This window comes from Vibrio nigripulchritudo ATCC 27043 (assembly GCF_000222685.1).
GTDB lineage: Bacteria > Pseudomonadota > Gammaproteobacteria > Enterobacterales > Vibrionaceae > Vibrio > Vibrio nigripulchritudo.
In genome coordinates this window covers 1-57,671 of the sequence record NZ_AFWJ01000046.1, presented here as the reverse complement: position 1 = coordinate 57,671, position 57,671 = coordinate 1, and the positions used below count along the sequence as shown (strand labels likewise).

Here is a 57,671-nt window from a genome sequence, read left to right as displayed (position 1 = left end):
TTATAACGACCGATCTGACGAGTAAAATGGTTGTAAATCACCACCGCTGGAATGGCGGCAATCAAGCCAATCGCGGTGGCGAGCAAAGCTTCAGCAATACCGGGGGCTACCACTGCCAGGCTGGTACTCTGGGAGTTAGCAATACCAATGAAGGAGTTCATGATGCCCCACACGGTGCCAAACAATCCAACAAAAGGTCCAACAGAGCCAACAGTTGCTAATATTCCCGTTCCCGCTGTCATCTGGCTGCCGAGCCCGATATTAACGCGCTCCAGCCTGAGCTGAACCCGTTCTTTGATTCCGTCTTCACTGCTTTTCCCGCGGGAGGATAAGGTGAGCTCGTATTGTGTAGCGGACAATAGCAGGGTACCCGGACCATCAAGATCGGAGCACAGAGTTTCTGCTTCCGTCAGGTTGTCAGATTTGGTGAGTGCTTTAAGTTGTTTTGTGGCTTTTCGCGACGCTCTCGTGAGCTGAATTTGTTTGGCTATCAGCACAGCCCAGGTCAGCACCGAGGCAATCACCAGGCTGATCATGACCGCTTTGACCACCCAGTCTGCTGCGTGATACATCCCCATCGGAGACAAATCATGCGCATTCAGAGGGTTGGTAGGAGGCACCAGTTGGGTGTCTGAGAGAAGAGTATTACTGGTGTTGCTGGGGGCTTCCTCTGTGGCAAAAGACAGTGGCGACAGCAGTGTCAGTAATAGGGTTAACAGGGTAAGGTACGAGTTATTGCTCATCGGGTATGCTCTTGGTCGTTGCGCTCTAAAGGCGCTTGTCATTGATGTCCTCTTAGAGATACCGAATGAAGGGTTAAAACCCGTAAAAGAAAAAACAAAAAAATGGATAAAAATAATTTTATCCATTAATTCAATTAATTAGGTTTTATTAAAAACGTTTCTCTAGCTTAATGCTGTATTCATTTTGGCTGTAGCTGTATATCGCATCCAATGTGCTGTCGACTTTTTGGTATTGCCAGGTAAATGTGGGTGTCAGCCCCCAAAACTCCAGCGGTTTTGCAGTGACCAGCAAGGTGTGGTTTTGCTCTTTATCTTCTCTTTTTCCGTTGAGAATTTTGTTGAATCCGTCGTGCTTTCGCTCTTTAACCGACGAAAATACGCTGATGTCCCAGCCGTCAAAGAAAGCGCGGTTTACACCTAAACGCCCACCTAGGGACTCATAGGCAAAGAGCTCTATTTCACTTTGCTTCTTGTTCCAGTCTATGCCACCAAACACCAGCCATCTTTTGGGTAACTGATACCAGTAAGTGCCAGAAGCGGTCCATAGCCAGTCGCTGTTGTGGTCTAGATCCGGATCTTTGTAATCCTGATATTCGGCTTTCAGTTCTACTTTTGCGGCGCTTTTATTATTGATGCTGTAGAAGCCATCCAGTTTTAATCCGGGAGAGACGTAAAGCGTGCGATCACCAGAGTTGTTGTATTCGGCTTGCGGACCGATAGAAAATTGGAACTTGGCGCTTTGATAGCTGTAACTGAGCCCGGTAATCAGGGTATGTTGGTTGAACTTTTTCTTACCGTCATTCAGCAGTCCATACGCTAATGCGTTAAATTTTATGCCGTGGTGACCGGACAGCGAGAAGCGTTTGTTTAAACTGGCGTCGTAATCCATCCCAAAGCCGGATTCTTTGTCGGGTGTCGTCTGACTTATCCAGCATTGCCCGTTAGGCAGCGTTGCCAGGCATACCGAGCTTTCCGAGGTGCGATTCAGGTTGTCACTGTAAGAAGGGCCAAAACTAAATGCCCCCTGCCAGCTATCACGGACTTCGAGCGCTTCACTGAACGTATCAATGGTCCGGATAACACCTGCTGCTCTTGGGTTATCCTGTGGAATGTTGTCTTTGATCTCTCGGAACAGATTCAGAGAATCTCGGTTTTTTTGGTTTTCAAACTGTACCCTAGCCAGTTCAAGCTTGGCTGGTAGGAATTCCGGAGCAAGAGAAAGAAGAGACTGATATTCTTCTTCCGATTCTGCGAATTTTCCCTCAACTCTGAAAAGCGCACCCTGAGCGTAGTGCACCAGCAAGGGATCGTATCCTTCCAGCGCTTTATAACGGGTCAGAAAACCCTGAGCTTGTTCCCATTGCCTTGTTTTTACCGCGATATGCAGGGCAGGACCGAGCTCATCTAATGTGTCGCTCACTTCATAGGTGACACCATCCACGGTTAAAGCAGCTTCTTTTTCCCGTTCTTCTTTCAACAGTTCCTGCTCTTTTTCCAGCGCAGAAAGGGCGTCCCGTTGCTGCAGACGCTGATTTTTGTCTTGATCGGCTAATGTATGTGCACTGAATAGAAACGCAAGCGCTATAGGTGAAAGAGTTAAAAAGGATTTAAGCAAGGGAATAACCAAATGGTAAAGAAAGAAAAACAGAAGCAGCGCAGGCTGCTTCTGTAGAGGGGAGGCTCAACAATTAGTTTTTGCTGCCGCCAAATGCCGTGTCTAGGTCTTTGTTAGTGAAGGTCGCAATACCTGCCAGAGCAGATGCGTTCGCACCAAAGAAATGACCTTGAGACGTACCGTTAGTAGACGCACCACCAGTTGTTGCTGTCGCTGTACCGTTAAATGCAGCAGTAGAAGCATTGATGTTTGCGTTTACACCAACAGTCAAAGAGGCATTGTTAATAGAACCAGTTAGTTTTTGAGTGCCAAAGTTAGCTGTAAAAGTACCGCTAAGTTTGTTCGAACCGTTGAATTTGTTTACGCCAGCTACACTGTAAGTTGCTGTACCAGTTGTTGGTACTGTAGTACCTGTGTTATCACCTACGTAGAATACCGCACGGTTAGCGTAACCTGAGTCGCGGCTGCCTTCGTACCACTCACCAAACCAAACGTCCTGGTTTGCAACGCTGGCAAAGTTGTATTGAGAAGTTGTAGAGTGGCGGCTTCCGCGAGTATGTACACCATCACGTGTTACACCAAATGGCCATGAAGAGCGCTTCGCCAGGTTTTTAAAATCAACACGTTCTTTACCTGTCGCGCCGATACCCGCGTAACCACTTTCATGGATGATTACAGTACCGAAGAACAGTGATGCATCGACCTGAGATTCGCCAACGTGACGGTGAGTGTTGTCGCTGATTGCGCCGTTAAAGCCAGCGTGTGCCATTGAGCTTAAGCCAAGTAGTGCAGCAGAAATAAGAGTCAGTTTTACTGGTTTCATGAATTATTCCTTTAAAGATTGAATTTATACTATTGAGAGAACCACTCAAGGTGTCGGTGCGCACGACAACACTTTGATGTGGTTCTTATATGTATTACCGGATGAGCTTTAAATATCCGTAAAATAAAAATTTAAATGATGAACTTATTTTTATTTTCACTTTTTAATTACTGGTGAAAGTATATTTAGCGTCAAAGTGATAGGCATTGTGATATTCCGTGGCGCGTCCCATTATCCAGTTAAAGCTGAATATGGGCTGGCTTGATTTTCCGCCAGTGGCAGGGGAAACCAAATTAAAAGATATGCTCTCACCTTTTTTTAGTGTGAATAATTGAGTTTGCTCCAAGCCATCAAAATAAGGGGTGATAATATTGGCTCTGTCACTGGCAATCACGTCTCTGATGTATACATCAGACTCCACGGCTTCAATGCGGTAGCGACCAAGAACATAACTGGCTTGGTTATTCTGAGTTTCATCTCTGATTTGCTCAGGGCGATGTGGCATATCGAGTGGAGCAGAACTAGTGTCGCGGTAGATCCTCAATCCCGGAGTATCTGACCCAAGAAATTCAATTACATATTCATTAGGGTCACTGGATAATTCGCCATCATCAACCACCAGTTCATAGAAATATAAACCGGGTACATCACCTAAAATAGTTGGTGTAGGTGAGTGTGGGTCATCAAAGGTGGCGTTAGAACCATTGGGTGGTGTCATTGTCCAGTGGAAGTTTAGCGGTTCGCCGTTCAAGTCGGAGCTCTTAGTACCATCTAAAGTGATCGCTCTTCCGACATGACTGATCATTACATCGTGATTGAGGTTGGCAACTGGTTTGACATTCTCATAGCGTATCTGAACTTTTGTAGTCGCAGATACGTGATGAATACCATCAAATACGGTTACCTTTACGGTATAAAGCCCTTCAGTATCTGTCTTTAAGGAATTCCAACTGAATGAATCATATGACAAAGTTGGTAAGCTTCCTGCCGGACTTCCGACTATTTCCCAAGTGTAAAATAACTCATCATTATCGATATTATCGTAATCAGGAAATATGTTAGCTCCAAAGTGTAAAGAGCCACTGATGTTTTCCTCTAAGTTGATAATCGGTGGGCTGTTTTCCCCTTTAGTTACAGCAGTGAGTTTAATGGTGTTAACCCGACTATTTTCAATGCCATCATTGACCGTCAGGTCTATGTAGAACTCTCCCGCTTCATGGGCAACGAACGACGGTTTAATTGAATTTGGTTGAAGGAGCTTGGCGTTACGATCCAGCTTCGTGTATTGATCAGGTTGTATTTTCCATTCAAAGGTCAGCGGTTGAAGGTCTTTGTCGAAGCTTTTTTCCCCATTCAGTTGAGCTGGCTCGCCTACATAAACCAATTGGTTGGTGCCCGCGATGGCAATAGGGGGGGTATTCGACTTGGTAGGTGCCAGTTCGAGTTTCAGGCTTTCATTACATCCGGCAAGAATGACCGCTGTAAAAACTAAGCTCAGGAATTGGGTCAGCTTCATCATAAAATGAGTGCAATCATATTAATTAATAATAAGAGGTGCACATAGTGTGCACCCTAATTTCATTTACTCTGTAAACGCATAAATTTTGGAGAAGGAGTGGGTATGCCTTCCAGAAAAATCGATGCCTATTTCTGTGAACTTATTTAATTGAACTGACGCATCCATATAAACATCAAGAACTACCGATTCTCCTAATGAAATTAATTGATTCTTTTTGACTCCTTCGAATTTAATTCCCGATACGGGTGGTGGAGTATTAACGGTTATAAAGTCAAAAACAAAGACATCGGCTACAGTCGGTGTAATAGTAATGGTATCTACTTTAATATAATCAGTTGAAGCTCCGTCCTTGGAAACAGCAATGACTTTGAAACTTCCATACATTGGGTCTTCTACATTCTTAAATCTAGGGTCGCCTTCTGGAACATAACCATAAGATTTAAACTCATAAGTTGCTCCTGTAGAGTTTACCGCGCTGATAAGGGCAGTCGCTGATGTTACAGCTTCCACTGCAGTGATACCCACGTGTTCAATTGAACGCTGCTTGTTGCCTTCACTCACCGTAACAGAAAAGACATAATCACCAATTACATCTGGAGTAAATTCAGCAAGTTGCGCCGAATCTAGTGTGATCGTGCCTGAGCTTGCAGTAGGTTTAGAAACAACCGCCCATTGGTATTGGAAATTTGTGCCGTCTTTGTCTGTGTTCGAGCTGGCGTCCAGTTTTACCTTCTTATTTAACTCAAGCGTCGCAAAGTTCAGTTTATTGATTGGTTTTACGTTTTCTTGGGTAAGGGCGTTGGTTCTTTCTAAATAAACAGACGTCTCAGGCGTGTAAGGCACTACACTTTCATCAATCTTCACAGTAACTGCACGCTTTACTGTCTCTTTTGAATCTGAAACCGCAAGGCTTAACTCATACTCACCCGCAGCGTTAGCAGAGAATGTGGCACTTTCTGTCGTTTCATTGGTTAGTGTTACCGTAGCATTGCTAGGTTTGTTTGCCACAGACCACTGGTAAGTCAGATCGTTATTGTCTGGATCCACAGCGTTTGCAGACAGAGTAATGTTCGTGTCGATTCCCGTCATTACTGACTCGGCTGGGAAGACATTTGGTGCTGCGTTCTCAGCTGCACCTGTCACTTTATAGTGTTTTTCTATCGTCGCTGCAGGATTCGTTGCGGTAAGCTGAATGGTGTATTCACCCGCCAAGTCTGGTTGGAACGACGTCACTAATGCATTGGCGTTTTTAATTGCACTGTTGCTGCCTGCTGGTTTTTTGCTAATGACCCAAGTGAATGGTTGAGTGTTTGCAGTGTCAGATACTGCCGAGCTCAGTGCTTTTTTCTGAGCTGCCTGAGCGAAAATATCCAAGCCATTTAGTCGAACTGTGTCGTTCATCTTGGCGTTGATTTGTGGTTTTTTAGCTGGTGCAACGACAGGTGGTTTTACTGTGTTGTCGTTGGAATCGTTGGAGCTAGAGCCGCCACCGCACGCGACTAATGTCGGCAGACTCAGAGCCAGAAGCGTCCATGTATATTTGTTGTTCATGATTCGTCCTAAATGGTGTTGTCAGCCAATATGAAGCCGACGAAATCTAACAGGTCATCCTTTACACCGAGCAAAGAGTGAAAATCCGTAACGTTATTGAAAATTTTTTGTGAAAAATTAGAATTTTCCTTTCAATTTGACGCTGAAGGTTCGCCCTGGTGCAGGGATACCCGAAATCGAGCCAAGTTCCAGGTAGTACAAATCCAGCAGGTTCGTACCGACCAGCTCAAGATCAACCGATTCGTTGATCTGGTAGTTGATAAAGGCATCAAACGTGAGCGAGTGCGTGCGTGCGATTAAATCTTCATGATGGCTGCCGGATACGTAGTTGCCACGAACACCGGTTTCTAAGGTCTGATTTAGAAAACGAGAACCGACCAAAAGATTTGCGGAATACTCCGGATTGGCGTAACTGCCCAGATAGCTGATGTTAGAAAAGCCTCCGCGGGCACAGAGATCGATGATTTCTTTGTTCTCTTCTACAACGCCAATAATGAACCTCTGGGACGCGGAGTTATCGTCACAAATTTCGTTGTGGTAGTTGTAAGCTGCCGAGAGTTCTCCAAAGTAGGTTTCATCATCATAGGAAGCTTGCAATTCCAGCCCTCTGGTGTTTTGAAAGTCGAGATTACCGAATGCACGCGTCCGAATGTCTCTGTCTATGATGTTGGTGATTGTCTGATCGAAGTGCACCAGCTTAATATTGGCATTGTCGAAATAGTGAACGTAACCCAGCTCCCACAATGTGGCACGTTCAGGCTGCAGAGGTGAAGAAGTTAAGTGACCTGCTGAAAAACCACTGGTACTTTCAAACAGACTTGGAAAACGCAATGTCTCTGCATAACGAGCATAAGCACGATTGTTGTCTGAGATAAGCCAGGTTGCTGTGAGCGAAGGCATCCAGCCACTGCCGCTATTTGCGTACTTAGATTTATAGCGTTGAATGTCTGGCAGCCGTGTGAACTTACAACTGTTCTTAACGTAATTTGGTCGGCTCATGGCAATCACACAAGCGTTTCTTTTCATGCTCAGCTTGTTGTTACTGTCATTTCTCCATTCCTGAGTGTGAGTACGTAAGTAGGTTTTCTCACTCTCTACTTTGGCGACAGCCACTTTGATTTTCTGCTGAAGCAGTGAATCGAAATTCGCCAGACTGCTTTGGGCAGCTGCCAGCCTAGACTGGTATTCTGCTTTCTGAGTTGGGTCCGTAGCCGAAGCGATCAGGCTGGTCATAGTGGCGACTTCTTTGTCTAGGGCGTCACGGGTAAAAGTAATTCGAACATCGTGCTCGGTGTTTGCGACTCTCTGAGCGATTTCTTCCGGTTCATACACTTCGCGAGTTTGGTAGGTAAGGAGGTAGCCTTCTGTTATGTACTCACCCAGTTTGCGTTTATCGCTTTTGCTTTCGATGCGGTATTTCAGATAATGATCTTCGGATTCATACTTTCCATATCTTAGCCCGGCATTAAAAATCAAGCTGTCGCTGGCTCGCCATTCAACCTTGGCGGCGCCGTTAAACTCCGTCCTCTCCCCAGCTCGAACCGTTGCATTGTACTTATCGACCAGATATTTCATGCCTTGCTTAGGCTCAACGGTATGGTGTTGATAGTGGCCAGATACCGTCATATCCCAGTTGTCCGACAGCAGCATGGTGTTTTTGAAATTCGCGCCGATACGTCGTTCTTTGTTGTATGCCGTGGCGGTGTTAAAGATGATTCCGTTCCCTTCCGGCTCAGTCACCACGGTATTTGGAAAACCGCCCGCGGTGTTGGTAACGGTATCTGACAATGTTGTCCAGAGATCCGTACTTAAGTTAAGAAAACGTGATTCGGGGTTTACCCGGTATTTAACACTGTAAGCCTGTAGCTTAGCGCTTCCCAGTGGCCACTGAGCCATACCATCACTGTTGCGATAATCAGAGCGGCTTGCCATGATTTCACCGTGTTTACTTTCAGTGAAGCGGGCATTAAATTGCACCTTTTCAAAATCTGAGAATTTGTAGGTGGTTTTTAGAAGATAGGAGTGCATTTCCGATGAAGTGTTAAATACTTCATGCCCCGGAAGGTGGTTAAGAGCCGCATGTCTGGGCTGTAGGAAATTGATGTTAAGGGTATCTGGGTTATAAGGTTGCTTATAGAAATCGGCTTTCTTAGTACCGGAATAGTAGTTACCACGCTTTCTATAGGCGATAGCACCTAACCATTCGAATTTATCATTGATCCCAGAAGCGGCGAATCGAAAAGCGGCGTCTTCTCCGCCAAATGGGTTATTACTTTTGCTGTCTCGGGTTTCAAAACGAAGTTCTGGATCGTTATACCAATCAATTCCGCCCTGTTCGTTATAGATAGGCACCTCTCTCCAGTGTTTGCCCGTGTGCATTTTTGCCTCGTAAGGTGCGACGGAATTGTTGCTACCCTCGACGATGACTTCCATGCCAAACGTCTCACCTTCTGCAATGATGTCCTGCGGCTGGAGTGTGGTGACCTGTACCGCCCCACCCACGGACGTATTCACATCTGAGTTGAGCTGAGCACCTTTGTGTACTTTTAATCCACTGATCAGGTTTGGATCGATGTAGTTTCGGTTGGAAGCACCACGGTACCCGTTCCAGATGGTGATTCCCTGTTCGGTACCATCTATGACAACAGGAACCCGCCCCGTACCCTGAACCCCCCGAATGTTGGCGTCGATACTGCTGCCACCATTACGAGCTTCACCGCTGAAGGTATTTGCCATCCCTGTGAATAAATCAGCACCGCTGGCGCCTTTGAAGCGTTCAATTTCTTCTTTGTTGATGTAGGCGGTGGATGTGTCAGCATCATAAATATCTAATTCGCCTGTTTCATCCCTAGCAATCTCATCATCGAAATGAGTACGTACCTGAATGGCGTCTAGCGTCATAGCGCTGTTGAGGGGAGTCAGAATATAGCTGCCGTCTTCCTGCGGCTCAGCAATCAATCCTGTATTTTCCAGTATCAGCATCAGAGCTTCTGCTGCATCAAACTGTCCTTCAATTCCGGGGCTGTAGATATCTTGAGACAGCGAGGCATTCAGTGTGAACTCAATGTCTGCTTCGATGGCAAGTTGGCTGAGAACTTGATCCAGTCGCCCCGCTGGAATGTCAAAATTCTGGGTCGAAGACCAGGCTAATACTGGAAATAACAGGGCTGAAAGCCCAAGTTTTATTCTAATTGATAAGGCTTGTCGTGAAAGCCTAGGCAGGAGTAACACCTTGCTGTCCTTTTCTTTGAATTGCTCACTAACCTCTACACCGAGTGAGAATTCAAAATCCGTAATGGTTATTGGCTCTAAATGACCGAACTGGATCTCAGTTATCGTCTTTGGCTTTAATGCTGACCCAAAGAGGGGTTCGGTAATGAACTTCGATAGGAAGAACCTGGCTGATATTGTGCAGGGTTTTATCTGTGTCTTTGGTGGAGAAAACCCCCGTCAGCTTCAAATGACTGAGGGATGGATCAACGTTGACAACGCCACGGCGATAGCGGGCGAGGTCATTGATAAATTCTGGCAGCGGAGTCGCCTGAGCTAGGATTTTCTGACTTAGCCACAGGGCATTGCTGGTGGCATTGGCGTGTTTGCTTTCGGTGTATTCTGCACTGAACGCTACATTTTCGCCTGCCAGAAGGTGCGTTGATTCAAAGCTCTGCTTTGGATACACCGCCACTTCACCCTCGTATACACTGACTTTGGTTTTGTTGTCTTGCTGCTGAACAGTAAAGCGTGTCCCGATTGGTACTACATTACCCTGACCTGTTGTGACCATAAATGGGGTTAGGTGATGAGCGCTGGTGATCATGATTTCACCCTGAACCAGATGCAGCATACGTTCTGACTGGTTGAAATCCACATAAACTCGCGTCGCCGTGTTCATGATCATTTCTGTGCCATCAGACAAGGTGAGAGAGCGGATTTCACCTGTTGCTGTTGCGTATTCAGCTCCTGAAGGAGTGTCTGAGCGACCAGCCATCATCAGACCCAAAGTACCAAATGAAATGCCTGCCCAGATCAGTGCCTGACGACGTGTGACTCCGCGACGATCTCGATGGAGGACTTTACCTGATAACTCAGGGTTAGGGACCGCAGCGAATTTCTTTTGCAGAGTTTCGAGTTGTTGCCAGGCAAATTCGTTGTCTGGATGGGCACTGCGCCAGGTATTGAATGCTTTTTTATCCTGTTCGGTGACGTCGTCTGCCCATAGCCTTGCCATCCATAATGACGCCTGTTCTATGGACTCGCGAGAAATACGTTCGATACTCACGTTACGCCTCAAGCATGGCTAACATACAGCCCTGAAGTGCCTTAGCTACATATTTTTCAACAGAGGAAACAGACACTCCCAGTTCTTCGGCAATCTGTTTGTAGCTCTTGCCTTCCAGTTGTCTCATTAACAATGCCTGACGCGCTTTGTGAGGAAGTTTGTGCAGTAGCGTGTCTATTTCAACTAATGCTTCTACTACTAAGGCATGAGATTCCGGAGAAGCCGTCACTTCCTCTGGTTCATTTTCCAGTAATTCCAGGTAGGCAGTTTCGATGCGTCGACGACGATAGAGGTCGATCACCAGCCCTTTGGCTATGGTGGTCAGATAGCGACGAGAGTCCTTTTGCTCAGGAAGCGTGCCTTTGGTAAGGAGGCGCAGATAGGTATCCTGAACTAAATCGGCAGTGACTTCCGGGCAGCCCAGACGACGCTGCACATATACCGAGAGCCAGCTGCGGTGCTCTTGATACATATTATCAATGCGTTGCATGTTAGCTGGGTCTAATGCCACCATCGCCTGTTACTCCTTTCGCCTAGATTTGCGCTTAATATAAATGATAATGGTTATCATTTATATTAATAGTAGGCAACGAAATATATCAGAATCTGGCTGTAGATCTATAGCTAATCGTAATGGAAAAAGGATTAATTGATGTAAATGAGAGATGCGGCAGTGTAATTGATTCCATAATCTGTTGAAAATCAGACTTAAGGACTTTTAGCAACATATCGCTTCATTATACGGTATTTTGGCAGGTATTTACCCTCATTTCAGATTGGTTGAAATGAGGGTAGTTGAATATGAAAAGGCTATTTTCCGATGCAGAAAGAGGAGAAAATACGGCCCAGTAAGTCATCTGAGCTGAACTCACCAGTAATTTCATTGAGATGCTGTTGGGTAATACGCAGCTCTTCGGCAAGGATTTCGCCAGCCATGTAACCTTCCAACTGTTGTTGACCAATATCGAGGTGTTCGGCTGCGCGTTCTAGTGCATCTAGGTGACGGCGGCGTGCCATAAAGCCCCCTTCCTGATTCCCCGAGAAACCCATGATCTCTTTTAAGTGATTACGCAGGGCATCAATACCTTCACCGGTTTTCGCTGAAAGGCGGATCAGTGTTGGCGTGTTCACATGACAGATACCCAGATCTTCTCCGGTTTGATCCGCTTTGTTGCGGATCACCGTCATACCGATGTTGTTTGGTAAGCGATCAACAAAGTCCGGCCAGATATCACGTGGATCCGTTGCTTCGGTTGTGGTGCCATCCACCATAAACAATACTCGGTCAGCTTGCTCTATCTCTTCCCACGCGCGCTCAATGCCAATTTTTTCTACTTCATCTGAAGCATCACGCAAACCTGCTGTATCTATGATGTGCAGTGGCATGCCATCGATATGAATGTGTTCACGAAGTACATCACGGGTGGTGCCCGCAATGTCTGTCACAATGGCGCTTTCTTTGCCTGACAGGGTGTTCAGCAGGCTGGATTTCCCCGCATTAGGGCGACCGGCAATCACTACCTTCATGCCTTCGCGCATGATCGCACCTTGGTTGGCTTCCTGACGCACTGCTGCCAGGTTATCAATGATGGTTTGTAAATCGGCAGCGACTTTGCCGTCTGCCAGAAAGTCGATTTCTTCTTCGGGAAAATCTATTGCCGCTTCGACATAGATTCTTAGGTGAATCAATGATTCCACCAGCGTGTTGATACGCTTAGAGAACTGACCTTGGAGAGACTGAAGGGCAGACTTCGCCGCTTCTTCGGAGCTGGCATCAATCAAATCTGCAATGGCTTCGGCCTGCGTTAAGTCCATTTTGTCGTTCAAAAACGCCCGTTCAGAGAATTCACCCGGGCGAGCAGGACGCACACCTGAAATAGTAAGGATTCGCTTAATCAGCATGTCCATCACCACCGGGCCACCATGCCCTTGCAGCTCCAGTACGTCTTCACCCGTAAATGAATGTGGGTTAGGGAAGTAGAGTGCGATTCCCTGATCCAGCTCCAGACCATCTTGGTCCGTAAATGGCAGGTACTCAGCGTAGCGCGGTTTTAGCGACTTACCCGTCACCTCTTCTGCGACTTTCGAAGCCAGAGGACCGGAAACTCGAATAATACCTACTCCGCCTCGTCCGGGGGCGGTAGCTTGAGCGACGATGGTGTCGGTTGTCATGACGAATCCTGAAAAGGGCTAAGCCCCATTTACTGAGTGAAAACTTTGTGCGCAATTGTAATAACAGAAATTAAAAAAGGCGACCAAAAGGTCGCCTTTCTTTCATTTCGATTGCTTACTTAGAGTGTAAGCCTTTCTTTTCCAAAGCGCGGTAAATCAGAGATTGTTGAATCACTGTCACTACGTTGGAAACTAGCCAGTATAGAACCAGACCAGATGGGAACCACAGGAAGAAGAAAGTGAACATGATAGGCATCAGGTTCATGATTTTCTGCTGCATTGGGTCCGTGATGGTCGATGGGCTCATCTTCTGGATCATGAACATACTTGCACCCATCAGTACTGGCAGGATGTAGTATGGGTCCTGTGCTGACAGGTCAGTGATCCAACCAAAGAATGGAGAGTGACGAAGCTCAACCGATTCCATTAGCGCCCAGTACAGTGCGATGAAGATAGGCATCTGAAGAAGGATAGGTAGACAGCCGCCCAGCGGGTTTACTTTCTCTTTCTTGTACAGTTCCATCATCTCCTGGCTCATGCGCTGGCGGTCGTCGCCAATACGCTCACGCATCGCTTGCAGTTTTGGCTGCAACATACGCATTTTAGCCATTGAGGTGTACTGTGCTTTCGTCAGTGGGTACATCGCACCACGAACGATGAACGTCAGAACCATGATCGCCAGACCCCAGTTCACAACCACGCCCTGAATAGCAGACAGCAGCCAGTGAAGTGGCTTCGCGATAAACCATAGCCAGCCGTAGTCCACCACCAAATCTAGGTGTGGTGCAACTGCTGCCATGTCATCTTGCAGTTTAGGACCAACCCAAAGTGTTGATTCAACTGAGCCTGTCGCTCCGTTTGCAATCGTGATATCAGGAATACGAACACCGATATCGCCTTTGTTACCGATCACGCGAGTATACAGTCGAGTACCAGGCTGTTGCTCTGGGATCCAAGCCGCTGCGAAGTAGTGCTGGATCATCGCTGCCCAACCTTGACCGGTTGTCAGCTCAATGGCTAGGCTGCGGTCTTGCATGTCTTCGAAGCTGTATTTCTTGTAGTTCACGTCTTGCGTTGAGTAAGCACCACCACGGTAAGTCGGCATGGTAATGCTGCCACCGTCATCCATTAAGTCTTGACGAAGATGCGCATACATCGCGAATGTCGCGTTAGTACCCGAGTTGTTCACTACGTCGTATTTCACTTTAACGTCGTAATGACCGCGCTTAAGTACAAATGTTTTCACGTACTGCAAGCCGTTTGCTTCAAACGTCATTGGAATGCTTAATTCATCTTCACCATCGGCCAGCTCAAAGCTGTCTGATGCCACTTGGTAAACAGGGCGGCTAGAACTGCTTAGGTCGACACCCTGAGGACCAACAAGACCACTTTGCGCGATGAAAGTGTGCCCCTGAGAGTTTTTCAACAGCTCAAATGGGTCTGCTGAATCAAATTCTTTCGCGTACTGATTTAGATCAGCTTCAATCACGTCACCACCGAACGTGTCGATAGACAGAGTCAGAACGTCTGTTTTAACTGTCACGATTTGCGCTGAAGGCGTAGCAGATTGAGGAACCGGATCTGCTAGTGGGTCTGCAAAGTCAGGGGCAGGAAGCGTACCGTTAGTTTGTACCTGCTCAGCACTTTGTTGAGGCGCTGGATTCTTTTCAACTTGCCACTGTTGGTACAGCAGGAAAGAAACCAGTGCCAAAGCGAGCAGAAGGATATTACGTTGAGAATCCATCGTTATTTATCTCTGTCTTGTTTTTGGTGTGGTGGAACGGGGTCATATCCCCCATCGCTCAAAGGATGGCATTTTAATAGACGTTTGCCTGATAACCAACACCCTTTTACAAAACCGTGAGCTTTCAACGCTTCAATCGCGTATTGAGAACAGGTTGGCGTAAAACGACACCGTGGTCCGATTAACGGACTAATTACCCATTGGTAGATTTTTATCAGACCAATGGCTAACCACGAGAGGGGCGAGAAAGGCGATGCCATAACTTGTCGAGTAGTTTAAACATTTCTTCATTGCTTAAATCTTGGGCGCTTTTCTTCGCAATCACGACAAAATCTTTGTTGGGAAGTTGATGCTGTGACAGGCGGAAACTTTCTCTAGTCAGACGTTTGAAACGGTTACGACCGACGGCAGTTTTAATCTGCTTTTTAGGGACAGCTAAGCCTAAGCGAGGATGTGAAAGAGAGTTCTTTCGGGCAATGATGGTGAAATGTGGTGAGCCAGCTCGGTGAGCTTGCTGGAAGACATGTTGATAATGCTCGGGAGTTAACAAGCGTAACTCCCGATGAAACGCGTACTTGCTCAAAATAACCGAGTATTATTTTGAAAGGCGCGCACGGCCTTTAGCACGACGTGCATTAATTACTTTACGACCGTTCTTAGTCGCCATGCGAGCACGGAAACCGTGAGTACGCTTACGCTTCAGAACTGAAGGTTGAAAAGTGCGTTTAGACATTTGTATTACCTTTACTGATCAGTAGTTTTTAGGTTTATGTTAAACCCGGCGTGGGACTTAACTTTCCTCAAGTTTCTTAATTAAGTGACCTGAGCAAAATCCGACGCCTCTCAACAAAGAGGCGGAATTGTAATCACTGGCTCTATAAGAGTCAATGATTGGTCTAACGAAAATTCCGGTCGACGAATTATACGGATTGTCAGTTAAATCTCAAGGATCCTTAATCGATCCCCACCTGGCTGAGAAACTTTTGTAGTCTTGGATCCTGTGGATTACCAAAGATATCCTGTGGAGAACCTTGTTCTACAATATTGCCGTCTGCCATGAAGATCACGCGGTCCGCGACTTCTTTGGCAAATTGCATTTCGTGTGTCACCACCAGCATCGTCTGCTTTTGCGCTGCCAGCGACTTCATTAAGTTCAGTACTTCGCCCACCCATTCAGGATCCAGCGCAGACGTTGGCTCATCGAACAATAGCAGTTCAGGCTGAAGTGCCATCGCACGTCCAATGCCCACACGCTGTTGTTGTCCACCAGAAAGCGCGGCAGGGTAACTGTCCCCTTTATCACCCAGCCCTATATCATCCAGAATCGACTGAGCTCGCTCAAGCGCCTGTTCTTTCTTCCAGCCGCGAACGGTAATCAAACCTTCTGCGATGTTCTGGCGTGCCGTCATGTGTGCAAATAGGGCGTAGTTCTGGAATACAAACCCTGTTTTGCGGCGCAGCGCCAATACTTCCGCTTTGGTGTGCTTCTCGCTATCGACGGTGATGTCGTCAATGCTGATGGTGCCTTTGTTGGCTTCTTCCAGAAAATTCACACAGCGCAGTAGTGTGGATTTACCTGTACCGCTCGACCCAATGATAACGATGATCTCACCTTGTTGGATGTCGATATCGATGCCTTTCAGAACCTCAGTGTCACCAAAGTACTTATGAATGTTATTCAGTTTGATCATCGTGCGTACGCCTTATTGAGCTTGAACTCCGCCCAAATCTGAACTCGGGTAAGAATCACCACCACACCCCAGTAAATCAGAGCAACGGCTAAGAATGCTTCGAAGAAACGGAAGCTGGATGACGCTTCCATTTGCGCTTTCGCCATGATTTCTGCCACACCCAGAGTAAATGCCAGGGACGTCGACTTAATCATGTCGATGAAATAGTTCATCAATGAAGGCAGTGCCACACGGGTTGCCTGTGGAAGAATAATACGGCGCATTGCCTGAGTGGTCGTCATGCCCACAGACAGGCTGGCTTCCATCTGGCTGCGATCAATACCAATAATGGCGGCACGGATACTCTCTGCCATGTACGCGGCAAAGTGTAAGGTTAAACCGATGACAGCCGCACTGAAGGCGTCGATGCCCACCAAAAACGGGAACACCTGAGGTAAACCATAATAAAGCAGGAACAGTTGCACCAGTAGCGGCGTGCCACGGAAAAAGCTGATGTAAAGCTGGCTAAGCTGATCCAGCACAGGCACGCGGAATACGCGAATATTGGCCAGAATTACTGCCAGAATCAGGGAGAATAGCAGCCCCCAAGTGGCCATAGACATGGTGGTACCCAGATACTTCAACAGTATCGGCATCAGTTCCATCATGTAATTAAAGTCAAAACCCATACGATTACCTGTACTTCAAAAATTCGGGTATTGCAGAGACGAGAAAAGGTGGAATCCATGTCCACCTTTATCCTTGGTTTGAAAAATCCTGATTATTTAGTGATGTCGTCGCCGAACCACTTCACAGAGATTTCTTTTAGTGTGCCATCTTCACGCATGGATTTCAGCGCAGCATTCACTTCTGCCTGAAGTTTACGACCAGCTTCGTTATCAACGAACGGCCATGCGTTTTGAATGGTTTCAAATGGCTGACCTGCCAGCTCTAGTGGAAGACCTGTTTTCTTGATCAACTCAAGTGCAGAAAGACGGTCCATGATGAAGGCGTCCGCACGACCCAGTGCCACATCGTGCTCGATGCCAGTGTCGTAAGTCTTGATGTTGATTTTGTTGTCTTTGTCGTAGTCGCGCAGCAATTGCTCAAAGTTCGAACCCAGGTTCACGGCAACCGTTTTGCCCGCCAGGTCTTCAACACCTTTGATGTCTTTGTTGCCTTTACGTACAGTGATTTGCGCACCGTCTACCACATATGGGTCTGCAAATAGGTATTTTGCTTTGCGTGCGTCTGTCATGGTGATTTGGTTAGAGATGGTGTCGATGCGACCAGTCTCAAGCAAACCAAACAAACCAGAAAAGTTAGCAGTTACGTATTCTACTTTGTAGTCGTTACGCTTGCCGATTTCATCCCATAGATCCACTTCAAAACCCTGAAGTACGTCTTTTTCAACAAACGTGAATGGGAAGTAACGTCCAGACATTCCGACTTTAACTTCAGTCGCGGCTTGAACGGTCTGTGCAAAAGAGGCGGTTAGGGCTAGTGCAGCAAGTGTGGACTTAATCCAGTATTTCATTCGATTTCTCCTCATTATTATGGAGGGGAATATTACTGTTAGTTCTGTTACTAGTGAAAATAACAAGTTGTTATTACACATAACCAAGTTTCTTAAAATAAACGACCTGTTAACATTTGATCTTGGGGATAAACCGCTATTGATCGCCATTTTGTGGGTGATCATGTGGGTAATATTGGGGAAAAGTGTGCGGATCACTCGAATTAGGGACAAAAAATTGTGAATAACTTAGATCTTATTCACTGGATCTGCGATCATTTACTAGCGATCTGAGCAACAGAGCGCTAGAATTACCAACCTTTTCCAAAGAATGATTATAAGAGTGAGGGCAACGTGTCATCTTCGCTTTGGTTGCAGTGTCTGCAACAGCTACAAGAAGAGCTACCATCGACTGAATTCAGCATGTGGGTAAGACCGCTTCAGGCGGAGCTCAATGACAATACCCTGACTTTATTCGCCCCAAACCGTTTTGTACTCGACTGGGTGCGCGATAAATACTTCGACAACATCAATCGCCTGCTTCTGCAATTTTGTGGTAACGATGTACCTAGCCTTCGATTTGAAGTCGGCAGTCGACGTGTTTCCGCACCAGCTCAGGCGACCCGCTCTCAAGCAGATGTAGCGGCAGAAACCTCGGCTCCAGCGCAGCTTCAGGCGCGCAAGCCCGTGCACAAAACCTGGGAAAATGACAGCGAAGTGGTGGACATCAACCATCGCTCAAACGTCAACATTAAACATAAATTCAATAACTTCGTTGAAGGTAAGTCGAACCAGTTAGGTTTGGCAGCTGCGCGTCAGGTTGCCGATAATCCGGGCGCCGCATACAACCCGCTTTTCCTATACGGTGGCACAGGTTTAGGTAAAACCCACCTGTTGCATGCGGTTGGTAATGCCATTGTGGATAATAAGCCCAATGCGAAAGTGGTGTACATGCACTCAGAGCGATTCGTTCAGGACATGGTAAAAGCCCTGCAAAATAACGCCATTGAAGAGTTCAAACGCTATTACCGCAGCGTGGATGCATTGCTGATTGATGACATCCAATTCTTTGCCAATAAAGAGCGCTCTCAGGAAGAGTTTTTCCATACCTTTAACGCATTGCTGGAAGGCAATCAGCAAATCATCCTGACTTCTGATCGCTATCCGAAAGAGATCAACGGTGTAGAAGATCGTCTTAAATCTCGTTTCGGCTGGGGTTTAACCGTTGCGATTGAGCCACCAGAGCTGGAAACCCGCGTGGCGATCTTGATGAAGAAAGCGGAAGATCACCAAATTCATCTTGCCGATGAAGTGGCGTTCTTTATTGCGAAGCGTTTGCGTTCTAATGTTCGTGAGTTGGAAGGGGCGCTGAACCGTGTCATTGCCAACGCGAACTTTACAGGTCGCCCGATCACCATTGATTTCGTTCGTGAAGCGCTGCGCGATTTGCTTGCGCTTCAGGAAAAACTGGTCACCATCGACAATATTCAAAAAACTGTCGCCGAGTACTATAAAATTAAAGTGGCAGATCTTCTATCTAAGCGCCGCTCTCGCTCGGTTGCGCGTCCTCGCCAATTGGCTATGGCTTTGTCTAAAGAGCTCACCAACCACAGCTTGCCTGAAATTGGCGATGCGTTTGGTGGTCGCGACCACACCACGGTGCTGCACGCTTGCCGCAAGATAGAGCAGCTTCGTGAAGAGAGCCATGATATAAAAGAAGACTACTCAAACCTAATTAGAACCTTATCGTCATAAGGCAAAGAGATACCAATGAAATTTACCATCGAACGCAGCCATCTGATCAAACCGTTACAACAAGTCTCTGGCGCTCTGGGTGGACGTCCCACGTTACCGATTCTAGGCAACCTACTGCTGAAAGTAGAAAACGGTCAGCTGGCAATGACAGCGACTGATCTTGAAGTGGAGCTGGTGGCTAATGTTGCGTTGGAAGGGGAATTTGAAGCAGGCAGCACTACAGTGCCTTCCCGTAAATTCTTGGATATCTGCCGTGGTCTGCCAGACAGTGCAATCATTACTGTAGTGATGGAAGCTGATCGCGTACAAGTACGTTCAGGTCGCAGCCGTTTCTCACTTTCTACTCTGCCAGCCAGTGATTTTCCAAACATTGAAGACTGGCAAAGCGAAGCCGATATTACGCTGTCGCAGCAAGAGCTACGCAGTCTGATCGAGAAAACCCAATTCTCTATGGCGAACCAAGACGTTCGCTATTACCTCAACGGCATGCTGTTTGAAATCGAAGGCACGACACTGCGTTCAGTTGCCACAGACGGACACCGTATGGCGGTATCTCAAACCCAGCTCGCTTCGGAGCTGCCAAACCAGCAGATTATCTTGCCACGCAAAGGTGTTCAGGAGCTGGTGAAGCTGCTCGATGCCCCTGAAGCGGAAGTGACGCTGCAAATTGGCAGCGCTAACCTGCGTGCCGCTGTGAATAACTTTACCTTCACGTCGAAGCTGGTGGACGGTCGATTCCCTGACTACAGACGTGTGATGCCACAAAGCAGTAACAAAACACTCGAAGCCCCGTGTGAAGAACTGAAAAGTGCCTTCTCACGTGCGGCGATTCTGTCGAATGAGAAATTCCGCGGCGTTCGTGTGAATTTTAATGGCAATGAAATGCGCATTACGGCCAATAACCCTGAGCAGGAAGAAGCAGAAGAGATGTTGGACGTCTCGTTCCAGGGGGACGACTTAGAAATCGGCTTCAACGTGAGTTACGTGTTGGATGTATTGAACACGTTGCGTTGTGAGCAAGTCCGTATTTCCATGTCTGACGCCAATGCCAGTGCGTTGATTGAGAATGCCGAAGACGACAGTGCCATGTACGTGGTTATGCCAATTCGTCTGTAATGGATTCGGCAAATGCCACTCACCAGACTGATTGTTCAGCAATTTCGTAATATTGAAGCCTGTGATGTCGAACTGTCACCAGGCTTTAATTTTCTTGTGGGACCGAACGGCAGCGGCAAAACCAGTGTGCTGGAAGCCATCTATCTGCTTGGTCATGGTCGTTCATTCAAGAGCTCACTCACGGGTCGAGTTATCCAAAACGAGTGCGATGAGCTCTTTGTTCATGGGCGTTTTTTGAACCCGGATCAATTTGAGCTTCCGATTGGGATTAATAAGCAGCGCGATGGCTCTACAGAGGTTAAAATAGGCGGTGAGTCCGGACAAAAACTGGCGCAGCTAGCTCAGGTTTTGCCGTTGCAATTGATACATCCTGAAGGGTTTGAATTGCTCACAGACGGACCCAAGTTTCGACGTGCGTTTATCGACTGGGGCGTGTTTCACACTGAACCCCATTTTTACGATGCATGGGGGCGATTTAAAAGGCTCAACAAACAGCGTAATGCGCTGTTGAAAACTGCTACTCATTACCGGGAGCTCAGCTACTGGGATCAGCAGATAGCAACGTTGGCTGAAAACATCAGCCAGTGGCGCAAAGAATACGTTGAAAACATGGCAAAAGTGGCGGAGGAAATCTGTCGCACATTTTTGCCAGAATTTGATATCCAATTGAAGTATTATCGTGGGTGGGACAAAGATACCCCCTATCAGGATATCCTCGAAAACAACTTCGAACGCGATCAGTCACTCGGGTACACCTTTAGTGGACCCAACAAGGCAGATTTAAGAATCAAAGTGAATGGGACGCCTGTGGAAGACGTTCTGTCACGCGGTCAACTGAAACTCATGGTGTGTGCGCTAAGAGTCGCGCAGGGGCAGCATTTGACTGAAATGACCGGAAAGCAGTGTATCTACCTGATAGATGATTTTGCTTCTGAATTAGATAGCCAACGTCGCCAGCGGTTAGCCGACTGCTTAAAAGCGACGGGGGCACAAGTATTTGTAAGTTCTATTACTGAGAGTCAAATCGTTGATATGCTCGACGAAAATGGCAAAATGTTTCATGTGGAACACGGTACGATAGAGCAAGGATAAAAAGAGAGTAACTCATGTCTGAAAATTACGATTCATCGAGTATTAAGGTACTGAAGGGTCTGGATGCGGTACGTAAGCGTCCGGGTATGTACATCGGCGATACAGACGATGGCACCGGTTTGCACCACATGGTCTTTGAGGTGGTGGACAACTCCATTGATGAAGCGTTGGCGGGTCACTGTAAAGACATCATTGTGACGATTCATGAGGATAACTCGGTATCCGTTAGCGACGATGGTCGTGGTATCCCAACGGAAATGCACCCAGAAGAAAACGTATCCGCAGCTGAAGTAATCATGACGGTTCTTCACGCTGGTGGTAAGTTCGACGACAACTCATACAAAGTATCAGGCGGTCTTCACGGGGTAGGTGTTTCGGTAGTAAACGCCCTGTCTAAGCAGGTGACGCTTACCATTCATCGCGGCGGTCAAATTCATACTCAAACTTACCACCACGGTGAGCCACAAGCGCCATTGTCAGTTATTGGTGATACCGATAAAACCGGTACTCAAATCCGTTTCTGGCCAAGTGAAGACACCTTCTCTAATGTGGAATTCCACTACGACATCCTGGCGAAACGTCTGCGTGAGCTTTCTTTCCTGAACTCGGGTGTTTCCATCAAACTGGTTGATGAGCGTGAAGAAGATAAGAACGACCACTTCATGTTTGAAGGTGGTATTCAAGCCTTTGTTGAGCATCTAAACACCAACAAAACGCCGATCATTCAAAAGATTTTCCACTTTGACTCTGAGCGCGAAGACGGCATCACCGTTGAAGTTGCGATGCAGTGGAACGACGGTTTCCAGGAAAACATCTACTGTTTTACTAACAACATCCCTCAGCGCGATGGCGGTACTCACCTTGCAGGTTTCCGTGCAGCGCTGACTCGTACGTTAAACAGCTTCATGGATAAAGAAGGGTTCTCGAAGAAAGCCAAAGCAGCGACGTCCGGTGATGATGCTCGTGAAGGTCTGACGGCGGTTATCTCGGTGAAAGTACCGGATCCTAAGTTCTCAAGCCAGACGAAAGACAAGCTGGTGTCTTCAGAAGTGAAGTCAGCGGTAGAATCTGCAATGGGCGAGAAGCTGCAAGAGTTCTTGGTAGAAAACCCGAACGAAGCGAAAACCGTTTGTAGCAAAATTATTGATGCAGCTCGTGCGCGTGAAGCGGCACGTAAAGCACGTGAAATGACCCGTCGTAAAGGCGCACTCGACCTTGCAGGGCTTCCAGGTAAACTGGCGGATTGCCAAGAAAAAGACCCAGCGCTTTCTGAACTCTACATTGTGGAGGGTGACTCTGCGGGCGGTAGTGCCAAGCAGGGTCGTAACCGTAAGAACCAAGCCATCTTGCCACTGAAAGGTAAGATTCTGAACGTTGAAAAAGCGCGTTTCGATAAGATGCTGTCTTCACAAGAAGTCGCAACGCTTATAACAGCATTGGGCTGTGGTATCGGTCGAGACGAGTACAATCCAGATAAATTGCGTTACCACAACATTATCATCATGACCGATGCCGACGTCGATGGTTCGCACATCCGGACACTTCTTTTAACCTTCTTCTACCGTCAAATGCCAGAGCTTATTGAGCGTGGTTACGTGTATATTGCTCAGCCACCGCTTTACAAAGTGAAGAAAGGCAAGCAAGAGCAGTACATTAAAGACGAAGATGCAATGAGCCAATACCAGGTGTCATTGGCATTGGATAACGCTGCACTACACGTTAATGCTGAAGCGCCAGCTCTGGCGGGTGAAGCACTAGAGAAACTGGTTCAGCAATACAACGCGGGCATGAAGCTGGTGGAGCGCATGAGCCGCCGTTACCCACATTCGTTGATGCATGAGTTTATTTATGTTCCTCGTATCACAGCAGAGCAGTGTCAAGACACCGCCGCGGTTGAAGCCTGGGGTAAACAGCTAGTTGACCAGCTGAATGCCAAAGAAGTAGGGGCAAGCCAGTACAGTCTGGAAATTGAGAAACATGAAGAGTTGGGTGTTAGCTTACCAAAAGTAGTGATCCGTACTCATGGTGTGACTCATGAGCATGTATTGAGTGTTGATCTGTTCAACTCAAAAGAATACGGCAAGCTAGCGGATCTGTCTGAAGCACTGGATGGTCTGATCGAAGACGGTGCCTACATCAAGCGTGGTGAACGTACTCAGCCAATTTCAAACTTTGTCGAAGCGCTAGAATGGCTATTCAAAGAGTCTCGTCGTGGTTTGAGCCTACAGCGATACAAAGGTCTAGGAGAGATGAACCCTGATCAGCTTTGGGAAACCACCATGGACCCAGAAACTCGTCGTATGATGCAAGTAACTATTGAAGATGCCGTTGGTGCAGACCAGCTGTTCACCACATTGATGGGTGATCAGGTTGAGCCGCGTCGTAACTTCATTGAAGAGAATGCGTTAAAAGTAGCCAACCTGGACGTTTAGATTTATTTCTCTTCGCTGGATGAACTGATTTCTATGTCGAAGGTGCTCATTTATGTTTATAAACTCCGCGCCTTCTCCTCGAACTAAGCTCATCCAGCTTTGATAAATACACGAAATCACTTTAAAGACTGCCTTGTTGGGCGGTCTTTTTCTTTTTAACTTTATGAAAAATAATGCTTTTAAAATTATTTTTATCTTTTCTCTTGAAAGATTAAGCGACTATCCACATATCTTGTTTTGAGAGGATGCCGTAAGGGTCTCTTAAAACGCTTGTCCAGTTTGTGTCTCACCAAGAAGGCAAAAGAGAACAAACGAATACGGAAAGCACACAATTTAACTTTTGTTAGCGACCATGTCCCAAAGCATCCATTGCCCGTGGAATGGTAAGACTGACTCCTTGGCATCTATGAAAATAGCCAAGGCTATTGCTTATCATGAGGATAGTATTATGCGTAATGTAGATTTCACTCCCCTATATCGTAACGCCATTGGTTTTGACCGTCTGTTAAACCTGATGGAAGCCAACTCAGCGAAAAACTCTTCTGGCGGATACCCTCCGTACAACATCGAGCAAAAAGACGAAAACAACTATCGCATTACTATGGCTGTCGCCGGTTTTGCTGAAGAGCATCTAGAGCTGACTCAAAAAGAGAACATGCTGATTGTTCGTGGTGAAAGGCAAGCTGAAGAAGGTAAAAACTACGTGTACCAAGGCATTGCCGAGCGCAACTTTGAGCGCAAATTCCAACTCGCCGACTATGTTAAAGTAGTGGGAGCAACGATGGAAAATGGACTACTGCACGTCGACCTAGAGCGTGAGATTCCAGAAGCGATGAAACCACGTAAAATTGCCATAAATGGCAAGAATCTCATCGAAAACTGATCAACGATGAAGGAATAGTAAAACGCCCGCAATTGCGGGCGTTTTTAGTTGTAGGAATGAAGGGTTGATTCAGAAAAGATAAAAACACACATTTTAGAAAGCTTATTCTTAATAAATCGTAAAAAAATGTACTCAAAATATCAATTGAACTGAGAAATGCATCGATACTTAACAGTATAAGCTTTGAGCAGAATTTTCGATGAGAATTCACTATTAGTGTATGATAAACTCCAGCTCTGACTTTGAACTAGCAGTCTCAATCTCAAAGTGTAAGGAACGCAAGTGCACAATCATAACAATCCAATAATGAATGAACAAAATACCCAGATGACTAACAATTACCAACAGAATGACGAGATTGACTTACGTGAGCTGTGTCAATCTATATGGGCTGGGAAATGGGTTGTGTTAATATCAACTGGTCTTATTACTTTGCTTGCGTTGGTTCATGCGTTGTTGGCTCAAGAGTGGTGGACTTCAAAAGCCAAAGTAACCACCCCTCAATTATACAACCTAGCTGAATATGAAAAACAGGTAAGTCAGTTTCAGCCTATCTTTGATATATATCAAGAAGATGGAACTGTATTGGTGAGTGAGAAGTTAGACACTTTAACAGATCCAGAAATATTATTCGCTCAATTTATACAGGCGTTTAACTCTTCTAACAATAAAAAGTTATTTTTGTCCTCAAATATAGAGTTTATTGATTACCTGAATCAATATGGTGCAGGTGCAGGTGCAGGTGCAGGTGCAGGTGCAGGTGCAGGTGCAGGTGCAGGTGCAGGTGCAGATAAGGAATATCTAGATCAGTTTTATTCTCTGTGGTTTAAGAATATTTGGGCTATCAAGGAAAGTAAGAAGGATGACGAGCAGATTTATGAATTGAGCTTTACTGCCAAAACTCAGAAAAGCAGTGCACTTAACTTACAAGATTATGTTCATTTTATTAAGCGCAGGACTCATGAATCTGCTTTGCAAAACTTGCAGTCTATTGTTGACGCTAAGCAAGACGAGCTCAATTTACAAAAAAGAATCTTGGTTGCTCAAGCGAAATCAAACCTAGAAGTGGAAATCGAAAGTGCAGAATATGCGTTAAGGATGGCTGTTGCAGCGAATGTTATTTCTCCTATTCAGACAAACAATGACAAAGAGCGTTTCCATATTGGCTTAGGTGCTAACGCATTGAAAGAGAAAGTTGAAGTTCTACGTTCTATAAAAAACTTAAGCGTAATTGAACCGAGACTTCAGAAGGTTCAAGCTAAGCTTGATCTATTAGATAAGTTGAAAATAAACAGAAATATTCAGTTTGATAATTTTCGGCTTCTGGATGACATAACAAAACCTAACTCTAGAGATAAGCCCAAACGAATTTTAATCGTATTTCTTGGTATTGTATTAGGTCTTTCGACGGGTATTGGTATTGTATTGGTACGAGAAGCATTTAAACGATCTTAGGTGAGGAGCTTTACTCATCATATTTTAAGCCAACAGAGTGAACTGTTGGCTTCTTAAGTTGTACTAATTCAGACTTGATCTGACAGTTACCCACTTTGCGACTTGGTGCCTGTCAGATTATATCTGGGCTAGATTCTTTTCAGCCCAGATTAATTTCCCATCCTCTAATGTTTCTAGTGGCGTTCTGCCACAGCACATTTTCCCTTGATGAGTATGTTGATTGTTGTAGTGGTCCATCCATTCGTCCAGATCTTTTTGTAATTCTTCCATTGAACCATACAGTTTCTTTCTAAATGTCACTTGGTAGAACTCATTCAGTATGGTCTTATGGAAGCGTTCGCAGATCCCGTTTGTTTGTGGTGACATCGCTTTAGTTTTGGTGTGGTCTATGTCATTGATAGCTATGTAGAGTTGGTAGTCATGCTGGTCAACTCGACCACAGTATTCTGTTCCTCTATCCGTTCGTTAAGATTCGAAGCATTGGCAGATCATGAGCCTCGAAGAATGGGAGAACCTTGTCGTTCAACATATCAGCGGCAGTAATTGGCGTTTTTGTTGTGTAGAGTTTAGCGAAGGCAACTTTGCTGTAGGTATCAACGAAGGTTTGCTGATAGATACGACCAACACCTTTCAGGTTGTCAACATAGACGGTATCTTGAGAGCCGAGATAGCCTGGATGTACCGTTTCAATCTCGCCACACGCCTCATCATCGTGCTTCTTCCGTTCTAGGGCGGCAACTTGTTCATCCGTTAAGATGATAGCGTTCTCTGCGACCTGTTTCTCCAGCACAATAAGACGCTTTTTGAAGTTCTCTAGATCATTACGAAGCCAGATTGAGCGAACGCCGCTTGGGGAGATAAACACGCCTAGTTTACGCAGTTCATTACTCGTTCTTACTTGTCCATGAGCAGGAAAATCGATAGCGTACTTGAGCACCGCTTGTTCAGTTTCGCTATCGACGCGGTTCTTCAAGTTCGGAGCTCTGCGACTTTGATTAATCAGATCATCAATACCACCCGTTTCTACCAACTCTTGATAACGATAGAACATGTCTCTTGATACGCCCATGACTTTACAGGCTTTTGATACGTTGCCGAGCTCTTCTGCAAGATTGAGAAGACCTGCTTTGTGTTTGATGATCGGATTGCTAGTATGAAGAATGAGAGTTACCTCTTATTGTCTTTGATTAGTGATTAAGCACCTTTAATCAAAGTGGGTAACTCTCTTCATTTCAAATTGAAGTGTCAGATCTAGTTGGAACTAATACACTTAAGTTTACGTACCGGAATAAGCCTTTTTTACCTCTTCTGCTATTACTTTAATTCCTTTTTGTATGGCTTCATCGTCTTGTACGTAATTCATACGTAAGCATTGGTGAGCGTGTTCCCATTCGTCTTCCTGACCGATAAAGAAGTATTCGCCTGGAACGATCAGAACACCACGGTCTTTTAAGCGTTGGTACAGCTCCATGGTCGTTATTGGCAGTTCATCAAACCACAGCCACAAGAAAATTGCCCCTTCAGGCTTGTGGATACGAAAGCGTGGATCGTCAATCGCTTCTTGAAGAAGTTGAACCGCACGTTGTGATTTCTGCTGATAGAAAGGTTTTATGGTGTTTTGGCTCAGCTTGAGTAAATCACCAGATTCAATCATGTGCTTGCCGAGAGCTGGTCCCAAACTGCCCGGGGCTAAACTGATGATGCCGTTCATGTTGGCAAGCGCTTGGGTGACTTCTTCATTGGCTATTACGATGCCGCAGCGAAGCCCCGGTAAACCGAGTTTAGACATGCTCATACAAAGAATGGTGTTGTCATTCCAAAATGGCGTGACATCTTCAAAGATGATATTTGGGAACGGAGTGCCGTACGCGTTGTCGATGATCAGCGGGATATTATTGTCACGCGCCAGTTTATCCAGTTTACGGACTTCTTCATCCGTCAATACGTTACCTGTTGGGTTGGTTGGGCGGGAAGCACAGATCGCAGCAATGGACGCATCGACTTTTAGTTGTTCAAAGTCGACATGGTATTTGAACATTCGGTTGTCCAGCATTTCGATTTCTGGGTGATAAGACACAAATATGTCGTCATCGATACCGGCATCACCATAGCCAATGTATTCAGGTGCAAGTGGCAAAAGAATCTTTTTATGCGATCCATCTGCCTGCTGACCAGCCAGTAAGTTAAACAGATAGAAAAAGCCACTCTGGCTGCCGTTGGTCAGGCTGATATTTTTCTCAGATACATCCCATCCGTAAGTCTCTTTTAATAAAGATGCTAATGCCGTAATAAATGCGTTTTTACCTTGAGGACCATCGTAATTTGCCATAGAGGCAACCAGTTCGCCACTTTCCAGCATTTTTGCACTGGCTTGATGAAAATATTCGAGCATCGCAGGTATGGCGGCTGGGTTACCGCCCCCGAGCATGATGGCGCCTGGTGTACGAAGACCATCGTTTAAGTCGTCCATTAGCTGCGTAATACCTGAGTATCGATTGAATTTTTCACCAAATGTAGAGAACTGCATTACTTCTTTTCCTAGTTATATCTTGTTGTATCTGTCATATGTTTTTTTGTATCGAAGCTGCTCAGCTTTGAAGGACCATCCAGCGTTGATACAGATGTTGATAAAATGTTGTGCCAGACTGCTCAACATACCTGATCGAATCATCAAGTGAAAGGGCATAAGAAGCTTTGTTTTTATCTATATCATCACGAGTTCTCGTTCAAATGGTGTTTCCGATATTTCAAATAGATAGAGAGTAACGGGTAAAACTCTTTGTGCTTTACTGCGATTTCATTCAATGAATCTGCAAGAGCGTTCCAACTCGCTGAAATATACTCTCCGTCATTAATCAGTAATTGGAAATATCATGAACCGTCACATTCTTTTAGCGGCATTGACCGCTCTTTCTTTGACTGCGTGCAACATTACTAACTATGACGCCGTAAAGCCCACTGCGAGTAAACAGGATATCGCGGAGGCCAAAAGTAAACTGAGTGGCATAGAAGGTATGAAAGTTACAGACGAAGGCTATATCACTTACTTTGAAATGGTTCCGCATGGCTACATGTGGGATACCCAAGCCATAAAACAAGCCAGCTATGAAGGTGCATGTGAAAATTTATACGACTTCTTGGAGATGGGCTTTGTGGTAAAAATAGGCTTCAAGGGTGAAGGTGGGCGCGAAGAGCATTTTGACAAAACACGTTGCGACGCTGAAGAGACTAACTAAAACTGTAGCTATTGATAAAAATGTTATAAATGTGTGCTTTACCTCCTTTAATGAATAGAAATTAAAGATAAAATGACGATTCATATAAAAAATTACTATAGATTGTTATGAAGTTTAAGTTAATAGCAGCAGCGTCTATGTTGTCAGTTTTGGCTGGCTGTAACCTCACCAATTATGAGCCAACCCCTCCAAATGTGGCTCCTGAAAATATTGAGATAGCAAGGCAAGCATTCTCTGAAGTACCTGAGCTAAAAGTATCAGATGATGGGTATATCAGTTATGTTGCCTCTCTTCCTAGCTCTGGCTATAAGTGGCAGACCACTACGATTAAGAAAATCAGTTACGAATGGTCATGTGATAATTTGTATTCTTTCCTAGAAATGGGATTTGTCACCAAGATATTTTTTAAAGGGAAAGGTGGTCGTGAAGAGTATTTCGACAAAGCACGTTGTGATGCTGAAGAGACAAACTGATTTCTAGCCAGATAAACAAAAGGAAGCCATTTGGCTTCCTTTTTCATTTTTATTCAGTTGATTACTTCTGCAACAAAGAAATATCCGCAATCTGAAGGAACAAGTTACGCAGATTGTTTAGAAGCGTCAGGCGGTTTTTCTTCAACGCTTCGTCATCCGCCATTACCATCACGTTGTCAAAGAAGGCGTCGACTGGTTCACGTAAGTCCGCAAGCTTGCTCAGCGCTTCTTGATAGTTACCTGTTGCGAATGCAGGCTCTAGTGCTTCAGTCATGACTTCAACGTTTTCAGCCAGCGCTTTTTCGGCGTCTTCCTGAAGTAAAGACAGGTCGATGTCTGCTGCTAGCTCACCCTCAAACTTCGCTAGGATGTTACCCACACGCTTGTTGGCGGCAGCCAGTGCTTCCGCGGCTTCCAGATCACGGAAGTGAGAAACGGCTTTCACGCGTTGATCGAAATCTGCAGGTTTGGTTGGACGACGTGCCAGTACGGCCTGGATGATATCCACGCTGAAGCCTTCGTCTTTGTACCATGCGTTGAAGCGACCCAGCATAAACTCGATAACGTCTGCTTCCACATTCGCGTTGGTGAGTTTGTCTCCAAACAGAGATTTCGCTTTCGCGATAAGGTCTGTTAGGTCTAGGTTGTAGCCGTTTTCTACGAGGATACGAAGCACACCTAGAGACGCACGGCGAAGTGCGAATGGGTCAGAGCCTTTTGGTGCTTGACCAATACCGAAAATACCGACGATGGTGTCCAGTTTGTCTGCCATCGCAACCGAAGAAGAGACGCCTGTACTTGGTAGGTCATCACCCGCGAAACGAGGCATGTACTGTTCGTTCAGTGCCAGTGCGACTTGCTCGTCTTCACCGTCGTGGCGTGCGTAGTGCATGCCCATCACACCTTGAGTATCCGTAAATTCGAACACCATAGAGGTCATGAGGTCACATTTAGCCAACAGACCTGCACGTTTTGATTTTTCGACGTCTGCATCGATTTGCTCGGCAATGTAGCCAGCAAGTTCGGTGATGCGGTCGGTTTTGTCTTTGATCGTTCCCAGCTGTTTTTGGAAGATCGCTTGCTCAAGTTCTGGCAGGCGATCAATCAGCGGACGTTTGCGGTCAGTATTAAAGAAGAATTCTGCATCCGCCAGACGAGGACGAACCACTTTCTCGTTGCCTTCGATAACGTAGCGAGGTTCTTTTGATTCGATATTGGAGACAAAGATGAAGTTTGGAAGAAGCTTCTTATTGTCGTCATAGACAGGGAAGTACTTCTGATCGCCTTTCATGGTGTAAACCAAAGCTTCAGACGGTACTTTCAGGAACTCTTCTTCAAATTTCGCAGTCAGAACCACCGGCCACTCAACCAGAGAGGTGACTTCTTCAACCAAGTCGTCTTCCAGATCGGCAACACCGCCAACCGCAGCAGCGGCTTTTTGAGAGTCGGCAAGGATAATGGCTTTACGCGCTTCGTAATCCGCCATGACTTTACCGCGCTCTTCCAGAATTGCTGGGTACTGATCTGCTGAGTCGATAGTGAATTCCTGCTCGCCCATAAAACGGTGTCCGCGAATGGTGCGTGCTGAAGCAACGCCAAGGATTTCGCCTTCGATCAGCTCGTCACCAAGCAGAATGGTCAGTGTTTTTACTGGACGAATGAATTGAGTGTCTTTGTTACCCCAACGCATTGGCTTGGGAATAGGCAGGTTTGCCAACGCTTTAGCTGCGAGGTCTACCACCAACTCCTGAACAGGCTTACCCTTGACTTCTTGTTTGAACAGTAGCCATTCACCTTTGTCGGTTTTTAGGCGATCAGCTTGCTCTACAGTGATGCCATTGCCGCGTGCCCAGCCTTGAGCGGCTTTGGTTGCGTTACCTTCTTCATCAAAGGCAACAGAAACTGCAGGACCGCGCTTTTCTACCACTTTGTCTGCCTGACCTTCTGCAAGACTTGCCACTTTCAATGCAAGACGGCGAGGGGAGGCGAACCACTTCACGCCTTCGTGTGCCAGCTCCGCACTTTTTAGCTCTGCTTCAAAGTTGGATGCAAAGGCTTCAGCCAGAGTACGCAGTGCCGTTGGTGGTAACTCTTCTGTACCCAGTTCAATTAGAAAATTCTTAGCCATGATTACTTCTCCTCGCCCTTTTGTTCTTGATTGCGACACATTGGGAAGCCCAAAGCTTCACGCGACGCGTAGTAGGCTTCCGCTACCCCTTTGGTGAGGTTACGGATTCGAAGGATGTAACGTTGACGCTCGGTAACCGAAATGGCTTTACGTGCATCAAGCAGGTTAAAGGCGTGAGCTGCTTTTAAAATGCGCTCATACGCTGGTAGCGGCAGAGGCTTTTCAAGCTCAAGCAGTTCTTTGGATTCTTTTTCGCATTGATCGAAGAAACTGAACAGGAAGTCGACATCGGCGTGCTCAAAGTTGTACGTCGATTGCTCCACCTCATTTTGATGGAAAATGTCACCGTAAGTGACAGGCGTTCCATCAGGACCGATATTCCAAACCAGATCGTAAACGGAGTCCACTTCTTGGATATACATAGCCAAACGCTCGATACCGTAAGTGATTTCGCCCGTTACTGGCTTACACTCCAGCCCACCGACTTGTTGGAAGTAGGTAAACTGAGTCACTTCCATACCGTTAAGCCACACTTCCCAACCAAGACCCCAGGCACCCAGAGTCGGGTTTTCCCAGTTGTCTTCTACAAAACGGATATCATGAACTTGTGGGTCTACGCCTAGCACTTCCAATGAACCCAAGTACAACTCCTGAATGTTGTCTGGAGATGGTTTTAGTGCCACTTGGAATTGGTAGTAGTGCTGCAGACGGTTCGGGTTTTCACCGTAGCGACCGTCAGTTGGACGACGTGAAGGCTGCACGTAAGCGGTCGAGATTGGCTCGGGACCGAGTGCACGAAGACATGTCATTGGGTGAGAGGTACCTGCTCCCACTTCCATATCTAGCGGTTGAACAATGGTACAACCATTTTGAGCCCAATAATCCTGCAGCGCGAGGATCATTCCCTGGAAGGTTTTGATATCGTAATTTTGCATAATCAGGTTCGCGCAATTCTTCTGTATGTTTCAATGAAAATAACCATTGAGTATACCCAGATAATGCCTTGCCGAGTAGAGGAAATGTCGCCTAAATCATGCTCAAAAGTCGCTTTTCATACCAAACTCGGCACAACCCTCGAAAAAAAGACGTTTTTCGAATTTTGATGTCTGTACCTTGCCAATATCCAGCCTTGAAATTACACTTTAAAAGTCTTTGGGGAGTAGCTTGCTTGTTCTTGTTGGAAGCGGAACAAGTTTGTACGTCAACATAATTGATGGATACCCATCATGGCGTATGAGACTCAGTAGCCTATAAAAAATGAAATCAGGCTGAGTTTAGCGAGACCATAGACAAGAATCACAAACCAGGGGTGGGGCGTGGGTCTTGTCTCTGGTTTTTTCTCGATGCCCTGCCCCATTGAGCATGTCGTGAGTGTATTAGCTATCTCTATTACCAGTGTCACACTGGCGGAAATTGGGGACAAAACCCAACTCCTTTCTCTTATCCTCGCCTCTCGGTATCGAAAGCCGGTGCCCATTGTTATGGCTATCTTTTTGGCCACGTTGCTCAACCATGCGCTTGCAGCTTGGTTAGGCGTTGTTGTAGCTGACCATTTATCCCAGGAAGTTCTACGTTGGGTCGTGGTATTGAGCTTCTTAGCCATGGCACTTTGGGTGTTGATTCCCGACAACATGGAAGAAGAGGAATCGGTGTCTTTTCGTGGTCCGTTTATCGCCAGTTTTATAGCCTTTTTTATTGCGGAAATCGGAGACAAGACCCAGGTAGCGACGTCCATTTTAGGTGCGCAGTTTTCAGAACACTTAATGATCGTGATTTTGGGGACAACCGTGGGGATGATGTTGGCTAACGTGCCTGTAGTGATTTTCGGTAAGCTGAGTGGAGATAAATTGCCTTTTGTCACCATCCGCCGTACCGCCAGCGCGCTGTTTGTATTACTTGCTATAGGGGCTTTGATTTTTGGAACGGAATAATCGAACGTAATTGTGAAAACAGGCACATACTTGGTTTTCACGAGATGGTATTTTCCCGTTTAGAGTGTGGAGCAGGAGGGTAAAACCATGTTAACGCGCTATATGGGCATGACCCCAGAAAGTCAGAGTTATTTGTTTACGTTTGGCTTGGCATTAACGCTGCTAGGAATGGTATTAACGGATATGTGGCTACCCATGGTTGTTGGTGCCATCATTATGACTGGACTCGCCGTTGAATCCTGGATTCGTGTCCAGCACTTAATCCCGATTCGAAAAGAGTTAAGAGACTTGCATCATCAAATAGAACAAGTTCAAAAGCAGCAACGCAAGCAATCAGAAGAATAGAAAAGGGCGACCATTGGGTCGCCCTTTTGCATTTGTATTGATTGAAATCTCAATCCAATCCCTTTTTGATCAGGTATTGATAAGGGAGAGATTCTGTCTGACTTCCTATCAGTTGGTGATCCATAAATCGACAGAAGCTTGGAATGTCGCGTGTGGTAGACGGATCATCGGCTTTAACCAGCAAAACATCCCCATCATTCATTGTTCTAATGGTTTTTCTTACCATCATCACTGGTTCTGGGCAACGCAGCCCTTCAGCTTCCAGTGTTTTCGTCGCGAGTGTCGGATCAAAAGTCATAGTTGTGCGTTCAATTAGATTTTGGAGGGCAAATCATACTGATGTCGAAAAAATATTCAATAACCTCTTGGCAAAGGCAAAAAATCCATGTAAGTTGGCTTTTAACAATTAAATAACATTTGAGCTAGGGGTGTGAATGCTAACGCAGTTAGACAGGCTAACAATTTACAGCGTACTGTGTTTTATTACATTTTGCGCACTGATACTTAGAAGCTCATCTGAAGTATCCCTTTTACCTCTAATTGGTTTATTTGCAACGATTTTTGGTATTTGGGTGGAAATGCATCGCTGGCAGAAACACGGCGAAAAACAGAATTAACACGACACTACTACACATTCCGACACTATCCCATTTTTCTTGGGCTTCCCCGCTGAAAGGCGGGATTTTTTTTACTTTTTATTTACAAGTTTGTTAATTTTTCACGTTAACTCACTTGATCTTGATTTGAATCTTATTTTGCTGCCTCTGGTATTATGAAGCTTTTACATCAGTCGAGTAAACGCTTTGGAACTGGAAGATATTTATCGCCGAGATTTAAATTTGCTGGTAGCACTTCGCGTGATCATTGAAGAAGGCAGTGTGAGTCGTGCTGCCGATCGACTCAACTTGAGCCAATCCGCGATGAGTCGTGTACTGGGGCGATTGAGAGACATGGTGGGTGATCCATTATTTATCCGGCAAGGTCAGCATCTGATGCCGACCGAAAAAGCCCTTACGCTGAATCAATCTCTTAACGAGCCACTTGAAGCGTTACGCTCACTCCTGACACCGGAAGAATTTGACCCGAAAACCTGCGATCAAACCTTTACCATCGCTACAACTGACTACGCCATGCAAACCATACTGCCGTTTGCACTGCCAAGGATTTATCAAGAAGCCCCGCAAGTTAAGTTTGAATTCATTCCGTTACTTCATGATCAGTTGCCACAACAGCTGACTCATCACGGCGCGGATTTGGCGATATGCCGCCCGATTGGTCCGGTGGAACCTTTAAACAGCGATGTGCTTGGTCGAGTGGGGGTGTCTTGCTTGGTTTCTAAGCATCATCCTATTGCAGACCAGAAAATGACGCTCACCGATTATCTTCAATATCCTCATGCGATGATTGCGATCAGCGATGGTGTGAAAGCGTTACTCGATCAGGCATTGGTGGACCAACCTTCTCGGAACATGGTTTTACGCGCCTATCATTTGGAAGCCGCTCTGGCGATTGTCGATACGTTACCACTGATCATCACAGTACCAGCCGATTTAGCCTATTTGGTAGCAGAGCGTTACGACCTAGTAGTGAAGCCACTGCCGTTTGAGTTTACGCCATTTGAATATTCAATGATCTGGCACCCCAGATGCGAACATTCTCCCGCGCAAGAATGGCTTCGTGCAGTGGTTAAGCAAGAATGCAGCAAGCTGATTGCTAAGCGGGTGGAAGATTTAGGGTTGGACAATAAGAGTAGCTAGAATAAAAACGCCAGCATAAATGCTGACGTTTCTTAAAGGTCGAGTTTTTATGGCTTGATCACCACTCGCCCCGTTACCTGACCGTTGGTGATGTCTTTTGCGTATTTTGCTGCATCGTTCAAGGTGACTTCTGTACAAGCCTGTTCGTAGTAGCTTTCTGGCAGCAGTTCGGTCAGTTTCTCCCACGCAGCGACACGCTTTTCATAAGGGCAGTACACCGAATCCACACCTTGAAGCCTGACGTTTCTCAAAATAAACGGCATTACAGTGGTTGGCAGATCAAAACCGCCCGCCAAGCCGCAAGCGGCAACGGTGCTGTTGTAATCCATCTGTGCCAATACTTTTGCCAGCATTTTGCTGCCCACCGTGTCGATTGCGCCAGACCAGATTTGTTTTTCAAGCGGACGAGCAGGTTCTTCGAATTCGCTGCGTTCAATGACTCGGGCTGCGCCTAGCTTTTCGAGTAAAGGTCCATTTTCTTCGACGCGACCACTGACCGCGACCACTTTGTAGCCGAGCACGCTCAGTAAATTGATAGCCACAGATCCGACACCGCCGCTGGCACCAGTCACCAAAATCTCACCGTCTTCAGGTTTTACACCACCGTCGATAATGGCCTGAACACACAGCATCGCAGTTAATCCAGCAGTACCGACCATCATGGCTTGCTTGCTGCTTAAGCCTTTAGGAAGCGGAACCAGCCAGTCGGCTTTCAGACTGGCTTTTTGTGCCATACCACCCCAGTGGTTTTCGCCCACTCCCCAGCCGGTAAGGACCACCTGATCGCCGCTTTGGTAGCGTTCGTCGGAAGAAGATAAGACCGTTCCTGCTAAATCGATCCCTGGCACCATAGGAAACTGACGGATGATTTTCCCTTTGCCTGTAATGGCGAGTCCGTCTTTGTAGTTTAAGGAAGAGTAATCGACCTCGATCACCACATCGCCTTCTGGCAACTGCGAATCGTCCAACGACTCAATGGTCGCAAAAGTCTTTTTGTCTTCTTGGTTCAGTACGAGAGCTTGGAACATAGTCTTCTCCACAATAGTGAGGGTTGCTGGCAAAGCCAATAACCCCTATTTTAAGCTCGGTTTATCTATGAAAAAAATGACACTTTAGCATTATAGGTATGCAAAAAGTGCATGCTTATCACAGATGAAAAGATTGGTTGTCTTTGGCGAGGAAAAAGGAAGAGGAGAATTGGTTTGAATTTTCCATTGCCCAGCAGTCCAGCTCGTGGCTGATATGAATTAGCCCCATTTGGGAAATGGTGAGCTGCTGTTTGATGGACTGTGCCAGCAGAATGTCGTTGTGATTTCGGGGCGGAGAGTCCGGCATCGGCGGATGGTTGCAATCTATTAGTACCAAATCCAGAGGTTTGTCTTTCAAAAATGCGTGTGTGTACTTAGGCAATCCAACCGTGTCAGTGAGGTAGGCGAATGTTTTGCCTTGCCACTCGAAGAGATAACCAAAACAGGGTTTGGAATGTGAAAGCGGCACGGGTGTAATGGTGATGCCTTCCCACTCAAAAGGCTCAAACGCTTTCAGTGCCTGAAACTCTAATAGCCCAGGGTGTTTATATAAGTCATCGCACCCGTATTTGTCCGGTGGAGACAGCACGGGAATGGGTTGCCCTTTCCCCCAGCGCAAATCAAACAGCGACTGCACGTGGTCCATATGAAAATGGGTCAGCAAGATGGTATCGATGCTGCCCGCAGGAAAACGCTCAAGCAGGTGAGGGTGGTTGGCATCCAGCAGCAGGGTTTTGCCGTTATGTTCGATGTAAGCGGAGGTTTTGCCCCGTCGGAAAGCGCGGTTTTCTTTCGCCCGCCCACAGGCAACGCAATCGCAGCCATAAACCGGAACATGCCCAGTATTACCCGTGCCCATTAGGGTTAGCTGCATAGACGTGTTTCCTTTTGCCATTGCTTTATATGTTTAAACTTGAGAATAAACTGTTCCACACTGCTTTGAAGTGTATCACTGTTGTCGATGACCAAGGCATTGGCAGGCATTTTTTGCTGATATTGAATGGCGCGATCGATTCTGGCATCAATTTCCGCCTCGCTTTCTCTTCCTCGCGCTTGCAGTCGCTGTTTCAACTGGTGAGTGTTAACATCAATCCACACAGGTTGGATACAGGTGGCAAATCGCTTTAGGGCTTCGGGGTAGTAGGCACGCGACCCATTCAGAAAGACGTCCTGACCTTGGCTTAACCAGTGTTCGATTTCTTTTCCTACCCCATAAAACAAGCCGTTGGCTTGCCAATGCATGGCGAACAACTCTGACTGGATGCGTTGCTGGAACTCCTCCGGTGTTAGTGCGACGTGGTTTTCATTTCCACTGTCTGCTCGCCTTGTGATGTATCGATGCGCTACTTGTGCTGAGAGCCTGGCATCCTCCCGAATCGCCTGAATCACGCTGTCTTTTCCGCTTCCCGATGCACCCATCACATAAAAGAGTGTCGCCATTGTTTTCTCCCACATTCATTGAATTAGCTTAGTACGCGGTCTGTCCTTTGCACCATGCACGTTTGACGTAGGCTTGCCCTGCAACCTGCTCAACCAGAATCAGATCGGCGCGTTTGCCTTCTCGGATTTCACCGCGATCGCGCATGCCTAAAGCGTCCGCAGGGTTGGCTGTAGCGAGTTTCACCGCAGCAGGTAGATCCAGTGTGTTGCGTTCGTCTTCTGCCAGTTTGAATACGGAATCCAGCAGGCTTAACGGGAAATAGTCGGAAGAAAGCACATCCAGAACCCCCATGCTCGCCAGTTCGTGAGCGGCGACGTTACCCGAGTGCGACCCACCGCGAACCACGTTAGGTGCCCCCATCAGAACGTGTAACCCAAGCTGGTGGGAGCGCGTTGCTGCTTCCACGGTGGTTGGAAACTCGGCCAGTACTAAGCCGAGATCGTGGGATTCTTCCACGTGTGCGTTGGTCGCATCGTCGTGGCTCGCCATCGGGATACCGCGTTCACGGCACAGTTCAGCAATGGCTTTGCGGTTGGTATCCGACCATTGCTCTGACAGGCGTCGCTGCTCGGCTTCGTAGGTTTGCATCTCAGCATCGTTTAAGCCGTATTTGCCTTGGTAATACTCGTAGTATTTTTGAAGATTGACGAATTGGCGCTGACCGGGCGAGTGATCCATCAAAGAGACCATTTTCACCTGCGGTAACCCCAGATACCGCTCCGCCAGCCCATAAGTGGAAGAGTGGGGCAGCTCACAACGGATATGGAGGAAATGCTCCGCGCGATTCACACCTCGACGCTCTGATTCCACCAAAGTGTCGATCATCTTGTCGAGATAATCCTGCCTTGTACCGCCATCGCGCACGTCACCAACGGCAACAGCATCCAGCACAGTGGTGATACCAGAGCCAATCAGCTGTGCATCGTGTGCCGCCATGGCTGAAAACTCCGGCCAGCTCACTTTCGGGCGAGGGGTAAAGTACTTTTCCAGATTATCGGTGTGAAGTTCAATCAATCCCGGCAGCAACCAATGACCTTGCCCGTTAAGGCAATTAGGATCGCTGTCCAAGCCTTCTGAGACGGACGTTATGGTGTGGTTATCAATTTCAACAGTGCCATACACAACCGAGTCAGGCAGCACGATATTTACGTTAGTGATTTTCATGGTATGTCTCTTCTATTGCATTGCCTTTCTATTGCAATGTGGCGCAAGGCTGCGGGTTCAAATACGTGGTCGCGGTCTTCACATCAAAGAACTTGTCGGCGACGCGCTGGCGAACGTATTCATCGTGGAAAATGCCGACGATCGTAGCACCGCGGGCTTTGGCTTCCAGAATCAGGTTGATCACCACATCACGGTTTTTCTCATCCAGCGATGCTGTGGGTTCGTCGAGCAGAAGAATCGGAGCATCGACGATAAATCCTCGCGCAATATTGACCCGTTGCTGCTCACCACCTGAGAAGGTCGCGGGGGCTAAGTGCCACAAGGTTTCTGGCACATTGAGGCGAGTGAGCATTGCTGCCGCTTTTTGCTGAGCCTGCTCTTCATCCACGCCGCGCTCCAGCAAAGGTTGCATCACCACCTCTAAGGCGGAAATACGGGGAATAACACGCAGGAACTGGCTCACCCAGCCCAGACTGTGCTGACGCACCTGGAGTATCTGCCTTGGGGAGGCATTTGCGATGTCTACCCACTGTTCATTGCTGTAAACCCGAATCGACCCGCTGTTGACGATGTAGTTGGCGTACAACGCTCGAAGCAGAGTGGACTTACCCGAACCGGATTCGCCATGCAGGACCAAACATTCGCCTTGATCGACTTCAAAGCTGACCGAATTCATAACGGGTAGGGTGATACCTTGCTGGTTGTGGAGCACAAAGCTTTTACTGATATTTTCTACTCTTAACATGGCGCTATCCTTGAAGCACAGAAGACACCAACAACTGGGTGTAAGGGTGTTGGGGATCGTCCAATACCTGATCGGTAATCCCGGTTTCGACAATGCGGCTTTCCTTCATCACGATCAGGCGATCAGCCAGTAGCCTTGCGACTGCCAGATCGTGGGTGACAATAATCACGGATAACCCCAGATTGGTGACCAGATTGCGAATCAGGTCGAGCAGTCTTGCCTGAACAGACACATCGAGCCCGCCAGTCGGTTCATCCATAAACACCAGTTTGGGGTGGGTGACCAAGTTGCGTGCGATTTGCAGCCGTTGCTGCATGCCGCCGGAAAACGTAATTGGAGAGTCATCGATGCGATCAAGCGGTATCTCCACATCGTGCAGCCATTTTTCTGCCTGAGCACGGATCTGACCATAGTGGCGATCGCCAATCGCCATTAGCCTTTCTCCAATATTGCCCCCCGCAGACACACGGGGTCTTAACCCATCCATTGGGTGCTGATGAACCACGCCCCATTCAGTGCGCAGCAATCGGCGGCGTTCTCGGTCGGGTTGGTTGTACAGGTCAATCGCAGAATCACCATTGTGGTAGTCCACATGACCAGCATCGGGCATTTCTCTTCCCGACAAAACGCGTAGCAAGGTACTTTTCCCTGAGCCGGATTCGCCGACAATGCCCAACACTTCTCCCGGATACAGTTCCAGATTGATGTTCTGACAGCCTTTGCCCGGTGAGTAGAGTTTGGATAATTCCGTGACTTTCAAAAGAGGCGATTCATTTACTTGGCTCTCGACAACAGACGAAGGAGAGACACATTCCGCGTGATTTAACATGACAATTTCTCCTGCTGTTCGGCGCAATAATCGGTATCGGAACAAACGTACATTCGGCTGCCCTGATCATCGGTTACTACTTCGTCAAGGAAGGTGTGTGTTGCCCCACAAAGGGCACAGGGTTCTTCCCAGCGTTGCACTTCAAACGGGTGGTCTTCGAAGTCGAGGCTTTTTACATCGGTAAACGGAGGAATGGCATAAATGCGCTTTTCCCGACCAGCTCCGAACAATTGCAGAGCCGACATGCGATCCATTTTCGGGTTGTCGAATTTCGGAATCGGAGACGGATCCATGATGTATCGCTGGTTCACCTTGACCGGGTAGGCGTAAGAGGTAGAGATGTGCCCGTAACGGGCAATGTCTTCATATAGCTTTACATGCATGATCCCGTATTCACTTAGCGCGTGCATTTTGCGAGTTTCCGTTTCTCTCGGCTCTAAGAAGCGCAATGGCTCTGGAATCGGCACTTGATACACCAGAATTTGCCCTTCTTTGAGTGGCTTTTCTGGAATGCGGTGACGCGTTTGGATAATGCTTGCGGCATCGGTTTTCTCAGTGGTGTCGGCGTGAGCGACTTTTTCAAAGAATTTGCGAATCGATACTGCATTGGTGGTGTCGTCTGCTCCTTGGTCAATCACCTTGAGCGTGTCGTCGGTGCCGATAATGGACGCAGTAATCTGTATACCGCCAGTGCCCCAACCATAAGGCATGGGCATTTCGCGACCACCAAATGGCACCTGATACCCCGGAATGGCAACGGCTTTTAAAATGGCGCGACGGATCATACGTTTTGTCTGCTCATCGAGGTAGCCGTAGTTGTATCCCTGTATTGCCTGAGTATTGCTCGTCAGAGCAAGTTCAGGAGCGTCATGTGTTGATGCATGGCTTTGTTGCGTCGAATTACTCATGGTCTGATTCTTCCTGCTGGGTTTGGCGTAATTCATATTCCTGCTGGGTTTGGCGTAATTCATATTCCTTCTGGAGTTTGCGTATCAGCTCCAACTCCGACTGGAAATCCACGTAGTGCGGCAGCTTGAGGTGGGAAACAAAGCCAGCGGCTTCGACATTGTCGCCATGAGACAACACAAACTCCTGATCTTGCGCGGGTCCCTGAACGGGTTCATCCAGCTCTTCCGCTTGCAAGGCACGATCGACCAGTGCCATCGACATGGCTTTGCGCTCTGCGGCACCAAACGCCACGCCATAGCCGCGGGTAAATTGCGGCTTAACGGTCTTTGAGCCAGCGAATCCGTTGATCATCTGGCATTCCGTAAGTTCGATATCGCCAATGTCGATATCAAATCCCAGTTCTTCAGGGCAGAGAGATACCGTGACTTGCCCGGTGCGGATCTCGGCAGCGAAGGGGTGGTTGCGCCCGTAGCCTCGCTGAGTTGAGTAGCCCATCGACAGCAAGAAGCCTTCATCGCTGCGCATCAGCTGCTGCAATCGCGCGCTTCGGGTTGCCGGATACGTCGGAGGGTGCAGGGTAATGTCTTCTGCCGTTTCCCCTTCGTCGAGTTCTTGTCTGGCTAAACCCTGATGCTCCAAAATCGACATCACTTGCGGGCAGGCTTCCAGCTCGTTTGCGATGTCTTGGGTCCCTATTTCAGAGATGTCGCTTTCAGCCAATAGCGAGAAGTCCAACAGGCGATGGGTATAATCCAGCGTCGGACCTAAGACCTGCCCGCCGGGTAAGTCTTTAAACGTGGCGGAAATGCGGCGCTCGATTTCCATATTGCTGGTGTCAATTGGATTACTGGTGGCGAAGCGAGATAAAGTGGTGCGATAGGCGCGCAACAGAAAAATGGCTTCAATCATGTCGCCACTGGCTTGCTTGAGTGCAAGACCAGCCAGCTGGCTATCGTAGATGCCCCCTTCGGTCATCACACGATCGACCGCGCCACTCAATTGTTCTTCGATTTGGCTGACGTTCAATTCAGCTCCTGTTCCTCGACGCTTTTTGTCTTGGAGTTTGTGTGCCGACTCAATGGCTTTTTCGCCGCCTTTTACTGCTACGTACATGGCGAACTCTCCGTGTTTAATTGGGTGATTTGGGTTGTGCGAGGCAGTGCCATCAGTTCGCAACCGCAGGTAAGTAATACATCGATACCCAATGGTTGAGATGAGTGAATGGCTTGAATCTGTGCCAACAAATCCGGATGAATGCCTTCAACCTGAATGTTCTTGTGCCCATCAATGCCCGGACCTTGCAGAGACAAAGGTGTCCCTTTTTGTAAGCTGGTTACCTGAACCAACAGAGTGGTGCTGGTTTCTGGGAATTCGGCACTGCCCCAGCAAAAGTCGTTTACGTTCATGGTTTGCTGGTGATCCAATAGCGCGAAGCTGGCGCTTTCAGCAGGTGATGTCAGCGGTGCATTGGCGTGAAACTGCAGGTTCTGTGTAAGCTCTGTGTCTTCGAGAAAGTTTTCAGATAACCAAATCGGTGTGGTGCTGTCAGACAACGCCAGTAAAATCTGCGTAGTTGCACTGTTCGCATCGCCAAAGGATAAATCGCTTGGCATGGTTTGAGTGCTGCCTGGCATCGACACGGCATTTAATACCAGACGGAAAACGCATTGGGCATCGTGAATCGGGTCGTTAAAACCGGGTTTTACGAATTTCATTCGTCTTCTCCTCTCACCATGGTGAAGAATTCCACTTTGCTGGTGGCAATTTGCTGGCGTCTTGCGCGAACGTGTTCTTCCATCGTGGCCATTAAGGGTTCAATAATCTGTCGTTGCAAAGCTGCGCCGTAAGTTGGGGTTTGCATCAAGGCATCGATCAACGCGGCAAGGTGCGCATGTTCTTTATTGCGACCTTTGACGTAGCTGTAACCCATCTCACCTTCCGCCAGTTTGATTACACTGCGCGTGACGGTCATGTCGCCCATGTTGAATGGGTTTCCTGTGCTGCCCATCCGGGACTGAACCTGAACTAAGCCGGTTTCCGGAGCGCGAATCACCTGATGGTCGGGTGATAGATTCAGCGGCTCCCACAGTTTTTTAAGGTGCAAGAAGTCGGTCCGAGCGAGAACTGACATCCAGCTCTGTCGCTCCGACTGTGTCGTCGTGCTCATGGTTAATGCTCCAATACGATTTCAATCATGTCCGAGCGGGTGTAGGAGCAAGAATATTCCATGACCTGTTCAGTCTGGCTTGCCACATTTACCGTTCGGAAAATAATCAGCGGAATGTTCTCCGAGAGTTTGAGTTGCTTTCGTTCCTGCCGATTGGGCATGCGTGAACGAAGCTTGGTGGATTGACGGATAAGTTCCGTATCCAATTGCTGGTGGAGGTAGTTGTGCAGCGAACCACTCTCAAAATATTGCAACGGTCCCCACCAGTCGGTGTTAGGGAGGTAATGCTCAATCAAACTGCATGGCAGTCCATCAATCACTCTGAGAGTGGTGAGCTTGATGAGCTGAGCGTCCAGTTCAATGTTCAGAACTTTGGCTAAGTGCTCACTGGCGGTGATCAATTGACGGCTCAACACTTCGCACCTTGGCATATAGCCTTGTTTGGTCAGGTTGTGAGTGAAGTACGCGCCCTGATTGAGCGGGTAGGCGTAAGGCTGACGAATGACCTGATTGCCTCTGCCTTGCTGTCGTTCAATCAACCCGCAAAAGACCAGCTCATCAATGGCGCGCCTGACGGTATGGCGGTTGACCTGAAACCGGTCTGCCAGACGCGACTCGGAAGGAAGAAAGTCACCCACTTTAAACTGGCTGTGTACTTCCTGTTCGAGCTGTTTGGCTATGTCCATATAGAGTTGCATGGGGTTTTCCTCCGACCAACGCTGCCTAGTTGTCTAGACAAGTTCAGACAAATTTTTTAGATGTACGCCTTGCGAATGTGTTGAGAGGCGAAGTCAATCAGGCTCACTGTTACAATGATGACCAGCATGATGGCGGCGGTTTGCTGGAACTGGAATCCACGAATGGCTTCCCAAAGCAGCACCCCGATACCCCCTGCGCCCACCATGCCGACAACGGTTGCTGAGCGGACGTTGGATTCAAACCGATACAAGGTAAATGAGATCCAGAGAGGCAATACTTGTGGAATTACGCCATAAATGACTTCTTCCAGCTTGTTGGCTCCGGTTGCACGCACCCCTTCAACAGGTCCCAAATCAATGGCTTCTACTGCCTCAGAAAACAGTTTGGCAAGCACACCAGTGGTGTGGACAAACAATGCTAAGACGCCAGCAAAAGGTCCCAGACCCACCGCAACCACAAACAGCATGGCAAACACCATTTCATTGATGGCACGCGCCGCGTCCATCAAGCGACGAGTTGGTTGATAAACCCAAGCCGGCACAATGTTGTCGGCACACATCAGCCCAAGTGGGATAGAGAAAATAACCGAGAGGACGGTGCCCCAAATCGCTATCTGAATGGTGATTAAAGTCTCTTCCACATACAGATCCCAATGTGAAAAATCGGGGGGAAAGAAATCACTGGCGAGTTCTGCCATGTTGCTGGAGTCGGCGATGAGTTGAACCGGGTTCATCTCCGCACCTTGCCACGCCCAAGCCAGTATCAGAGCGATGACCATCAGGCTCACTAGCTGTTTCAGCTTCTGACTGAGACTCTGAGAGGTATTTAAGGCATCCATCGAAATATTGGTGTCCATGTTTGTTCTCATTTTTCTTTGTAAGAAGTGGGGCAGGTTCGCCCCACTTGGGTTTGAGTGTTATTCCATGGCATCCAAAGCCGCCATTTGACGGTTCAGCGCAGCCAGTTCTGACTTCACGCTGTTGGCTTCTTCCATCTGAGATTTGTCCAACTTCTTATCGGTCGCGAGCTTGTTAAGCTGTTTAAACAGAGCCAGTTGGCGGATTGGGAGAAGTTGAAGATCTGAAGAGGCTTTGAACGGTGCCCAGTCCAGCTCTTTCAACACCGCCACTTCTTTTGCGTTGCCGGTTGTGCCATATGTCATGAAGAAATCGTAAACCGCGGTTTTGGTTGCTTCTGGCAGGTTCTTACGCCATACGATTGGGTCGGCTGGAATCAGCGGAGATTTCCAGATGACTTTGATGTTCTTGAACTTGTCTGGGTTGTTGCGTTCGAAACGACGTAAGTTTTCAGTGTTGTTGGTCGCGACATCCACTTGCTTGTTGGCAACCGCAAACAGGTTTACTTCGTGGCTAGAATTCAAAGTACGCTTGAATTCAGTTGGCTGAACGTTGTTTTTTGCAAACACATAGTAAGACGGAACCAGGAAGCCAGATGTTGAGTTTGGATCGCCATTACCAAACGCCAGGTTTGAGCGGTTTTTCAACATGTCTTCAACTGAGTTAATTGGGCTGTCTTTGTGTGTAACCAATAGGCTCCAGTACCCTGGGTTTCCTTCTACATCGACAGTCTGAGCAAAAATCTCTCCGCCCGCGCGGTCAACAGCTTCCATGGCAGACTTATTGCCATACCATGCGATATCGACCTTGTTGAAACGCATGCCTTGAATGATGCCTGCGTAATCGGGAGCGAAGTAAGCTTTCACTTCAACGCCCAGTTTTTTGCTCATATCATCCAAAAATGGTGTCCATGATGCTTTTAGGTTTTGCTGAGATTCGGTCGAGATGATGCCGAAGTTCAGAGTTTTCAGAGGGGCTTCCTCTGCCCATGCTGGCGCAAGCGCCGTTGCTGCTAAAGCGATACCCACTGAGATCTTACGAAGTACACGTAACATGTTCAGATTCCTTTTGACTGAATGTTGACTGTAGGTTGATTAAGTTCAATTGCTGGCGAAGGAGCCGGTGAACCTGCGAAGTTGCCTTCCACAATCACGCCCGCTTCTTCTGTTTTTCCGCGATACAGCGCTTCAAGCTGGCTCGATGTCAGCCCGTTGCTACTGCCTTGGTAAAAAATGTGCCCATCCCGCAGAGCGATAACATGCTCACAATAGTTAAGTGCATGCTCGACCTGATGAAGTGTCACAATGACAGGGATGTTTTCTTGTTGATTGATCTGCTGAAGTAATTCCATCACCACACGAGACGATTCAGGATCGAGTGAGGCAATAGGTTCATCGGCGAAGATGATTTTGGCGTCCTGCATCAGTGCTCTGGCAATGGCGACGCGTTGTTGCTGACCACCAGAAAGGGTAGAAACTCGCTGATGCGCAAAGCTTGCCATGCCCACGCGATCAAGCGCTTCCAGTGCCTTGCGTTTCTGTTCTATGGTGAATTGTCCGCTGACGGTTCTCCACCAAGGTGTTTCGCTAAGCGCCCCTATCAAAACGTTGGTCATGACAGACAGGCGATTGACCAGATTGAATTGCTGAAAGATAAAGCCAGCTTGCGAGCGAGTGGTGCGGATCTGCTTATTCACTTTGCCCGACTGTTGGACGGGCTGACCCATAATGCGGATGTCACCCGACGCGTCGGTTTTGTCGCCAGCCATTAACCCGTTGAGGTGGCGCAACAGAGTCGACTTTCCCGACCCCGAAGGACCCAATAGCGCCGTCATACCACGGTGCGTGAGATCCAGATTGATACTGTTCAGTGCACGGTTTTTGCCAAATGTTTTATTTAAATCCGTGACGGTAACGATGCTGTCCATAGAGCGAACCTTCTGTTTTGTTCGGCTCTATCCTGCTAGCGTGAAATGACGGTTTTATTGCAGCGAAATGTCAGAAAAATGCAGCGAAATATTGGTAATTCGCTTAAAAGTCTGTTGTTAAAAGGCTTGATAAGAGATGTCTAGACAAGTGTGGGCAGTTGTCTAGATAGGTGTTTCATCAAAAGTTCATGGAATAGCGTGAAAAGCTTGAAGTGAAGCTGGTTTTGAAGATGCTACCTCCAACCGAAGTTGGAGGTAGCGATTTGACTAAGGGGTCGGAGTATAAGGGTCGTAACCACATTGCCCTTCGCTGGTGGCTTGGGTGTAGGTTATTGCATTGAGGTTCTCAAACTCAGAGGCATAGCGGTTGAGGGAGTCTTTGGCGCTTTGTGTTAGTTGACTATCATAGACCGAAAGGCACGTGAGAAGGCTGTTTTGGCTGATATCGAGGTCCGTAAACAGGTTGGCACCTGCGTGCAGCGTTTTGAGGTTTGAGAGAGTACTTACATCAATGCTACTGAGCTGGTTACCCGCTAAATGTAAATCAGATAGCTGGGAGTAGCCGTTAAGAGAAAGGCTGGTTAGGCGGTTGTAGCTAAGTCGTAGCCAAGCAAGAGTGCCCTTTTCTGTCGGAAGTTCAATAGAAGTTAGTGGCGTTGATTTCGCTTCTAGATAGATCAATTGGGAAGCAGATGAGGCATCAATAGTATCGACTTGGGTCTCGTTGAGTCTCAGTTCGCGCAGAAGAGGCAGATTACCCAGTTCAATCGTGGTAATTGGGTTAGTCGATAAAACTAGCTTGGTCAACTTAGGGTACAGTTGGGTGGCAAATGTACTCAGACCTTTGTTTGCGATAAACAAGTCAGTTAGCTCTGAGAGGTGGTCAATATTGATAACAGCGCTACCTGTTTCACTGATATTCAAGTGGCTCAAAAGCGAATTGTTGGTTAAATCGAGGCTTGTTAGTGGGTTACCTTGCAAGGACAAATGAGTCAACGCCACATTAGACGACAAATCAATACTGGTGAGTTCATTCAAGGGTAAAACTAACACCTTGAGAGCTGGAAGTTGTGCTGTGTTGATGGTGCTCAGTTTGTTAGATTTAATCACTACTTGTTGGAGACGGCTTGATGAAGGAAGTGTGATCGTATGGAGCTTACCATCAAATAAAGAATGACCTTTGAGATTTGCGATAACTAGCTGCTCTAAGCTTGCGTTATTACGTAGGTCTAGTGTTTCGAGTGATGATCGCATAATCGTCAATCGACGCAGTGCGGGGTTACTCGCGATATCAATTCCCGAAAGCGAAGAGGCGTCTCTGACTAAAAACGTGTCCAAGGCAGAGTTATTTGACACGTTTAAACTTGTTAGCTCGGGATTTGCAAGCAACGAAATGTAATTGAGCTGTGTGTTTCGGGATAAATCTATGGTGCTTGAGCGGACATTATCTAAGGTGATGGTTTTTAGCTTAGGGTTGTTAGATACAACGATGCTGCCTTCACCTAAGTGTTTCAGAGTAACGTCTTCAAGATTGGCATGTTGAGATAGGGTTATATTATCATTTTGAGCCTCACTTGATGCCTGACCGTTAATGGTTAGGGATGTCAGATTGTCAAATAGTGAGACATCTAAGCTGGCAGTAGCAGATTTCAGTGAACCTATATAGAGTCGGGTGAGCGAAGACAGCTCTGCTACAGTGGCTTCATACCCACTATAACTGCAACCAAATTCAGTGACTTCATCAATGTACTTCCAACCTTTGTTTTGTGCGATGACATCCATGCAATTCTTATTGAGGTTATTTTCAAACGTCAGGTTGGAAATCAAATTACTCGCATTCTGAACAGTCACATCGACCGTTCTCGACCCTGTGGCTCCTTCATTATCCGTCGCTGTAACTTTGAATGTCAGGGTTTCTTCTCTGTTTAAGGTTGGAGAAGTGAAGTTTAAGGTTTGCGAATCTGGGTTAGCAATTGTGACATTCGTTCCTGCGGTTTGCTCCCAACGGTATGATTCGATGCTGCCATCTCTATCGTAGGCAGAAGCAGCTATCGTCACGGGTTGGTTAATGTCTTTGGTCGCATCACCAATAAAGTGAAATACAGGCGCTTGGTTAGGCTTTACATGCACCCGAGCTTGCTGGCTGGTCGTTGCACCTTGGTTATCTGTGACGGTGAGCTGAAACTCTAGCCACTCAGCTTGAGTTATTGACGGCGCAATAAAGGAAAGTTGCGCAGTATCTGGGTTGGTCAATGTGACACTGGTACCAAATCGCTGTACCCACTGATACTTCACTATATGACCGTCTAAGTCGTAAGCATTGCCTGAAATGCTGGCACTGATATTGGGTCTAAGAGTTTGAGCCGCAATAGGAGCAATAGTTGGTGCACGGTTTGTGGAGATTGTTGCATTTACGGTGACAGTGACTGTTTCACTGCTTACTGCCCCTTGGGTATCCGTAACCGTCAGCTTGAATACCAGAGTTTGCTGTTGTGAATTAGAGGGGGCAACGAAAGACACCATAGTGCCATTGATCTCAGAAATAGTGACGGCTGGACCTGAAACTTGTTCCCATTTGTATGAGGCAATGCCGCTATCTGAGTCGGAGATGTTGGCAGACAGAATGACAGTTTGCGCACCAGATGCCACCTTGTCGCCATTTGTGGTTATCACGGGAGCCACGTTTGGTGTTGAAGGAGTACTAGGTGTAGAAGGGGTTGACGGTGTCGAGCTGTCCCCCCCTCCTCCACACGCAGAAAGCAATAAGGGCGCCGCGATCAGTGTTGCGGTTTTAATAATGTTCATGGTACCTAGCCTTTGAATACTTAAGTATTTCTAAATTTTTGATACCCGCACATTCAGTGCCTTGTGCACATGCCAGGGGGAAGTGAGGGTTCAAAGCCAACAAATGATTTAGTCGTTAGAATTATTATTAGACTGTCTAACGGTGCTTTTGATGATATTGCAGTAACTATTTGAATTTATATGATAATGAGCAATATAAGTTCAGTTTATAATCTCTGACCTAAAGAAACTATGCTCATATCAACGGAAATGATAAAAGCGTGAAGTGACTCTAATTCGTTGTTTGATAATAGAAAGCCAGCGTTTGAACGCTGGCTTTGTTGATTCTAGGAGGTAGGTGAACTTCAATCGACTCGTTCAAACACCGTTGCGATGCCCTGTCCGAGACCGATACACATGGTCGCAAGACCGTATTTGGCGTCTTTTGCTTCCATTAAATTGATCAGGGTTGTCGAGATACGAGCGCCTGAACAACCCAGTGGGTGACCCAATGCAATGGCACCTCCGTTAAGGTTCACTTTCTCGTCAACCACATCCAGTAAGCCTAAGTCTTTCGCACATGGTAACGATTGGGCTGCAAAGGCTTCATTCAGCTCTACCACATCCATATCTTCAATCGACAATCCGGCACGCTTAAGTGCTTTTTTGGTCGCAGGAACTGGACCGTATCCCATGATGGATGGATCACAGCCTGCAACCGCCATAGAGCGAATGCGAGCACGAATGTTCAATCCAAGTTCCTTGGCTTTGCTCTCACTCATCACCAGCATGGCTGAAGCACCATCCGACAGGGCAGATGATGTCCCTGCGGTTACCGTACCGTTTGCTGGGTCAAATACTGGGCGAAGCTGAGATAATCCATCGACGGTTGTTTCTGGACGAATCACTTCATCGTAATCCAGCATCATCAACGAGCCATTTGGCGCATGACCTTCTGTCGGCAAGATTTCATTTTTGAACCTGCCTTCTTGCGTGGCGGCGTAGGCACGAGCGTGAGAACGTGCTGCAAACTCATCTTGCTGCTCTCGGCTGATGCCATGAAGTTTACCCAGCATCTCAGCTGTTAAGCCCATCATCCCCGCCGCTTTGGCTACGTTTTTGGATAAACCAGGGTGGAAGTCAACGCCGTGCGTCATAGGGACGTGCCCCATGTGTTCGACGCCGCCAATCAGGCAAATATCGGCATCGCCCACCATGATGGCGCGCGATGCATCGTGCAGTGCTTGCATGGAAGATCCACATAAACGGTTCACAGTCACCGCGCCCACTTCAATAGGCAAACCAGCGAGCAGCGCGGCGTTTCTCGCGACGTTAAACCCTTGCTCCAGGGTTTGTTGAACACACCCCCAGTAAACGTCTTCAATTTCAGATGGGTTAACCTGAGGGTTACGCTCTAAGATTCCTTTCATCAGATGTGCAGAGAGATCCTCTGCACGGACATTGCGAAATGCCCCGCCTTTGGAGCGACCCATTGGGGTTCGAAGGCAATCAACGATCACTACATTGTTCATTTTAAGATTCCTTTTCCAAAGAGGGTTATAGCGTTCCAGCTTGTTGAGTTTGGTAGAAGCTTTCGCCTCTTTCCGCCATATCGATCAGCATTTGTGGTGGCCGATACATAGCACCGAGGTCCGCGTATTGTTTTGCCATTGCTACAAACTTGGCAATACCGATGCTGTCTAGGTAACGGAAGACACCACCTCGGAATGGTGGGAAACCTAATCCGTATACCAATGCCATGTCGGCTTCTTGAGGAGAGGCGATAATGCCTTCTTCTAAACACAACACGACTTCGTTAATCATAGGAATCATCATACGTTGCATGATGGTGTCATCGTCAAAAGCTTGTTGATCGGCACAGACAGAGGAAATAACAGGGAGGATTTCATCGCTGAACGTTTTCTTTGGTCTGCCTTTTTTATCTACGTTGTATTGGTAAAAACCTGTGCCGTTTTTCTGACCGTAGCGATCCGATTCAAATAGTGCGTCAATGACATCTTTGCCTTCTTTACCCATTCGTTCTGGGAAGCCTTCCGCCATAACTGCCTGGGCGTGATGGGCGGTATCAATTCCGACCACATCGAGCAAATACGCCGGACCCATTGGCCAGCCAAATTTGCGCTCCATGACTTTGTCGACTTTGGTGAAGTCAGCGCCATCGCGCAGCAATTGACTGAATCCGCCAAAGTACGGGAAGAGTACTCGGTTGACGAAGAATCCCGGGCAATCGTTGACTACGATGGGGGATTTACCCATTTTCGCAGCGTACGCCACAACGCGATTGATGGTCTCTTCTGAGGTGTGCTCACCTCGGATAATTTCGACGAGAGGCATGCGATGTACCGGATTGAAGAAGTGCATGCCACAGAAGTTCTCTGGTCGCTTCAGCGACTTTGCCAACAAGTTGATGGGGATGGTTGAGGTGTTGGAGGTGATCACCGTGTTGTCATCGACCAATGTTTCCACTTCGCTTAACACTGCCGCTTTGACTTTCGGGTTTTCTACGACTGCTTCTACGATGACATCGGAATTCTCAATGCCTGCATAGTGCAAGCTTGGGGTAATCGAAGCCAGAATTCCAGACATCTTAAACCCGTCGATACGACCACGAGACAGACGCTTGTTCAGCAGTTTTGATGCTTCCGTCATACCTAAATCGAGGGATGCCTGTGCGATGTCTTTCATCATCACTGGCACGCCTTTCAGCGCCGATTGGTAAGCAATGCCGCCCCCCATGATGCCAGCGCCGAGTACCGCGGCACGTGCTGTATCTTTCGATGCTGACTTGGCGGATTTTTTCGCCAGCCCTTTGATATATTGGTCATTCAGGAACAAACCAACCAAAGATTTGGCTTCTTCTGATTTGGCGAGCTTAACAAAGTGTTTGCGTTCAACATCAAGCGCTTCGTCTCTTGCGCTGCGTGCCGCTTCTTCAATTGCGACTACTGCTGTCATCGGTGCCGGGTAATGTGGACCTGCTTTTTGCGCGACCAAGCCCTTGGCCATGGTAAAGCTCATCATGGCTTCCATTTTGCTCAAAGTGAGGGCTGATGTTTTCTGGTGACGGCGGTTTTGCCAGTCCAGTGTGCCGTCTGCGGCTTGGGAAACGGTCGTGATTGCCGATTGGCGCAGTGATTCGGTATCTACTATGGCGTCCAGCAGTCCAACTTTTAACGCTTCATCAGCTCGGCAAGCTTTACCCTGTGTGATGATTTCCATGGCGCTGTCTGCGCCGATAACACGAGGCAACCTGACGCAGCCACCAAAGCCCGGCATGATGCCTAACTTGGTTTCTGGTAGTCCAATGCTGGTAGTCGCATCACCAATACGAAAATCGGTAGCCAAAACGCATTCGCAACCACCGCCCAGAGCGTGACCGCTCATTGCCGATAGAGTCGGAACGGGCAAATCTTCCAACTTACTGAAAATACTGTTTGCAAACTGCACCCACTGGTCCAGTTCGTCTTCAGGCTTTGCAAACAAGCCAAGAAATTCGGTGATATCCGCACCCACAATAAAGCTGTCTTTATCCGAGGTGAGAATAAGCCCTCTCAAGCCTGAATGGTCTTTAAGTGCATCCAGCGCCTGATCGAGCGATTCTAAAGTAGCAAGGTCGAGCTTATTGACTGAGCCTGGAGAGCAAAAGCTAAGCTCGGCGATGCCGTCTTTCAGTTCCTTTACTTGTAGAGTATTTGATTGGTAAATCATGTCTAACTCCGCGATACGCAATCCGAGATTGCTTGAGAGAGTGAATGTTATAGTTATGTTGTCATATTGTTCGACTTTGTAAGTTTGCGCTGACTTTTGGCTAATTTCAATACATTTTCAAACGCGTGTTTGATTTTTGTCGAGTTGTACACTTTTTGTAATGTCACGTGATACACTTCGCCCCCCTTGAAAGCGGACCTATGTGCCATGAATTTGCTCCCATTTTTAATACCAGCCGAACCTGCGATATTCGAAGAAGAGATCAAAAAGAGTATTTTCATTACTCATCTGGCGCATACCCCTTCCATCGAGCATGCCAAAGCGTTCATTGATTCAGTTAAAACAGAACACGCTTCTGCACGTCACAACTGCTGGGGTTTTGTCGCAGGCCGACCGGAAGACTCCATGAAATACGGGTTCAGTGATGATGGTGAACCGTCAGGAACTGCAGGGAAACCGATTCTGGCTCAGTTATCGGGTTCTGGTGTTGGCGAAATCAGTGCGGTGGTAACGCGTTATTCCGGCGGGATTAAGCTGGGAACCGGTGGCTTAGTGAAAGCATACGGTGGCGGTGTGCAGCAAGCCCTTAAGCTGCTTCAAACAATAGAGAAAAAAATAACCACAAATCTTAAGCTAAGGTTAGACTATTCGTTTATGCCCATAGCTCAGTCTTTAATGGAAGCCTATCAAGCGGTTCAGGTTGATGCGCAATACGGTGAGTCCATTGAGGTCATCGTTGAAATTGAAGTGAGCCAAGTGGAAGGGTTTACCCAGGCTGTTATAAATAAAAGTGGCGCTAAAGCATCTGTCACACCAATAGAACATTAGGTCAACAGACCCTAGATTAGGAATCAAAGAAGCTCTGCTTCTGAAGCAAGAATGCAATTTCGTTCAATTATCCGTATCGTCGGCTTGTTACTCGCGTTGTTTAGCGTATCCATGTTGGCGCCCGCCTTTGTCGCACTTATCTATCGAGATGGTGCAGGTGTGCCTTTTGTGACCACCTTTTTCGTTCTGTTGATCGCGGGCGGATTTTTCTGGTTCCCTAATCGTCATCATAGACACGAACTCAAAGCCCGAGATGGCTTTCTTATTGTGGTGCTATTCTGGACGGTAATCGGCAGTGCGGGTGCGCTGCCTTTTCTCATCTCCGACACTCCGGACATCTCGGTGACCGACGCCTTTTTCGAATCCTTTTCTGCTCTAACCACCACGGGAGCAACAGTACTGGTGGGGTTAGATGATTTACCCAAAGCGATACTCTTTTACCGGCAGCTTCTTCAATGGTTTGGTGGAATGGGGATCATCGTGTTAGCCGTCGCGATTCTTCCGGTGTTAGGGATCGGTGGTATGCAGCTTTATCGTGCGGAGATTCCTGGTCCAGTCAAAGACAGTAAGATGACTCCGCGCATTGCCGAAACGGCCAAAGCCCTCTGGTACATCTATTTAAGTTTGACCATTGCCTGTGCCGCCGCATTCTGGCTGGCGGGAATGAGCTTGTTTGATGCAATCAGCCACAGCTTTTCGACTATTGCGATTGGTGGGTTTTCAACACACGATGCCAGTATCGGCTATTTCGATAGTACCGCCATTAATATGATCACCGTGGTGTTTCTTCTGATTTCGGCGTGTAACTATTCGCTTCACTTTGCGGCATTTGCGTCTGGTGGCGTGCATCCGAAATACTATTGGAAAGACCCTGAGTTTCGTGCCTTCTTCTTTATACAGGGCATACTCTTCTTAATCTGCTTCTTACTTTTGCTCAAACACCACAGTTATAACTCGGTGTTTGATGCCTTTGATCAGGCACTCTTCCAAACCGTCTCTATTTCGACCACTGCGGGCTTTACCACTACGGGGTTCTCCGAGTGGCCTCTTTTCTTGCCAGTGTTGCTTCTGTTTTCCTCTTTTATAGGAGGGTGCGCAGGGTCAACCGGAGGAGGAATGAAAGTTATCCGCATTCTCTTGCTAACGTTGCAAGGTGCGCGTGAATTAAAGCGCTTGGTTCACCCAAGAGCGGTGTACACCATCAAAGTGGGTGGAACCGCACTATCTCAACGGGTTGTGGATGCGGTGTGGGGCTTCTTCTCAGCATACGCGCTGGTCTTTGTAGTTTGTATGCTGGCACTTATTGCCACAGGTATGGATGAGCTGAGTGCTTTCTCTGCTGTTGCCGCTACACTAAATAACCTAGGTCCTGGTTTGGGTGATGTAGCATTGCACTTTGGCGACATCAACGACACGGCAAAGTGGGTACTTGTGGTTTCTATGCTGTTCGGGCGATTAGAAATATTTACTCTCCTAATTTTGCTGACACCAACTTTTTGGCGTAGCTAACTTCAAAAGAGCGATAAAGGGCATTCGATGGAAAAAGTACTGCTGTTGCATTCAAGCCGCGAAGGGCAAACCATCAAAATTCTACACTATATAGAAGAGAAGCTGGGTTCGGTCGATTGCACCATGATGGATCTCCATCAAATCGAAACGGTGGATTTATCTGGCTACGACAAAGTGGTCATTGGCGCTTCTATCCGATACGGGCATCTTAATAAAAAGCTTTATCAGTTTATTGATCGTCATCTTGAGGCTCTCAATCAGGCAAACGCAGCTTTCTTTTGTGTCAATCTGACGGCTCGAAAAGAAGCCGAAGGAAAAGACACTCCAGAAGGAAGTGCCTATATTAGAAAGTTCCTGACGAAGTCTCCGTGGAAACCTTCCTTGATTGGCGTGTTTGCCGGAGCACTCTATTATCCCCGTTATCGTTGGTTCGACCGTGTAATGATACGTTTTATTATGAAGATGACAGGTGGAGAGACCGATACGACAAAAGAAGTGGAATACACAAACTGGGAAAAGGTGTCTCTTTTCGTAGATTCCGTGAAGAATTTGAGTAAATAACCGTCATAAATCTCCTTTTTTGAATGCTTTTTGCCCGAACAACGAAAAAGGCGAAAAAAATAGGAAAAAAGGGTTGTCAAAGTGATGCCGATCTCTATAATGCACCCTCGCTGACACGGGATGGCTTCGAATGAAACCAAGCGAGTCAGAGGTTAGATTAGAACGCTGAAAAGCAAACGAAATAAACTTTAAAAAGTGTTTGACACAAATGTTTATCTCGCTAAAATAGCCGTCCGATTTGAGCAGGGCTCAAATCAAT

General features: G+C 47.2%; 52 protein-coding genes, 1 pseudogene and 1 riboswitch (1 of these 54 running past the window's edge). Of the genes and pseudogenes, 15 read left to right on the top strand and 38 right to left on the bottom strand.

The features are described 5' to 3' along the window. The 16 genes from exbB to RH89_RS05935 all read right to left on the bottom strand — a co-directional run. A protein-coding gene (exbB, locus tag RH89_RS06005; protein ID WP_004400231.1) for a tonB-system energizer ExbB crosses the window boundary here: on the bottom strand, positions 1-743 show its 5' portion. It extends 118 nt beyond the left edge of the window; the window shows 743 of its 861 coding nt (coding positions 1-743); its start codon is at positions 741-743; its stop codon lies off the left edge, out of view. Between the two features lie 148 nt (positions 744-891). Then, a complete protein-coding gene (locus RH89_RS06000; protein WP_004400229.1) occupies positions 892-2,358 on the bottom strand; it encodes a surface lipoprotein assembly modifier in 1,467 nt (488 codons plus the stop codon). Between the two features lie 73 nt (positions 2,359-2,431). Beyond that, positions 2,432-3,181 carry a Slam-dependent surface lipoprotein gene (locus RH89_RS05995; protein WP_004400224.1) on the bottom strand — a complete coding sequence of 250 codons (750 nt, stop codon included), beginning with the start codon at positions 3,179-3,181 and terminating at the stop codon, positions 2,432-2,434. Positions 3,182-3,344: 163 nt separating this feature from the next. Further along, the gene (locus RH89_RS05990; protein WP_004400222.1) at positions 3,345-4,700 is read right to left on the bottom strand and encodes a PKD domain-containing protein; all 1,356 of its coding nucleotides are present in this window, start codon (positions 4,698-4,700) and stop codon (positions 3,345-3,347) included. A gap of 63 nt (positions 4,701-4,763) precedes the next feature. Then, complete coding sequence (locus RH89_RS05985) at positions 4,764-6,251, bottom strand: PKD domain-containing protein (protein WP_004400219.1); 1,488 nt, start codon at positions 6,249-6,251, stop codon at positions 4,764-4,766. 117 nt (positions 6,252-6,368) lie between these two features. Beyond that, positions 6,369-9,482, bottom strand: coding sequence for a TonB-dependent receptor (locus RH89_RS05980; protein ID WP_004400218.1), 3,114 nt, complete (start codon positions 9,480-9,482; stop codon positions 6,369-6,371). 97 nt (positions 9,483-9,579) lie between these two features. Beyond that, the gene (locus tag RH89_RS05975; protein WP_244410399.1) at positions 9,580-10,530 is read right to left on the bottom strand and encodes a FecR domain-containing protein; all 951 of its coding nucleotides are present in this window, start codon (positions 10,528-10,530) and stop codon (positions 9,580-9,582) included. Between the two features lies 1 nt (position 10,531). Next, positions 10,532-11,044, bottom strand: coding sequence for a sigma-70 family RNA polymerase sigma factor (locus RH89_RS05970; protein WP_004400215.1), 513 nt, complete (start codon positions 11,042-11,044; stop codon positions 10,532-10,534). A gap of 296 nt (positions 11,045-11,340) precedes the next feature. Beyond that, entirely contained in the window at positions 11,341-12,702 is a 1,362-nt protein-coding gene (gene mnmE / locus RH89_RS05965; protein WP_004400214.1) for a tRNA uridine-5-carboxymethylaminomethyl(34) synthesis GTPase MnmE, read from the bottom strand. Between the two features lie 115 nt (positions 12,703-12,817). Then, positions 12,818-14,446, bottom strand: coding sequence for a membrane protein insertase YidC (gene yidC, locus RH89_RS05960; protein WP_004400213.1), 1,629 nt, complete (start codon positions 14,444-14,446; stop codon positions 12,818-12,820). A 2-nt stretch (positions 14,447-14,448) separates the two neighbouring features. Next, positions 14,449-14,706 (bottom strand): membrane protein insertion efficiency factor YidD, encoded by a 258-nt coding sequence (gene yidD, locus RH89_RS29040; protein WP_004400212.1) that lies wholly within the window; start codon positions 14,704-14,706, stop codon positions 14,449-14,451. After that, on the bottom strand, positions 14,673-15,029 hold the full coding sequence (gene rnpA / locus RH89_RS05955) for a ribonuclease P protein component (RefSeq protein ID WP_004400211.1): 357 nt from the start codon (positions 15,027-15,029) through the stop codon (positions 14,673-14,675). Before rnpA ends, yidD begins: the two co-directional genes overlap by 34 nt. A gap of 12 nt (positions 15,030-15,041) precedes the next feature. Further along, positions 15,042-15,179: a 50S ribosomal protein L34 gene (gene rpmH, locus RH89_RS05950; protein WP_004400210.1), complete on the bottom strand. Its 138-nt coding sequence runs from the start codon at positions 15,177-15,179 to the stop codon at positions 15,042-15,044. A gap of 220 nt (positions 15,180-15,399) precedes the next feature. Next, on the bottom strand, positions 15,400-16,137 hold the full coding sequence (locus tag RH89_RS05945; RefSeq protein ID WP_004400208.1) for an amino acid ABC transporter ATP-binding protein: 738 nt from the start codon (positions 16,135-16,137) through the stop codon (positions 15,400-15,402). Next, positions 16,134-16,805 carry an amino acid ABC transporter permease gene (locus tag RH89_RS05940; RefSeq protein ID WP_004400207.1) on the bottom strand — a complete coding sequence of 224 codons (672 nt, stop codon included), beginning with the start codon at positions 16,803-16,805 and terminating at the stop codon, positions 16,134-16,136. Before RH89_RS05940 ends, RH89_RS05945 begins: the two co-directional genes overlap by 4 nt. A gap of 92 nt (positions 16,806-16,897) precedes the next feature. Further along, positions 16,898-17,653 carry an amino acid ABC transporter substrate-binding protein gene (locus RH89_RS05935; RefSeq protein ID WP_004400206.1) on the bottom strand — a complete coding sequence of 252 codons (756 nt, stop codon included), beginning with the start codon at positions 17,651-17,653 and terminating at the stop codon, positions 16,898-16,900. Between the two features lie 333 nt (positions 17,654-17,986). Here RH89_RS05935 and dnaA point away from each other — a divergent pair, with 333 nt between their 5' ends. The 6 genes from dnaA (at position 17,987) to RH89_RS05900 (ending at position 26,365) form a co-directional block, all read left to right on the top strand. Further along, positions 17,987-19,387 carry a chromosomal replication initiator protein DnaA gene (dnaA, locus tag RH89_RS05925; protein WP_004400204.1) on the top strand — a complete coding sequence of 467 codons (1,401 nt, stop codon included), beginning with the start codon at positions 17,987-17,989 and terminating at the stop codon, positions 19,385-19,387. A gap of 15 nt (positions 19,388-19,402) precedes the next feature. Continuing rightward, positions 19,403-20,503, top strand: coding sequence for a DNA polymerase III subunit beta (dnaN, locus tag RH89_RS05920; protein WP_004400203.1), 1,101 nt, complete (start codon positions 19,403-19,405; stop codon positions 20,501-20,503). 12 nt (positions 20,504-20,515) lie between these two features. Further along, positions 20,516-21,595 carry a DNA replication/repair protein RecF gene (gene recF, locus RH89_RS05915; protein WP_004400202.1) on the top strand — a complete coding sequence of 360 codons (1,080 nt, stop codon included), beginning with the start codon at positions 20,516-20,518 and terminating at the stop codon, positions 21,593-21,595. Between the two features lie 14 nt (positions 21,596-21,609). Further along, positions 21,610-24,027, top strand: a complete 2,418-nt coding sequence (gene gyrB, locus RH89_RS05910; RefSeq protein WP_004400201.1) for a DNA topoisomerase (ATP-hydrolyzing) subunit B — start codon at positions 21,610-21,612, stop codon at positions 24,025-24,027. A 448-nt stretch (positions 24,028-24,475) separates the two neighbouring features. Next, positions 24,476-24,910 carry an Hsp20 family protein gene (locus RH89_RS05905; protein WP_004400200.1) on the top strand — a complete coding sequence of 145 codons (435 nt, stop codon included), beginning with the start codon at positions 24,476-24,478 and terminating at the stop codon, positions 24,908-24,910. 282 nt (positions 24,911-25,192) lie between these two features. Then, on the top strand, positions 25,193-26,365 hold the full coding sequence (locus RH89_RS05900) for a Wzz/FepE/Etk N-terminal domain-containing protein (protein WP_139063236.1): 1,173 nt from the start codon (positions 25,193-25,195) through the stop codon (positions 26,363-26,365). 117 nt (positions 26,366-26,482) lie between these two features. Here RH89_RS05900 and RH89_RS05895 read toward each other — a convergent pair. After that, positions 26,483-27,527 (bottom strand): annotated as a pseudogene (locus tag RH89_RS05895) (IS481 family transposase). Between the two features lie 114 nt (positions 27,528-27,641). Next, a complete protein-coding gene (locus tag RH89_RS05890; RefSeq protein ID WP_004400198.1) occupies positions 27,642-28,892 on the bottom strand; it encodes a valine--pyruvate transaminase in 1,251 nt (416 codons plus the stop codon). 346 nt (positions 28,893-29,238) lie between these two features. Here RH89_RS05890 and RH89_RS05885 point away from each other — a divergent pair, with 346 nt between their 5' ends. Both RH89_RS05885 and RH89_RS05880 read left to right on the top strand, forming a co-directional pair. Beyond that, a complete protein-coding gene (locus RH89_RS05885) occupies positions 29,239-29,601 on the top strand; it encodes a hypothetical protein (protein WP_004400197.1) in 363 nt (120 codons plus the stop codon). 107 nt (positions 29,602-29,708) lie between these two features. Then, positions 29,709-30,074, top strand: coding sequence for a hypothetical protein (locus tag RH89_RS05880; protein ID WP_038145114.1), 366 nt, complete (start codon positions 29,709-29,711; stop codon positions 30,072-30,074). Positions 30,075-30,135: 61 nt separating this feature from the next. Here RH89_RS05880 and glyS read toward each other — a convergent pair whose 3' ends face one another. Both glyS and glyQ read right to left on the bottom strand, forming a co-directional pair. After that, entirely contained in the window at positions 30,136-32,202 is a 2,067-nt protein-coding gene (glyS, locus tag RH89_RS05875; protein WP_004400195.1) for a glycine--tRNA ligase subunit beta, read from the bottom strand. A 2-nt stretch (positions 32,203-32,204) separates the two neighbouring features. Then, on the bottom strand, positions 32,205-33,137 hold the full coding sequence (glyQ, locus tag RH89_RS05870; protein ID WP_004400194.1) for a glycine--tRNA ligase subunit alpha: 933 nt from the start codon (positions 33,135-33,137) through the stop codon (positions 32,205-32,207). Between the two features lie 207 nt (positions 33,138-33,344). Continuing rightward, positions 33,345-33,478: riboswitch (yybP-ykoY riboswitch) on the top strand. Positions 33,479-33,569: 91 nt separating this feature from the next. Here glyQ and RH89_RS05865 point away from each other — a divergent pair. Together RH89_RS05865 and RH89_RS05860 are read left to right on the top strand one after the other, a co-directional pair. Then, the gene (locus RH89_RS05865) at positions 33,570-34,133 is read left to right on the top strand and encodes a TMEM165/GDT1 family protein (protein WP_004400193.1); all 564 of its coding nucleotides are present in this window, start codon (positions 33,570-33,572) and stop codon (positions 34,131-34,133) included. Positions 34,134-34,220: 87 nt separating this feature from the next. Continuing rightward, a complete protein-coding gene (locus RH89_RS05860; RefSeq protein WP_004400192.1) occupies positions 34,221-34,478 on the top strand; it encodes a hypothetical protein in 258 nt (85 codons plus the stop codon). A 49-nt stretch (positions 34,479-34,527) separates the two neighbouring features. Here the strand turns inward: RH89_RS05860 and tusA are convergent, their stop codons facing one another. Next, entirely contained in the window at positions 34,528-34,776 is a 249-nt protein-coding gene (gene tusA, locus RH89_RS05855; RefSeq protein ID WP_004400191.1) for a sulfurtransferase TusA, read from the bottom strand. Positions 34,777-34,912: 136 nt separating this feature from the next. Between tusA and RH89_RS29035 the strand changes: the two genes are divergently transcribed. Then, on the top strand, positions 34,913-35,095 hold the full coding sequence (locus tag RH89_RS29035) for a hypothetical protein (RefSeq protein WP_079655540.1): 183 nt from the start codon (positions 34,913-34,915) through the stop codon (positions 35,093-35,095). Between the two features lie 186 nt (positions 35,096-35,281). Beyond that, positions 35,282-36,235, top strand: a complete 954-nt coding sequence (locus RH89_RS05850; protein WP_004400190.1) for a LysR family transcriptional regulator — start codon at positions 35,282-35,284, stop codon at positions 36,233-36,235. 47 nt (positions 36,236-36,282) lie between these two features. Here RH89_RS05850 and acuI read toward each other — a convergent pair whose 3' ends face one another. From acuI to fadB, 17 genes are all read right to left on the bottom strand, one after another. After that, a complete protein-coding gene (gene acuI / locus RH89_RS05845) occupies positions 36,283-37,263 on the bottom strand; it encodes an acrylyl-CoA reductase (NADPH) (protein ID WP_004400189.1) in 981 nt (326 codons plus the stop codon). Positions 37,264-37,381: 118 nt separating this feature from the next. Further along, positions 37,382-38,137 (bottom strand): phosphonate metabolism protein PhnP, encoded by a 756-nt coding sequence (gene phnP, locus RH89_RS05840; protein ID WP_004400188.1) that lies wholly within the window; start codon positions 38,135-38,137, stop codon positions 37,382-37,384. Next, a complete protein-coding gene (gene phnN / locus RH89_RS05835) occupies positions 38,128-38,703 on the bottom strand; it encodes a ribose 1,5-bisphosphokinase (RefSeq protein ID WP_004400187.1) in 576 nt (191 codons plus the stop codon). The genes phnP and phnN overlap by 10 nt, the downstream gene beginning before the upstream one ends. Positions 38,704-38,731: 28 nt before the next feature. Next, positions 38,732-39,868 (bottom strand): alpha-D-ribose 1-methylphosphonate 5-triphosphate diphosphatase, encoded by a 1,137-nt coding sequence (phnM, locus tag RH89_RS05830; RefSeq protein ID WP_004400186.1) that lies wholly within the window; start codon positions 39,866-39,868, stop codon positions 38,732-38,734. A 28-nt stretch (positions 39,869-39,896) separates the two neighbouring features. Then, the gene (gene phnL / locus RH89_RS05825; RefSeq protein WP_004400185.1) at positions 39,897-40,613 is read right to left on the bottom strand and encodes a phosphonate C-P lyase system protein PhnL; all 717 of its coding nucleotides are present in this window, start codon (positions 40,611-40,613) and stop codon (positions 39,897-39,899) included. A gap of 4 nt (positions 40,614-40,617) precedes the next feature. Next, entirely contained in the window at positions 40,618-41,442 is an 825-nt protein-coding gene (gene phnK / locus RH89_RS05820; RefSeq protein WP_004400184.1) for a phosphonate C-P lyase system protein PhnK, read from the bottom strand. Beyond that, positions 41,436-42,350 carry an alpha-D-ribose 1-methylphosphonate 5-phosphate C-P-lyase PhnJ gene (locus RH89_RS05815; RefSeq protein WP_004400183.1) on the bottom strand — a complete coding sequence of 305 codons (915 nt, stop codon included), beginning with the start codon at positions 42,348-42,350 and terminating at the stop codon, positions 41,436-41,438. The genes phnK and RH89_RS05815 overlap by 7 nt, the downstream gene beginning before the upstream one ends. Then, positions 42,343-43,464, bottom strand: coding sequence for a carbon-phosphorus lyase complex subunit (locus RH89_RS05810; protein WP_004400182.1), 1,122 nt, complete (start codon positions 43,462-43,464; stop codon positions 42,343-42,345). Before RH89_RS05810 ends, RH89_RS05815 begins: the two co-directional genes overlap by 8 nt. Continuing rightward, a complete protein-coding gene (gene phnH / locus RH89_RS05805; RefSeq protein ID WP_004400181.1) occupies positions 43,455-44,066 on the bottom strand; it encodes a phosphonate C-P lyase system protein PhnH in 612 nt (203 codons plus the stop codon). Before phnH ends, RH89_RS05810 begins: the two co-directional genes overlap by 10 nt. Next, the gene (gene phnG, locus RH89_RS05800; RefSeq protein ID WP_004400180.1) at positions 44,063-44,518 is read right to left on the bottom strand and encodes a phosphonate C-P lyase system protein PhnG; all 456 of its coding nucleotides are present in this window, start codon (positions 44,516-44,518) and stop codon (positions 44,063-44,065) included. The genes phnH and phnG overlap by 4 nt, the downstream gene beginning before the upstream one ends. Positions 44,519-44,520: 2 nt before the next feature. Next, positions 44,521-45,216, bottom strand: a complete 696-nt coding sequence (gene phnF / locus RH89_RS05795; protein WP_004400179.1) for a phosphonate metabolism transcriptional regulator PhnF — start codon at positions 45,214-45,216, stop codon at positions 44,521-44,523. A 56-nt stretch (positions 45,217-45,272) separates the two neighbouring features. Then, positions 45,273-46,055 carry a phosphonate ABC transporter, permease protein PhnE gene (gene phnE, locus RH89_RS05790; protein WP_038145124.1) on the bottom strand — a complete coding sequence of 261 codons (783 nt, stop codon included), beginning with the start codon at positions 46,053-46,055 and terminating at the stop codon, positions 45,273-45,275. Between the two features lie 78 nt (positions 46,056-46,133). Further along, entirely contained in the window at positions 46,134-47,129 is a 996-nt protein-coding gene (phnD, locus tag RH89_RS05785) for a phosphonate ABC transporter substrate-binding protein (RefSeq protein ID WP_004400177.1), read from the bottom strand. Positions 47,130-47,131: 2 nt separating this feature from the next. Beyond that, positions 47,132-48,001 carry a phosphonate ABC transporter ATP-binding protein gene (phnC, locus tag RH89_RS05780; protein WP_004400176.1) on the bottom strand — a complete coding sequence of 290 codons (870 nt, stop codon included), beginning with the start codon at positions 47,999-48,001 and terminating at the stop codon, positions 47,132-47,134. Positions 48,002-48,268: 267 nt separating this feature from the next. Next, a complete protein-coding gene (locus tag RH89_RS05775; protein WP_004400175.1) occupies positions 48,269-50,806 on the bottom strand; it encodes a leucine-rich repeat domain-containing protein in 2,538 nt (845 codons plus the stop codon). Positions 50,807-51,150: 344 nt separating this feature from the next. After that, positions 51,151-52,317 (bottom strand): acetyl-CoA C-acyltransferase FadA, encoded by a 1,167-nt coding sequence (gene fadA / locus RH89_RS05770; RefSeq protein WP_004400174.1) that lies wholly within the window; start codon positions 52,315-52,317, stop codon positions 51,151-51,153. 25 nt (positions 52,318-52,342) lie between these two features. After that, on the bottom strand, positions 52,343-54,514 hold the full coding sequence (fadB, locus tag RH89_RS05765; RefSeq protein WP_004400173.1) for a fatty acid oxidation complex subunit alpha FadB: 2,172 nt from the start codon (positions 54,512-54,514) through the stop codon (positions 52,343-52,345). Positions 54,515-54,721: 207 nt separating this feature from the next. Between fadB and RH89_RS05760 the strand changes: the two genes are divergently transcribed. The 3 genes from RH89_RS05760 to hemG are packed head-to-tail and all read left to right on the top strand — an operon-like array spanning position 54,722 to position 57,412. Then, complete coding sequence (locus tag RH89_RS05760; RefSeq protein ID WP_004400171.1) at positions 54,722-55,342, top strand: YigZ family protein; 621 nt, start codon at positions 54,722-54,724, stop codon at positions 55,340-55,342. Between the two features lie 51 nt (positions 55,343-55,393). After that, positions 55,394-56,851: a TrkH family potassium uptake protein gene (locus RH89_RS05755; protein ID WP_004400170.1), complete on the top strand. Its 1,458-nt coding sequence runs from the start codon at positions 55,394-55,396 to the stop codon at positions 56,849-56,851. Positions 56,852-56,878: 27 nt separating this feature from the next. Next, entirely contained in the window at positions 56,879-57,412 is a 534-nt protein-coding gene (hemG, locus tag RH89_RS05750) for a menaquinone-dependent protoporphyrinogen IX dehydrogenase (protein ID WP_004400169.1), read from the top strand. Positions 57,413-57,671: the final 259 nt, after the last annotated feature.

Excerpts from the sequence above, each read along its gene's own strand:
- RH89_RS05995 (WP_004400224.1), bottom strand. The coding sequence starts at position 3,181 with ATGAAACCAGTAAAACTGACTCTTATTTCTGCTGCACTACTTGGCTTA.
- RH89_RS05990 (WP_004400222.1), bottom strand. The coding sequence starts at position 4,700 with ATGATGAAGCTGACCCAATTCCTGAGCTTAGTTTTTACAGCGGTCATT.
- RH89_RS05985 (WP_004400219.1), bottom strand. The coding sequence starts at position 6,251 with ATGAACAACAAATATACATGGACGCTTCTGGCTCTGAGTCTGCCGACA.
- RH89_RS05970 (WP_004400215.1), bottom strand. The coding sequence starts at position 11,044 with ATGGTGGCATTAGACCCAGCTAACATGCAACGCATTGATAATATGTAT.
- mnmE (WP_004400214.1), bottom strand. The coding sequence starts at position 12,702 with ATGACAACCGACACCATCGTCGCTCAAGCTACCGCCCCCGGACGAGGC.
- yidC (WP_004400213.1), bottom strand. The coding sequence starts at position 14,446 with ATGGATTCTCAACGTAATATCCTTCTGCTCGCTTTGGCACTGGTTTCT.
- yidD (WP_004400212.1), bottom strand. The coding sequence starts at position 14,706 with ATGGCATCGCCTTTCTCGCCCCTCTCGTGGTTAGCCATTGGTCTGATA.
- rpmH (WP_004400210.1), bottom strand. The coding sequence starts at position 15,179 with ATGTCTAAACGCACTTTTCAACCTTCAGTTCTGAAGCGTAAGCGTACT.
- RH89_RS05945 (WP_004400208.1), bottom strand. The coding sequence starts at position 16,137 with ATGATCAAACTGAATAACATTCATAAGTACTTTGGTGACACTGAGGTT.
- RH89_RS05940 (WP_004400207.1), bottom strand. The coding sequence starts at position 16,805 with ATGGGTTTTGACTTTAATTACATGATGGAACTGATGCCGATACTGTTG.
- RH89_RS05935 (WP_004400206.1), bottom strand. The coding sequence starts at position 17,653 with ATGAAATACTGGATTAAGTCCACACTTGCTGCACTAGCCCTAACCGCC.
- dnaN (WP_004400203.1), top strand. The coding sequence starts at position 19,403 with ATGAAATTTACCATCGAACGCAGCCATCTGATCAAACCGTTACAACAA.
- recF (WP_004400202.1), top strand. The coding sequence starts at position 20,516 with ATGCCACTCACCAGACTGATTGTTCAGCAATTTCGTAATATTGAAGCC.
- gyrB (WP_004400201.1), top strand. The coding sequence starts at position 21,610 with ATGTCTGAAAATTACGATTCATCGAGTATTAAGGTACTGAAGGGTCTG.
- RH89_RS05905 (WP_004400200.1), top strand. The coding sequence starts at position 24,476 with ATGCGTAATGTAGATTTCACTCCCCTATATCGTAACGCCATTGGTTTT.
- RH89_RS05890 (WP_004400198.1), bottom strand. The coding sequence starts at position 28,892 with ATGCAGTTCTCTACATTTGGTGAAAAATTCAATCGATACTCAGGTATT.
- RH89_RS05885 (WP_004400197.1), top strand. The coding sequence starts at position 29,239 with ATGAACCGTCACATTCTTTTAGCGGCATTGACCGCTCTTTCTTTGACT.
- RH89_RS05880 (WP_038145114.1), top strand. The coding sequence starts at position 29,709 with ATGAAGTTTAAGTTAATAGCAGCAGCGTCTATGTTGTCAGTTTTGGCT.
- glyS (WP_004400195.1), bottom strand. The coding sequence starts at position 32,202 with ATGGCTAAGAATTTTCTAATTGAACTGGGTACAGAAGAGTTACCACCA.
- glyQ (WP_004400194.1), bottom strand. The coding sequence starts at position 33,137 with ATGCAAAATTACGATATCAAAACCTTCCAGGGAATGATCCTCGCGCTG.
- RH89_RS05860 (WP_004400192.1), top strand. The coding sequence starts at position 34,221 with ATGTTAACGCGCTATATGGGCATGACCCCAGAAAGTCAGAGTTATTTG.
- tusA (WP_004400191.1), bottom strand. The coding sequence starts at position 34,776 with ATGACTTTTGATCCGACACTCGCGACGAAAACACTGGAAGCTGAAGGG.
- RH89_RS29035 (WP_079655540.1), top strand. The coding sequence starts at position 34,913 with ATGCTAACGCAGTTAGACAGGCTAACAATTTACAGCGTACTGTGTTTT.
- acuI (WP_004400189.1), bottom strand. The coding sequence starts at position 37,263 with ATGTTCCAAGCTCTCGTACTGAACCAAGAAGACAAAAAGACTTTTGCG.
- phnP (WP_004400188.1), bottom strand. The coding sequence starts at position 38,137 with ATGCAGCTAACCCTAATGGGCACGGGTAATACTGGGCATGTTCCGGTT.
- phnN (WP_004400187.1), bottom strand. The coding sequence starts at position 38,703 with ATGGCGACACTCTTTTATGTGATGGGTGCATCGGGAAGCGGAAAAGAC.
- phnM (WP_004400186.1), bottom strand. The coding sequence starts at position 39,868 with ATGAAAATCACTAACGTAAATATCGTGCTGCCTGACTCGGTTGTGTAT.
- phnL (WP_004400185.1), bottom strand. The coding sequence starts at position 40,613 with ATGTTAAGAGTAGAAAATATCAGTAAAAGCTTTGTGCTCCACAACCAG.
- phnK (WP_004400184.1), bottom strand. The coding sequence starts at position 41,442 with ATGTTAAATCACGCGGAATGTGTCTCTCCTTCGTCTGTTGTCGAGAGC.
- RH89_RS05815 (WP_004400183.1), bottom strand. The coding sequence starts at position 42,350 with ATGAGTAATTCGACGCAACAAAGCCATGCATCAACACATGACGCTCCT.
- RH89_RS05810 (WP_004400182.1), bottom strand. The coding sequence starts at position 43,464 with ATGTACGTAGCAGTAAAAGGCGGCGAAAAAGCCATTGAGTCGGCACAC.
- phnH (WP_004400181.1), bottom strand. The coding sequence starts at position 44,066 with ATGAAATTCGTAAAACCCGGTTTTAACGACCCGATTCACGATGCCCAA.
- phnG (WP_004400180.1), bottom strand. The coding sequence starts at position 44,518 with ATGAGCACGACGACACAGTCGGAGCGACAGAGCTGGATGTCAGTTCTC.
- phnF (WP_004400179.1), bottom strand. The coding sequence starts at position 45,216 with ATGCAACTCTATATGGACATAGCCAAACAGCTCGAACAGGAAGTACAC.
- phnE (WP_038145124.1), bottom strand. The coding sequence starts at position 46,055 with ATGGATGCCTTAAATACCTCTCAGAGTCTCAGTCAGAAGCTGAAACAG.
- phnD (WP_004400177.1), bottom strand. The coding sequence starts at position 47,129 with ATGTTACGTGTACTTCGTAAGATCTCAGTGGGTATCGCTTTAGCAGCA.
- phnC (WP_004400176.1), bottom strand. The coding sequence starts at position 48,001 with ATGGACAGCATCGTTACCGTCACGGATTTAAATAAAACATTTGGCAAA.
- RH89_RS05775 (WP_004400175.1), bottom strand. The coding sequence starts at position 50,806 with ATGAACATTATTAAAACCGCAACACTGATCGCGGCGCCCTTATTGCTT.
- fadA (WP_004400174.1), bottom strand. The coding sequence starts at position 52,317 with ATGAACAATGTAGTGATCGTTGATTGCCTTCGAACCCCAATGGGTCGC.
- fadB (WP_004400173.1), bottom strand. The coding sequence starts at position 54,514 with ATGATTTACCAATCAAATACTCTACAAGTAAAGGAACTGAAAGACGGC.
- RH89_RS05760 (WP_004400171.1), top strand. The coding sequence starts at position 54,722 with ATGAATTTGCTCCCATTTTTAATACCAGCCGAACCTGCGATATTCGAA.
- RH89_RS05755 (WP_004400170.1), top strand. The coding sequence starts at position 55,394 with ATGCAATTTCGTTCAATTATCCGTATCGTCGGCTTGTTACTCGCGTTG.
- hemG (WP_004400169.1), top strand. The coding sequence starts at position 56,879 with ATGGAAAAAGTACTGCTGTTGCATTCAAGCCGCGAAGGGCAAACCATC.